Origin of the sequence: Pseudoalteromonas sp. MMG006 (assembly GCF_018101025.1) — a bacterium.
Taxonomy (GTDB): Bacteria; Pseudomonadota; Gammaproteobacteria; order Enterobacterales; family Alteromonadaceae; genus Pseudoalteromonas.
The window spans coordinates 1-57,671 of the sequence record NZ_JAGJEJ010000023.1 but is presented as its reverse complement, the minus strand read 5'-3'; the positions used below and the strand labels follow the sequence as shown (position 1 = coordinate 57,671).

Genomic DNA, 57,671 nt, shown 5'->3' with positions numbered 1-57,671 from the left:
CCACGTTGTATTTTCTTCATCAGATTCATCACCAAATAACTGACTAGCGTCAGATAGTAATTTTTCGAATTTACTCGAATCCTCAGGATAACGAGGACCACGAGGGCCATCAATAACTGTCGGAGACTGACGTTCTAAATCAAGCACATGCCCTGGCTCTATTTGTTGGTCGCGACCTAAGTTTAGCACTACAACATCCATTGTGCTGAATTCTCTTACTTGACGCGGAGATGCAATAACATGACCCGATACTGCATTGTCTGGGCGGTGAATATCAAAGTATGCAGGAAGTAATTGCCCTTGCATTGCTGGCATTAAAAAATCACCTTGTTGAATTTCACGTTTAACAGACTCAACACGTAATGATGAAGGTACTCCATTTTGCTCATCGCCCGTTCTAAATGCACGCGCCATACCCACATAAGAGGCACGCGTTGCGAGTACTTCACCGGTTTCTAAGTCGGTATAAGGTTCGCCTTCATGATAAATGGCATACGCTTTGTGTACTTTTAAGTCACCTTTAACATACAAAATATGGCCTAACGTTTGTGTTTTAGTATTTTCGTTTGCACCTAAAACATAAGGCATACCTTTAATATCGTCACTATCAATTGCCTGCTCGAAACTGATGTAAGGTTTGATCATTTCAAGTGGTAAAGTAGTTATTGCATTCGTGCCTTTTGGTGTAATGCGCCCTTGAGGAGATAGTTTTCTATACGCTTTATTAATCACCAAACGTGGATTTCCATCAGCGTCATATATTAGAGCGAGCGCATCACCCGGGTAAATAAGATGAGGATTATCAATTTGTGGATTCATTTGCCAAAGTTCAGGCCACAGCCATGGCTCATCTAAATAAATGCTAGAAATATCCCAAAGTGTATCGCCTTTCTTTACAACATACTGTTTTGGTGCATCTTTTTTTATTTTAAGTACATCAGCAACTGCCGGGAAAGCAGCACTTAACGCAAGCATGATTGCAAGTAATGGAGATTTCATTGAGCTTCCTTGTATTGTTTTTTCATTATTATTGTCCAAAACCTGTTAAAGGGGAACGCTAATGGCTAAAATAAGAGCATACAACACCCTAAATTAAGCACAAGTGTAAAAAGGTAACTATGGCTAGGTTAGAAGTTTTAAGATTTCCAGATGAGCGTTTACGTACAGTAGCAAAAGACGTTGAACAAGTTGACGACGCAGTACGCCAAATTGTTAAAGACATGCTGGAAACTATGTATGATGAAAATGGCATTGGCTTAGCAGCCTCACAAGTAGATATTCATCAACGTATCGTAGTAATTGATGTATCTGAAGAGCGCGATGAGCCTTTAGTACTTATTAACCCACAAATTATTAAAAAAGACGGCTCTACCGTAAGTGAAGAAGGCTGTTTATCAGTACCTAACTCGTACGCAAAAGTAGACCGTGCAGAAACAGTCACTGTTGCTGCGCTTAACGAAAACGGTGAAGAGTTTGTATTAGATGCAGACGAATTACTGGCTATCTGTATTCAACACGAGCTTGATCACTTACAAGGTAAGCTATTTATTGATTACTTATCACCACTAAAACGCCAACGTATTCGTAAAAAGCTTGAAAAAGAAGCTAAATTTGCAGCACAGTAATAAGCACCTTAGGAAAACTCAGTGACCCAACCATTACGCATTATATTTGCCGGTACGCCGGATTTTGCCGCACGTCATCTACAAGCGCTTATACAAAGCGAGCACCAAATAGTTGGTGTATACAGCCAACCTGACCGCCCTGCTGGTCGAGGTAAAAAATTAAAAGCCAGTGAAGTTAAAGCGCTAGCGCTTGAACATAACTTACCGGTTTTTCAACCAGAGTCGTTAAAAAGTGATGACGCATTAGCAGAGCTTAAAAGCTTAAATGCCGACATTATGATTGTGGTGGCTTACGGGCTAATTTTACCAAAAGCAATATTAGAAGCCCCGCGTTTAGGTTGTCTAAATGTACATGGCTCTATATTACCGCGCTGGCGTGGTGCTGCACCTATTCAACGTGCAATTTGGGCAGGTGATGAGCAAACCGGCGTAACTATTATGCAAATGGATGAAGGGCTTGATACCGGCGACATGCTACATATTAGTCGCTGTGCAATTAATGCTGATGAAACCAGTGCCAGTTTATACACTAAACTGGCCGAGCTGGGCCCTGATGCCCTTATCGAAACTGTTAATAAATTAGCAAAAGGCGAGCTTGTAGCTGAACCTCAAAATGATGAGCTGGCTAACTATGCTAAAAAGCTATCTAAAGACGAAGCAAATATCGACTGGTCTATGGATGCAGCTCAAATAGAGCGAAATATTCGCTCTTTTAACCCTTGGCCTGTGTGTTTTACACAAATGGGTGAGCAAACGGTAAAAATTTACCAAGCGCAAGTGGTTGAGCAAACAGGTAGTGCAGGCCAAGTTTTATCAAGCGATAAAATGGGTGTGGTTGTCGCGTGTGGCAAACATGCTATTTGCATTACGCAATTACAGCCGCAAGGCAAAAAGCCAATGGCAATTAATGACTTTTTAAATGGTCGTAGTGATTGGGTTACCCCGGGTACAGTATTAGGCGAAAATAATGAGTAATGTTCCAAATGTACGCGCGCTTGCCGCAGAAACTTTATATAACGTCGTTGATAAAGGCGCATCGCTTAATCAAGAGCTTCCTTTTGCAAGTCAAGGCTTACCCCCAAAAGACAAAGCTTTACTGCAGCAAATTTGTTATGGCGTATTACGATACTTACCAAGCCTTGAAAACTATTGCCAACACTTAGTAGAGCAGCCGTTAAAAGGTAAGCGTAGAATATTTCAGTTTTTATTATATGTAGGCATATACCAGCTACAGCACATGCGCGTACCACCGCATGCCGCAATATCAGAAACCGTAAATGCACTCGCTCAAATGCGCGCACTGGGTTTAAAAGGCCTAATAAATGCTATTTTACGTAGCTTTCAACGCCAACAAAGCGAGCTCGAAGAAAAAGCGAAGCAAATACCAGTGTGTTTATACAATCATCCAAATTGGTTCATTAAACAAGTACAAGCTGCATACCCAGATAGCTGGGAAGCATTGCTTGAAGAAAACCAGCAACAAGCCCCTATGTGGTTACGTGTAAATCAAGCTCAATACAGTACGCAAGAATACAGCGAAATGTTAACGGCTAACGATATTGAACACACATTAAACCCAGAATTTGTTGACGGTATTAAGTTAGCTAAGCCGCGTGATGTATTCTCGCTGCCAGAATTTGATGTAGGTGCATGTTCGGTGCAAGATGCAGCAGCACAACTTGCAGCACGCTTTTTAGAACCTAAAGCTGATGAATACATTTTAGATGCCTGTGCAGCGCCTGGCGGAAAAACGTGTCATATATTAGAGCTTGCTGATGCTGAAGTATTAGCCCTAGATAGCGACTCAACTCGCCTTGAGCGTGTTAAGCAAAACCTTACGCGTATTGGCTTAGGTGCCGATTTACAATGTGGTGACGCTTCACAGCCTCATACTTGGTGGGATGAACAGCAGTTTGATCGTATATTATTAGATGTGCCATGTTCTGCAACTGGTGTAATACGCCGTCACCCAGATATAAAATGGTTACGCCGCGCATCAGACATCGAAGATCTAGCTAAACTGCAAAGTGATATAATCGATAGCATTTGGCCCCTACTAAAACCAGGTGGCACATTGGTATATGCTACGTGTTCGGTACTCCCACAAGAAAACCAGCAACAAGTTGCTAAGTTTTTAGCGAATAATGACGATGTAGTGCATATTCCATTGCACGAGAACGACACTGTTACTAACCCGGGTTTGCAATTACTACCGGGCGAAAGTGATGGATTTTATTACGCTAAGCTAGTTAAAAAAGCCTAATAACCGTACACTAAATAGTTAGCCATTTATGAGATATTAAATGGCTATTTTTTTAATTAAACGGTAATTAATCTCTTTTTAGGTTGATTACTAATACGGGTAAATAATGAAAATAATCATACTCGGAGCTGGGCAAGTTGGCGCTACGCTTGCTGAAAACTTAGTTGGCGAACAAAACGAAATTACGGTTGTAGATATAGACGGCAACCGTCTGCGTGAACTTCAAGATAAGTACGACTTACAAGGGGTTATGGGCCACAGTGCGCACCCTGATGTACTACGCCGTGCTGGCGCTGAAGATGCCGATATGATTATAGCGGTAACCAGTTCAGATGAAGTGAACATGGTTGCTTGCCAAGTAGCATATAGTATTTTTAATACCCCGACTAAAATTGCTCGAATACGTTCAGAGCAATATTTAAAATACCGCGAAAAACTTTTCCAAAATGACGATTTACCAATCGACCATTATATTGCCCCAGAAGCACTCGTGACCAAATATATTCGCCGTTTAATAGACTACCCTGGTGCATTACAAGTATTACAATTTGCCGATGGTATGCTCTCCTTAGTGGCTGTTAAAGCTTATTACGGTGGCTTGTTAGTGGGTTATGCGCTTTCTGCTTTAAAAGAGCACATTCCTAATGTAGAAACCCGCGTTGCGGCTATTTATCGCCAAGGTAAAGCTATTAAACCGCTGGGTACTACAGTAATTGAAGCCGACGATGAGGTCTTTTTTATAGCCGCAACCAAGCATATTCGCGCGGTGATGAACGAGCTACAAAAGCTAGAACGCTCTTACAAAAAAATTATGATTGCTGGCGGCGGTAACATTGGTGCCGGCCTTGCCCGCTCACTTGAAAAAAACCACAGTGTTAAATTAATAGAGCGCAGTAAAGAGCGTGCTGAGCAACTATCTGAAATGCTCGACAACACAGTGGTATTTTGCGGTGATGCATCAGATCAAGAGTTGTTATCTGAAGAACATATAGAGCAAGTTGACGTATTTATTGCCGTAACTAACGACGATGAAGCAAATATTATGTCGGCTATGCTTGCAAAGCGAATGGGCGCACAAAAAACCATGGTACTTATTCAGCGTGGTGCATACGTTGATTTGGTACAAGGTGGGGAAATAGATATAGCCATATCGCCGCAGCAGGCCACTATATCGGCATTGCTTACTCATGTACGCCGTGGTGATATAGTTAATGTTTACTCATTACGCAAAGGTGCAGCAGAAGCAATTGAAGCCGTTGCTCATGGCGACGAAAACACTTCAAAAGTGGTTGGCCGTGCAATTGCCGACATTAAGCTCCCAGCCGGTACTACTATTGGCGCAATAGTACGTAACGACGATGTACTTATAGCCCACGACGATACAATTATCATGTCGGGCGATCATGTAATCATGTTTTTAATCGACAAAAAACACATTACCGTTGTAGAAAAGCTATTCCAAGTAAGTGCTATATTTTTATAATTATTTGGCGTAAATGCAAAAAAGCCGCTGACTAAGGCGGCTTTAGTGGAGTATGAAGCGTTTGCTTACTGTACTTTTGCAAACTCTTCTTTTGAAAGCTCGCCGTTTCCGTCTGCATCTAAATCATCAAAAATCTTTACTAATTGTGAATTTACTTGCGCTTCTTGCTTAGTGATTGCACCATCACCATCGGCATCAAATGAGGCAAAGTCTACTGCCGCGTAAGCTGCTGATGAAGATGCTAAAACTAAAACTGCAAGTGTTGTATTTAATGTTTTCATAATAATATTCCTAGTAAGATGGGAAGTCCTTTTCAAAGATCCTTAACTGTGAAAAATGCTTAACCTTTAAAGATTAATTAGTAATCTGAGAACTCTTCTTTAGAAAGCTCACCACTACCGTCTGTATCTAGCTCAATAAATTCAGCCATTAAATCTGTATCTACTGCCGCTTCGCTTGGGCTAATTGCGCCACTGCCGTCGGTGTCTAAACTATCGAAATCTGATGCTGCAAATGCAGCTGAAGAAGATGCGATAGCAATAAGAGCGAGTGCTTTATTTAGATGTTTCATAGCGTATTCCTTCATATTCAATGTTCTATCAAAAAATTGGTTTGCTAAAATAAAAGTTATATTCACTTCCTTGTTATCCTCTTTCGTAAGCTCCCTTGCCTACTTAGGTTGTCTTTGGCAACTCAGGATAAATCACTTTAAATTAAGCTTCTGAAAACTCTTCTTTTGATAACTCACCATTTTGGTCAGTATCGAGCTCTGAAAACATGCTCATTAGCTTTGCATCTACCGATGCTTCTGCTTGGCTAATTGCGCCATTACCATCTACATCTAACGTATTAAAATCTGATGCTGCAAAAGCTGCTGATGAAGATGCAATAGCGATTAGTGCTAAAGTTTTATTAATGCTTTTCATAATATGTATCCTTCAAATTTATGTGTGTGCGATTAAGTCTTTCACTTTAAATCACGTTTTCGTTCAGTACACCCAGACTATTACAACTTAAATGCCAACCTTTAAAAGCCATTAAATATCAGTTCGTTACGATTTTTTCTTCATTGTTTTGAAGATTTTAGCTATGATTTTTGTTGCTATTTAGCAACGCGATTTACTAAGGGAGAATTAAATTCAACTAAAACAGCTAGTTACAATTAAGTAAAAAGCTACAGTTTTGAGTATTTAATGGAAAGATGGGGTTTTACCTAAAAAATTTAAGTAAACTTTAAGCTAAGCAGGTTTGCAGTGAAAATAATCATTCTATTTTTACCTAGTTCAACCAACTGTTATTTATAGAAATTATATTTATTTTTAAATTAAATGAAGAAATATTTTTAATATTTTGACGAAAAATACCTTTTTGTTGCAAAAAGGCGAAACGTTATTACTCTACAGCCATATCAAGTACAGATGGGTCGATAAAATGCTCTTTCATAAATGCTTTCATTTCATCTTCACTGGCTAATAACCTAATCCCGCAATTAACACCTGATGAGTGCTCTTTTACACTGCAAATTTCACCTTGAAAATCCTTACTGTTGGTATCTAGTATTACAGTGCATGTTTTTTAGGTCTTCGTCTTGTTGATCGCCTCTAATATCAAACATAACACCTGTGAGTGAAATATCTTTGATGATGCCTTCAAGTACTCTGTTATCGCTCACTTTTAATTTAGCCGGTAATAAGGTAAGGATCCGTGCTTAAAAGCGCAGGAAAAAGCTGTACTTGCTTAGGGTAGTTAATAAAGATCAACCTAGTAGGGTGAGTAGCCACCGACATAATTTGTTGTCAAAAGGCAATAATCTGCCCACCATTGCTTTATATTAATGCTCTTACTATGACAGTTACACCGTCGCGTAAATAATCACTCCTAACGGGTAAGCGCTTTAAATTAGGGAAATTTAAATAATAAATTTATTTTCGAGCAAGCCTACAAACTCGGTTTTAATACACTTGCTGTCAGTCGGGGTTAGTGTATTTCTAAATCAACCAAACCACTTGGAGTAAGCTGGTGTAATTTGTTTAGATTTGACGCTGGCATACTCTACCCCTGAGTTAGTTTAATAACGTTTAGCCACGCCAAAAAGTAGGCGTAAATAATACTAATAACGTGAATATTTCTAACCGGCCAAATACCATAGCAATAGTTAGCAACCATTTTGCACCATCGGTAATTGCACCATAGTGTGAGGCAACATCACCTAAGCCTGGGCCTAAATTATTTAAACACGCAGCAGTAGCTGAGAACGCCGTAATGTTATCCATACCTGTGCCCATAAGCGCCAGCATAATAATAATAAACACCAGTGCATATGCCGAGAAAAAGCCCCATACGGCCTCTACAACCTTATCTGGCAATGCTTTACGGCCAAGTTTAATAGAGTATATAGCGCGCGGGTGTACAAGCCTATTAAGCTCACGTACGCCCTGTAAGTAAAGTAAAAATACTCTTACTACTTTCATACCGCCACCGGTAGAGCCTGCACAGCCACCAATAAAGCTCGAAAATATAAGTAAAATAGGTAAAAACAGCGGCCAAGTAGAAAAGTTATCGGTAGCAAAGCCTGCCGTTGTGCTCATAGATACCGCTTGAAACAAAGCTTGATCGAGGGTCTCGTCGCCATTGGCAAATATTTCGTTAGATGAAAGCACTGTAAAACAAATAACCACCAGCGCTAATTGTATACACAAAAACACCTTAAACTCAGGGTCTCGTATGTATACTTGAATATTTCTGCTTGCAACAGCCGCATAATGCAAAGAAAAGTTAACCGCCGCAATAATTAAAAAGAACACGCAAATAAAGTTAATCATAGGGCTGTCAAAATGCCCCATAGATGCATCGTAAGTAGAAAAGCCACCGATCGCCACCGTAGAAAACGCATGACATATAGCATCAAACCACTCCATTCCAGCAGCCCAATAAGCCAGCATACACGTAATAGTTAACGACACATAAATATACCAAAGGTGCTTGGCTGTATCGGCTATACGAGGGGTCATTTTAGAGTCTTTTACTGGGCCGGGTATTTCAGCACGGTACAACTGCATTCCACCAACACCTAGCATGGGCAGTATAGCGACAGCAAGTACGATTATGCCCATACCGCCAAACCACTGGAGTTGCTGGCGATAAAATAATACCGATTTTGGCAAGTATTCAATACCCGTTAGTACAGTAGCACCGGTGGTTGTAAGGCCTGAAAACGCCTCAAATACGGCATCAGCCAAAGATAAGTTTGGCTCTTGTAAAAATATAAGCGGTAATGATGCAAACGCCCCAAGTACCAACCAAAACAAAACAACAATTAAAAAGCCTTCACGTGCTTTTAAATCGCCGTTTTCATGGCGGTTTGGGTAGTAGGCCATCATGCCAATAACAACGCTGAATATAAATGCTAAAACAAACGGAACACCACCACCGTCTTTATAAATTAAAGACACCAGTGCCGGTGGCACCATGGTAATACTAAACAGCGCAACAAGTTGGCCAAGAATTTTTATGATGGTACGAAATTGCATTTAGCTTATCGCTTTTATTATTAGTAAACTGAGATTGAATAACTTCAATCAGATCAAATTAAACAGGTATGCATTAAATGCAATTTGTGTAGGTTATTACTCTTTAATAGTTAACTCAACTGCGCCGTGGCTTAAATCAAAAATATCTTTTATCGCTTGCTGGGCTTGTCGACTATCTATTGTGATCGCCCATTCAATATTAGCAGTAAATTGCTTATCAATATTAAGTACCTGATAACTGGTTTTTAATAACTGCTCTATTGCACCTTGCATGTTGTATTCGCTTTGGCCAATTATTTCTACGCTAGGTACTTTCGTGACTGTTTTAAGTTGAGTAAGCGCATTATTAAGTGAGCCGCCATAAGCACGCACTAAACCACCTGTGCCTAACTTAATCCCCCCAAAATAACGTGTAACCACTGCGGTAATTTCACCAAGCCCCGACCCCACCAGCACATTTAACATAGGTTTGCCTGCTGTGCCGTTTGGCTCTCCATCATCTGAAAAACCATAAACATGGCTGCCACCAGGATTACCCGCTACATGCGCCCAACAGTTATGGCGAGCATCTGAGTACTTTTCTTCAATGCTTTTAATAAACGCTTTAGCTGCATTTAAATCAGGCGTATGAGCTATATGAACAATAAAAGTGCTTTTTTTAATTTCTTCTTGGTGAAACACATCTTCGGCAGGGTATTTATATTCAGACATAATTAAAGCTCAATTAAAAATGGGGCCAAAAGGCCCCTTTGTATTCGCGTATTTTAGCGCGTATTAGCTAACTCGTCTTTATAAGGATTTAGTCGAGCGCTAAATCACGAGTCATATTTTCTAGGCTATCTTCGTGAACAATAATGTTGTCTTCAATACGAATACCGCCATAAGGTTTAAACGTCTCAACTTTGTCCCAGTTAATAAACTGCTTATTGTCGGTTTGTGCTAAATCACCAAGCAGTGAATCAATAAAGTATAAACCAGGCTCAATAGTAAACACTTGGTTTTTCTCAATTCTACGAGTACAACGCAAGAACGGATGCCCTTCAGGCGATGGTTGATGTGTGCCCTTTTCGTCACTCATAAAACCGCCCATATCATGCACTTGTAAACCTAGGTGATGCCCTAGTCCATGCGGGAAAAAAGTAGAGGTAATTTTACGCTCAACAATTTCTGCCGCTGGTAAGTTTACAATTTTGAAGTCGCTAAGTATTTGCGCAATGCGGTTATGGCACTCAACATGTAAATCGCCATATAACATACCTGGCTTTAAACCTTTGCCTAACTCAATTTGCGTAGCCGTCATAGTATTAACAAGCTCAGCAAATTCTCCCTGCTTTTTAAAATCGTATGTACGAGTAATATCAGCAGCGTAGCCATTAAAGTTTGCACCTGCATCAATTAAAAACGAATTATGAGTATGCGGCGCTTTAGGGTCAAAATGTGTGTAGTGCAAAATAGCGCAGTTTTCGTTAAGCGCAACAATATTACCGTATGGCATTTCGTTTTCGCTTTGGCGTGTGGCCATGAGGTACGCTTGTTGAATATCAAACTCGCTACCACCGTTGTAAAACGTATCGCGTGCGGCTTTATGCCCGTCTACTGCTATACGGTTAGCTTGGCGTAAACATTCAAGCTCGTACTGCGTTTTGTATGCACGATGAAAATGAAAATAATTTAGTACAGGCTCAGGGTTCATTAAACTAAAACCAAGTGCTTGTGCTACTTCAATGTACTCGCCCATATACGCATATTTAGCTTTATCGTATGGAAGTAGCTTTTCTACTTGATCGGGCTGTAGTAATAGCTCTATGTCAAAGTACTCAGCCCAAAAGTCACGTGGCTCGTCGGGAACTTTATGCCAAAAATCAACTGGACGATAAAAAATAAGCTTTGGCTTATCGCTGCCATTAACCACAATCCAGCAATGTGGATTATCAATTACAGGCAACCAAGCTTTAAATTGTGGATTAACTTTAAACGGGTAATACATGTCGTCTAAAAACTGGCGCTTAGCTTGGCCTGAGTGAATAACTAAACCTTCGAGCCCTTCACGCTCACAAATTGTACGCGTACGTTGTTGCAATGTGGCAATATGCTCTGCATATAAAACGGCTAATTTATCCATTGTTAATCCATCTTTTAAATTTAACTTGCTTTGAGTCTACCACTTAAAGAGTGAGCGCTCAAAAAAGGGGGATATTTAACATGTAAATATCCCCCTTCTTAATACTTGTACCAACCGTGTTTAGTTATTACTCGATGGGTATCATATATTTAACCGCCCATTTTCATTTCAAGGAGCGGCGCAAGCACATTACCTTCTCGGCCCATTCGAGTGTGATACACCTGCCTATATGCAAATACATTTTTTACATAGTCGCGGGTCTCGCGATACGGAATAAGCTCAACCCATAACTCAGCGGGTATTGCCTCATCGGGTAACCAACGTTTTATACGATGATACCCCGCATTATAGGAAGCCGTTGCTAGTACTTCGTTGCCATGGTTTTTCTTTTTTAAATACTGTAAGTAGCTTGTGCCTAACTTAATATTAGTTTTAGGCTGATACAAGCGATTGCTCGATACACTCCCTTTATTTACGTACTCAGCAGTACTTGGCAATAATTGCATTAAACCGCGCGCATTAGCATGTGAGCGTGCATCTGGCGCAAACGAACTTTCACGCCTTGCAATTGCAATACTCCATGCGGGGTCTATTTTGCTACGTTTGCTGTAACGCTCAAATACATCTTTATATGCAAACGGAAAACGCTGCTCTACATTATCCCATGCTTTTATTTTAGCGAGTGTAAAAATAGTGCTGTCGTGCCAACCTAAATCGGTAGAGAGTATTGATGCAGCTAACTTTTCGTCAGCACTAGAGGTATCTGTTAAGTAATTCCACTCACGGCGCGCTGAGGTAAATCGTTCTATATCGTAAAGCGCCTTTGCACGTTTAAATCCTGGTGCATTACTCACTTTATCAACTAACTTTTGATCAACTGCCAAAGGGTGGTTATTTAAATCAATAGGTAGCCCTAAACGCGCAGCAGCTAAAAAGCCGTAATAATCGCGATTAGTAGCCACTTTTCTCCAAATATCGTCCGCTTTTTGTTGCTCACCACGTTTAGCATAGCTGTACGCTAACCAATATTGTTGACCTAAACTTAAATCTTCTTTGCCTGTAAAAAATGCAGCTATGCCTTCCCAATCTTGGGTTTTGAGCATATTACCCAGCTGCCATTGTATGAGCTTTTTATCTTGTCGGTCTTTAGGTACTTTATTTAGCCAAAAGCTAGCTTGTTTGTGCCCACTTGATGCAAGCGATAGCGCAAAGGTGTAATACACATCAGCCTTAGAAGCCTCACTGTAGTTGAATATTTTTTCTAACTTTTCCCATGCTTTTAATGCAAGCTCTTTGTCACGCCAAATTAAACGCTTAACTCCGTAAAGAGCTATTTCGCCTTCTTTAGCCGATTTATTTTTATAACGGTATAAACCAGCTGCTGCACTTGGGTCGCGACGTACTTTTAAATATAAATCAGCTAAATAGCGTTCATTTTTAGGCAATAGCGTTTTTAAATAAGGTAATAAGCTTTGCGTACCGCCTTGCGCTGCGAGTGTAACGCGTTGCCATACGGTGTCTTCTTTCATGTAGCCTTTTTTACGCCACTGAGAAAAAAGCGCATCACACTCATTTGGTTGCGACTTACCAACCGCCCACAGATCAGTCACCTGATTAAAAATTGCTTTTTCAGGTGCACCTAAATCAAGCTGAAAATCCAAATAAGTACACGTAAGTTCTGCATTTGAGGTTTCGCGATAATTACGAATATATGCCGCTTTTTTGTTTTTATCTTTTAAATACTCTAACCACGCTTTTCGCACAGGCCATTCTAATGGCGTATGCTGATAAACAGTTAAGTAGTCTTCTATTTCAGCTTGGTATTTAAAGTTTGGGTTACGCTGCCAATAGGTTTTTTCAACATACGGTTTCAGCGGATGATTAAGCCCACTAACTGCTTCTTTAAAGTCTTGATAACTACCATAACGTGCTTTTTTTTCAGCATCTAAAAATGCATCGTTATCGATACTCGCCTCGGCAGAATAAAGAGGAAATATAAATGCAGCTGCCGCAACGTTTAATAAATATTTTTTCATAATGTCCTTTAATAAAAAATTAAAGCGATGACTAAAAACTTTCCATCACACCTTAGCACCAAACCAGCTATATTTTAACCAGCCGTTTGTAACCGAGTTAAATTTTTCGTTGCATTTTTAATTTAAAGCAAGCACACTGATTGAAATGCAAACTCATCGTACCAGTCTTAGTTCGTCAACTAGGGAGAATAATAATGTTATATAAAAGCGATTCCTTTGAAGTTAGCTTCCTTAAGGAAAGCATCGCCGAGTTTAAGTTTTGTGTTGCAGGTTCTGTAAACACACTATCTCAAAAAACTCTTTCAGATTGCGCGGCAGCATTAAAAGAATTAGCCGCAAATACTGATATCAAAGGCATGATTTTTACCAGTGATAAAGACCACTTTATTATTGGTGCCGACATCTTCGAATTTTTACCTACATTTACTAAACCAGAAGAAGAATTAGTAACGTGGATCAAAAACGCAACCGACGTTTTTGACGCTATCGAAGATCTACCATTCCCAACACTAAGCGCTATAAACGGTATGGCACTTGGCGGTGGTTGTGAGTGGGCACTTGCTACCGATTATCGTGTTGCAAGTGAAACAGCTAAAATGGGCCTACCAGAAGTTAAACTTGGCATAATGCCTGGTTTTGGTGGCACGGTGCGCCTACCACGCATTATTGGTGCCGATAACGCTATGTTATGGATCACCTCTGGTAAAGAAAACCGTGCAGCTGATGCCTTAAAAGTAGGTGCGTTTGACGCGGTAGTTAGTACTGACAAACTACTAGAGTCAAGCATAGCAACACTTGAATTAGCAATTGCTGGCAAGTTAGATTGGCAAGCAAAACGCAACGTAAAACTACAGCCACTTAAATTAAACCGCGTTGAGCAAGGCATGAGCTTTGCTATGGCAGAAGGTATGGTAATGGGTAAAACCAAAGGCCACTATCCTGCTCCGGTTATGGCAGTACGCACCATTAAAGCAGCGGCAAACTGTACTCGCGATGAAGCAATGGCAATCGAAAATGCTAACTTTGCAAAACTTGCGCGCACTAACGAAGCTGCAGCACAAACCGGTATTTTCTTAAATGACCAGTTTATTAAAGGTAAAGCACGCAAACTTGCTAAGCACAGCGATGTTGAAATTAAACAAGCTGCTGTATTAGGCGCAGGTATTATGGGCGGCGGTATTGCATACCAGTCAGCTTATAAAGGTACACCAATCATAATGAAAGACATCCAACAGGATGCGCTTGATTTAGGTATGGGCGAAGCGTCTAAACTACTTGGTGCAAAAGTTAAACGCGGCCATATGCCAATGGAAAAAATGCTAGCAACGCTTAGCAAAATTAAACCAACGCTTAACGATGCTGACCTACAAAACGCCAACATTATTGTTGAAGCCGTAGTAGAAAACCCTAAAGTTAAGCAAGCCGTATTAGCTGACCTTGAAAAGAACATGCCTGAAGGCACTGTACTTACATCAAACACATCGACTATTTGTATTGATTTGCTTGCAGAAGCACTTGATAAACCAGAAAACTTCTGTGGTATGCACTTTTTCAATCCAGTGCCAAAAATGCCGTTAGTAGAAATTATTCGTGGTGCAAAAACTTCAGATAAAACAATTAACGCAGTAGTTGATTACGCTCTTAAACTTGGCAAGTCACCTATCGTTGTTAACGATTGCCCAGGCTTTTTTGTAAACCGAGTTTTATTCCCTTACTTTGCAGGCTTTAGCAAATTAGTGGTTGAAGGCGCTAACTTTACAAAAGTAGATAAAGTAATGGAAAACGTATTTGGCTGGCCAATGGGCCCGGCTTACCTACTTGATGTTGTAGGTATTGATACGGCTTATCATTGTACTGGCGTAATGGCAGACGGTTTTCCTGAGCGTATGGCACGTGCAGAAAAAGATCCGGTCACTGTTTTTGCTAACGAAAAACGTTTTGGTCAAAAGAACAAAGCGGGCTTCTACAAGTACGAAACAGACCGTCGTGGTCGTCTTAAAAAATCAGGCGATGCAACAGCAGTTGAGCTACTAGCACCAATCACTGATGCACCTAAAGAATTTGATAAACAAGAAATCATTGACCGTTGTATGATCCCAATGATCAACGAAGTACTACTTTGTTTACAAGAAGGCATTGTTGCTTCTCCTCAAGAAGCTGATATGGCCCTTGTATACGGCGTTGGTTTCCCTCCATTTAGAGGCGGCGCGTTCCGTTACTTAGATCAAACTGGTTTAGCTAACTTTGTTGCATCAGCAGACAAATATGCTCACCTAGGTGCGATTTATCAAGTATCAGAGCAAACTCGCAAATGGGCCGAAGAAGGTCGTGTTTTCTATAAGGTGGAAGGTTAATATCATGAATAATCCAGTAATTGTAGATTGTATCCGCACACCAATGGGTCGCTCAAAAGGCGGCGTATTTAAAAACAAGCGTGCGGAAGACTTAAGCGCTCATTTAATGAAGGGCTTATTAGAACGCAACCCAGCGGTTGATCCAGCATCAATTGACGACATTTATTGGGGTTGTGTACAGCAAACATTAGAGCAAGGCTTTAACGTTGCACGTAACGCATCACTGCTTGCGGGTATTCCACATTCAGTACCTGCTACAACCGTTAACCGTTTATGTGGCTCGTCAATGCAAGCATTACATGACGCAGCACGCGCCATTATGACCGGCGCTGGCGACACTTACCTAATTGGTGGTGTTGAGCACATGGGTCACGTACCTATGACTCACGGTAACGATTTTCACCCAGGCTTAGCTACATCAATTGCACAAGCATCTGGCTCTATGGGCTTAACAGCTGAATACCTTGCTACTATTCACGGTATTAGCCGTCAGCAGCAAGACGAGTTTGCTTATCGCTCACATCAACGTGCACATGCTGCAACAGTTGAAGGACGTTTCCGCCGCGAAATTTTAGCAATGGAAGGTCACGCAGCCGATGGCTCACTTATTTTAGTTGAAGATGATGAAGTAATTCGTCCTGAAACAACGGTTGAAGGTTTATCTCAGCTTCGCCCAGTATTTAATCCGGCTTCTGGCTCGGTTACTGCGGGTACGTCTTCTGCACTTTCTGATGGCGCATCAGCGATGTTAGTAATGAGCGAAGAAAAAGCAAAAGAGCTTGGTTTACCAATTCGTGCACGCATTAGAGCTATGGCTGTTGCTGGTTGCGATCCATCAATCATGGGTTACGGCCCAGTACCAGCAAGTAAAAAAGCACTTGCACAAGCGGGTATTACAATTGATGACATCGACGTAGCAGAGCTTAACGAAGCCTTTGCAGCACAATCACTGCCTGTACTTAAAGACTTAGGTTTAGCAGACGTAGTTGATGAAAAAGTGAATTTAAACGGCGGCGCAATCGCACTTGGTCACCCTCTAGGTTGTTCGGGTTCGCGTATTAGCACATCGCTTATTCACTTAATGGAAGATAAAAATGCAAAATACGGTTTAGCAACTATGTGTATTGGTTTAGGCCAAGGCATTGCCACTGTATTTGAACGTGTTCAAGACTAACTATTAGCTTAAACATGTAAACCATCTTGGTGATTAAAAAGGCGAACTAACCTATGTTAGTTCGCCTTTTTTATTCCCTTCAATTAAGTGAAACCAGCTTTTATGAAGCATAATATATAATTATATTACCCACTATTGCAGACCTTAAGATAAGTAAAATAGTTAAATTACACTTAAAATTACGTTAAACTTGCAAACTTATTAATTGCTATGCTTAAGCACTTCGTACACAGCAATCATTTTAATTAAACAGGCCAACTTAATATGAGCTTTGATAACCCCGATCACCAATTAGATGCCATAGGTCTTCGCTGCCCTGAACCTGTAATGATGGTACGTGCTGCCATTCGTAAAATGAATGATGGTGAAACGTTATTAATAACCGCAGATGACCCATCTACAACTCGCGACATTCCGAGCTTTTGTACATTTATGGATCACACGCTGGTGGCTAAAGATGCAGAAGAAGCACCGTATAGATATGTGGTGAAGAAAGGGCTTTAGCTAAATTTTACCACCTGATTCTAGATTATCTCCATTTGGATGTTGTGAATTACTTGCACCAAACTCATCAAAGCATCCACTATCTTTAGTTCCTTTTACTGATTCTATAAATAATTTTTTTATATTTATCTCTTCTTCAAAAACCTTCATCCAAATACTAAAGAAACCATTTGATAGCATTTCTCGAACAATAGTTCTTTGTAACGTTTCTTTGTCAACACAGTTTTGAAAATCTTCATATGCATTAAGTGCAATCATCCATACATTTAGTCTTTGAACCCTACGATCTTTAGCAACACCACTCAAATCAGAGTTAATACTATTATTTAGCCCTAATAGATTAATTGTATTTATTGCCAGTTGCCTATCATGCTCACTTAACCCATCTTTTGGTTCGATAGTTCCATCTTGCTTATATTGAATAGCTCTGAAGGTATTATCTCTATCGGGGAGAAAAATAGATCCTAAATCGACCTCTTTAGCTCCCTTAGTAGAATTGCAATTCACACAGGCTAGTAAGAAATTACTCCACTCTTTTTGTAATTCGGGTTTTGCAAAGTCGCCGCTTTTAGGCTCAATATGTTCAACAGCTAAATTAGTTTGAATACACCTTTCACAATAGCTGCAGTATTGCCCAATTTTAATGCCACTCCATTCGCCGATTCCCACTCTATCTAAAAGGTAGTCAAAAGCGTCTTCATACCTATTAAATGCAGCAACTGGTGTTGCCCCCTTTTTTACTGGTCTCATAATTCAAAGCCAGTTCTAGCTGTATATTTACGTTCTAGAAAAGCTTGATAAGCTGGGTTATCAGAGTAAGGTTTAATTAACTCAGCTAATTGAGTTTGATATTTTTGATGAAACTCCGATGGTGAAAGCCGATCATTATCTAACGTTTCTAAAAAGCTATGCGCAACTTCTTTTAGTAACTCATATTGAACAGAGACATCAGGCCTATTTACTCCCATGTTTTTAGCAATTTCTTCAATTCCTTTATTCGAATACTCAATCAAAGGCTCACCATCTAACATGATTAGTTCATCGCTTGATCTGAGAGATTGAATTAGAAATGGGGAGTGTGTTGTGCAAATAAATTGAATTTTGGGGAATACAGTTCTCAAATCTTCAATTACACGTCTTTGCCATTTTGGATGGAGGTGTAAATCAAGCTCATCAATTAGTACAACTCCTTCTGTTTTTTCGCAGACACTTTCTTCCAAATGAGGGTTCAATATTGCAGCTCTTCTAGCTATGTCGCAAAAAAGTCCTAATATTGTCCTCTGTCCGTCACTCAAGTGCTCAAATGGTGTGGAGCTTCCATCTTCAAACCTAACCATTACCCTTGATTCATCAAAATCAAATCCAAATCCCACACAACTTTCTAAAGCTTTTTTGGCAGCATATTCGATCGCCATTTTCATTGGTGACTTTATTTTCTTTTGTAATTCTGCTAATTCAAGCTTCAGTAACCAAACAGCAATAGATTTATCATCTGCTCCAGTATGAAAACAATCTAAATAAGGTTCAAACCTTGAGTATTGCTTCTTTGCAGAATCTTCAATATCTATTTTATCTTTAGAGATCCACAGACGATCGCATTCATAAAAAGCAATCAAAGGTAAATCAAAATTAGTACCTTTTTCAATGTAGTTGAGTACGTCACTTCCAAGTGTTGAAAGGTTTAATGAATACTCTTTCCCATTGTAGGTCTTCGTACCGCTATTTTGGTACTGAATAGTTCCGCTTATATATGTCTCACTATTTCCCTCAAAGCGAGTTCTTGTCCACTTTACTTTTCCATAAGTAAAAGTATTAAACCTATTAATAATAGGAAACTCACCTAACGCTTCAATTCTTGTAGTTTGTGCTTTATCAAAACGTCCGTTATTTTCGATCTCCCTAACCTCATCAAATTTAATTGGTCTCAGGTTATCATTACTCTTAATGTAGGCATGAGCCCAGCCAGCTAGGGAAATTGCTACACCTTTAAGCAGAGAGCTTTTACCGCAACCGTTCACACCAACAATCAAATTAAATTCTGAATTCAATGTGAATTTCGAGTCGGAAAACAGTTTAAAGTTTTGAATGAAAATGCTGCTTAACATGGTGTTCGCTCTGTACTAAATACAACTGAAATATGAAAGGACTATAGCATAAGAATATACAAACTCTGTAATTTAGGAGTTAATTAAGCCCACTATAAATTTATTTTTAGGGCTCAATAATTTTTAAAATATTTACTTCTTATTTATCGTCACTTTCGGCTTATCGTAGTCACTGTAATCAATGCTTACTATGTAGGTGCCTTTTATTGCGGGTGTATAGCTAAAGTAATTATAAATAGTATTACAGTCTGCAAGCGCTGGTTGGCCAAGTGTTAGTTTTTGCCCTTCAGGTTGTGCGTCACTATAGCCGCAATTGTAGCCTTCACTAAAATCGGCATCGGCTATTTTAAACTCGTATACTTTTCCTGGCGTACTAAATTTAACTTCTGCTTGGTAAAGCGCTGGACCTACTGGCATAAATTGATACTGAGGCTCAGCATCCCAAAGCGTAAAGTCGCCTCTTAAGTAAATGGTTTTATCTAGCTCTTGTTGTGGCAGTACGTCGTTAATAGAAATTTGGCTAGTACAGGCTGTAAGTAAGCCGGCAATAGCGAGTGTTAAAATTCGTTTCATTGGGAGCATCAGTGAGTATCCTCTACGTTCTGTGAAAACTAAAAAGCCAGCAAATCGCTGGCTTTTTAAATTGCTAAGTTAGCTTATTTTTGTAGTACAGAAATATCTGCAATACCTAAAAATAACCCGCTTAACTGGCTTAGTAGCGCAAGACGATTTTGCTTAACTGCTTCATCGTCGGCCATAACCATTACGTTGTCAAAAAAGTTATCAACACTTTGACGAATACCCGCTAATTGGCTTAATGCCTCTTGGTAGTTTCCATCTGCATAAAGTGGTGCAAGCTCAGTGGTAAATTTTGCCACTTGTGATGCTAATACTTTTTCGGCGTCGTCGCTTAATAAGCTCTCATCAACATCACCCTGATTAGTAATATTGTTTTTAGCCAGGATGTTACCTACACGCTTATTAGCCGCTGCAAGCGCTTCTGCTTCGTCTAATGTACGGAAATGGCTTACCGCTTTAACACGGCGATCAAAATCAACTGGCTTAGTCGGACGGCGTGCAAGCACAGCTTGAATTACGTCTACTTCAATACCTTCATCTTGATACCATGCGCGAAAACGCCCTAGCATAAAATCAAATACATCCGTTGATACATTTAGATTAGTTAACTTATCGCCAAACAGGGTTTGTGCTTTTGCTACTAGGTCTAAAATATCAAGCGGAAGTTCTTTTTCTACCATGATGCGTAGTGCACCAATAGCAGCACGACGAAGCGCAAATGGGTCTTTATCACCTTTTGGTGCTTGGCCTATACCAAAAATACCCACCAGCGTATCAAACTTGTCTGCAATCGCTACCGCGCAGCTAATTAGGTTTGTAGGTAAGTTGTCGCCTGCAAAGCGTGGCATGTATTGCTCGTTTTGCGCAACAGCTACATCTTCAGCTTCTCCATCGTGGCGAGCGTAATGCATACCCATAACACCTTGTACGTCGGTAAATTCCATTACCATTTCGGTCATTAAGTCAGTTTTACTTAATAAACCAGCACGCTTTGCAAGGTCTTTGTCGGCACCTAACTGCTCTGCAATGTAACCGGCAAGCTCGCTAATACGTACAGATTTATCTTTAAGCGTACCTAACTGCTTTTGAAATAAAACGGTATCAAGCGACTCTAAACGGCTTTCTAATGTTTTCTTTTTATCAGTTTCAAAGAAGAATTGTGCATCGGCTAAACGTGGGCGCACTACTTTTTCGTTACCTGATATAACCACACTTGGATCTTTACTTTCGATGTTAGATACAAACAAAAACTTATTTAAAAGTTTGCCGTTTTGATCTAATAACGGGAAGTACTTTTGATCGTCCTTCATGGTGTAAATTAGCGCTTCGGCTGGTACATCTAAAAATGCTTCTTCAAATGTAGCTGTTAAAGTAACTGGCCACTCTACAAGTGATGTTACTTCTTCTAGTAAGTCTTCATCCATCGCGACAACAGCGTTAACTGCGCTTGCAGCCTCTTCTATTTGTGTACGTATTTGTGCTTTACGCTGCTCGTAGTCAGCAATAACATAAGCCGATTTAAGTACATCAAAAATATCATCAGCATGGTTAATACTAATTTTTTCTGGGTGATGGAAACGATGGCCTTGTAGTTGGTTACTTACTTGTTTGCCAAGTATTTCGCCTTCTAGTAACTCATTACCAAATAAAATAGTTACGGTATGAACTGGGCGAATAAATTGTGTTTTATTCGCGCCCCAACGCATAGGTTTAGGGATTGGTAATTTACTTAACGCTTTTGCAATGGCATCTGTCATTAGCGCTTTAGTTTCTTGCCCTGCTACTTTAGCAATGTGCAATAACCAAGCGCCTTTATCGGTTTCAAGTGTTTGCGCTTCACTTACGTCAATACCACAACCACGCGCCCAACCCATCGCTGCTTTAGTTGGGTTACCTTCACTATCAAACGCTGCCTTTGTAGCTGGGCCGCGCTTTTCTACTTCTTTGTCTTGTTGCTTAGCTTCAAGCGATTTTACTTGTAAACCCAAACGACGAGGCGATGCATACCAACTTACACCTTGGTGTGCTAACTCTAGTGTTTCTAGCTCTTGAGTTAAATTTGCAGCAAAGGCTTCTGCTAATTTACGCAAAGCTTTTGGTGGCAACTCTTCTGTGCCAATTTCTACTAATAAATTTTGTGCTGACATTTTACTTATCCTTACACAGCGGGAAACCAAGCGCTTCACGTGCATCGTAATAACTTTGTGCACACGCTTTAGATAACGCACGAACGCGTAAAATATAACGCTGGCGTTCTGTTACCGATATTGCGTGGCGTGCATCTAACAAGTTAAATGCGTGCGATGCTTTCATTACTTGTTCGTATGCAGGTAGTGGTAAGTTAGCTTCAATTAACTTTTGGCTTTCTGCTTCACACTTATCAAACTGTGCAAATAAGTCTTCTACGTTTGCATGTTCAAAGTTATAAGTAGATTGCTCTACTTCATTTTGATGGAACACGTCGCCGTATGTTACACGCCCTAGTGGACCGTCAGCCCATACTAGGTCGTAAATGCTATCTACGCCTTGAATGTACATTGCTAAACGCTCTAGGCCGTAAGTGATTTCACCTGTTACCGGTGAGCACTCTAAACCGCCTACTTGTTGAAAGTAGGTAAACTGCGTTACTTCCATACCGTTTAACCAAATTTCCCAACCTAAGCCCCATGCGCCTAGCGTAGGTGATTCCCAGTTATCTTCTACAAAGCGAACTTCGTGAGTAAGAGTATCAATACCCATTGCCGCTAACGAGCCTAAGTAAAGCTCTTGGATGTTATCTGGCGATGGCTTAAGTACTACTTGAAATTGGTAGTAATGTTGTAAGCGATTTGGATTTTCGCCATAGCGGCCATCCGTAGGACGACGACACGGCTGAACGTACGCGCTCGACATTGGCTCTGGGCCAATCGATTTTAAAAATGTTTGCGGGTGAAATGTCCCTGCGCCCACTTCCATATCAAGTGGTTGAATAATGACACAGCCTTGCTGCGCCCAATAATCCTGTAAAGCCAGGATCAAACCTTGAAAGGTTTTAACGTCATATTTTTGCATATTTGGCTTTTTACTATCTGAGAAGTAGCGTGAAAATTACCCTCAGTATACCTTGTGCACACTCAGGTTTTAAGCAGTTTGTGCGGTTGATAAAATAAAAAAGGAGCCATTAGGCTCCTTTTAAGATGTAAGTATAATTTTTTACACGTCTAAGTTAACTACGCGTAGTGCGTTCGTTTCAATAAAGTCACGACGAGGCTCAACTTGATCGCCCATTAATGTTGCAAACAATTGATCCGCAGCAACTGCGTCTTCAATAGTTACTTGTAACATACGACGAGCGCTAGGATCCATTGTCGTTTCCCACAGTTGGCTAGGGTTCATCTCACCCAATCCTTTATAGCGTTGAATATAGATCCCGCGCTTAGATTCTGTGATCAACCATTCCAAAGCATCCACAAAGTTATCAACAGGTTTTGTTTTCTCACCACGTTGAATATATGCGCCTTCACCAAGGATATTTGCAATGTTAGTACCAGTCACAGCAATACGTTGGTAGTCACGTGATGCAATAAAGTCATGATGAAGTACGTGTGCTTTATCAACACCGTGCTGACGAATATTCACAACCGGGAAGTATAGGTTGCGCTCTGCGTCATGCTCAGTGCCCGCATGGAAAATTGTTGCATCTTCATCACGTTCAATAAGGTCATCAACAAGTTCTTTAGTCCAAGCAATTACTTTAGCTTCGTCTGAAAGGTCATCTGTTTTCAGTTCGCTTTGATAAATTAAACGTTCCATTACCGTATTAGGGTATTTACGTTTTAAGCGCTCAATTACTTTAACTGTGTTTTGGTAATCATGAACGATTTGCTCTAGTGCTTCACCTTCAATCGCACTTGCATCTGCACTTGTATAAAGTGCGGCATTATTTAGTGCTAATGAAGTTAAGTAATCAACGAGTGCTGGATCATCTTTAATATAACGCTCTTGCTTACCTTTTTTCACTTTATAAAGCGGCGGCTGTGCAATGTAGATATACCCACGTTCAACAATTTCCGGCATTTGACGGTAGAAGAAAGTAAGTAGTAACGTACGAATGTGAGAACCATCCACATCCGCATCGGTCATGATAATGATGCGGTGATAACGTAGTTTTTCAGGGTTATATTCATCGCGACCAATACCACAACCTAGTGCAGTAATTAGCGTAGCTACTTCTTGCGAAGATAACATTTTGTCAAAACGCGCTTTTTCTACGTTTAAAATTTTACCTTTAAGCGGAAGAATAGCTTGGTTTTTACGGTTACGTCCCTGCTTGGCTGATCCGCCAGCAGAGTCCCCTTCCACTATATATAGTTCAGATTGGGCTGGGTCTTTTTCTTGGCAATCTGCAAGCTTACCCGGTAAGCCAGCTAAATCCATTGCGCCTTTACGACGTGTCATTTCACGTGCTTTACGCGCCGCTTCACGAGCACGAGCAGCGTCAATAATCTTACCGACAACAATTTTGGCATCCATTGGATTTTCTAATAAGAAATCAGTGAATTTTTCAGCCATTGCTTGTTCAACCGCAGATTTAACTTCGCTTGATACTAGCTTGTCTTTGGTTTGTGATGAAAACTTAGGATCTGGAACTTTAACGCTAACAACTGCAGTTAAGCCTTCACGTGCATCATCGCCCGTTGCATTACTGGTTGTTTTAGCTTTTTTGTTAAAGCCTTCTTTTTCCATATAGTTGTTCAGTGTACGTGTTAGCGCAGATCTAAAACCGGCTAAGTGAGTACCACCGTCACGTTGTGGAATATTGTTTGTAAAACAGTAGATGTTTTCTTGGAAACCATCGTTCCACTGCATTGATACTTCAACGCTGATACCATCTTCTTCACGTTCGTGAGTAAAGTGGAATACACCTTTATGCACTGGAGTTTTATTACGGTTTAGGTATTCAACAAAAGCCTGAATACCACCTTCGTATTTAAAGTGGTCAGATTTATTTTCTTCACGCTCATCACTTAAAATGATACTAACGCCAGAGTTTAAGAATGAAAGCTCGCGTAAACGCTTAGCTAAAATATCGTAATGAAAATCTAGGTTTGTAAATGTTTCACCGCTTGGCCAAAAGCGTAATTCAGTACCTGTTGTTTCAGAGTCGCCAATAATAGCGAGTGGTGCATCTGGCACACCCATAGTATAAAACTGCTGATGAAGTTTACCTTCACGGCGAACTGTAAGCTTTAACTTTTCAGAAAGTGCATTTACAACTGAAACACCAACACCGTGTAAGCCGCCTGATACTTTATAAGAGTTATCATCAAACTTACCACCAGCATGAAGTACCGTCATGATAACTTCGGCTGCTGATACGCCTTCTTCCTCATGGATAGAAGTTGGGATACCACGACCGTTATCTCGTACTGAGACAGAACCGTCTAAGTGAATAGTTACATAAATATCATCACAATGACCTGCTAAGGCTTCATCGATAGAGTTATCAACTACTTCAAACACCATGTGGTGTAAGCCTGTGCCATCATCGGTGTCCCCTATATACATTCCAGGACGCTTTCTTACTGCGTCTAATCCTTTAAGTACTTTAATACTCGACGAGTCATAATTCTCAGACATGGTTAATCCCACTTATCTTGTTATTAGGTTGCCATGTTTCACGTGGAACATTTGTAGTTCTCGTTTCATGGGTTCCACCACAGCAGAAATACTTTCAGATAAAATTGAAGAAATAAAAATTTGAGAACTGCAGTGAGCAAGTAATTGCCCCACTTTCTCTTTTGTATCTTCGCCTAACTCCGAAGGTAAATCATCTATTAGCAATATAGATTGCTTATCTGTCTCTGACTCAATTAAACTATTTTGCGTTACTTTTAACGCATACAATAGCAACTTTAATTGACCGCGTGAGAACGTGTTCTCCACGCTGTTGCCAGCGACACTAAAACTAAAATCAGCCTTATGAGGCCCTTTACTTGTAAACCCTTGGCGAGAATCTCGCTCAAAGCTTTGCTCTAACGCCTCGTTAAGAGATTCAGTCTCTTTCCATCCAGCGTTATAGCTAATTTCTAAATCGCGTATAAGCGTTAATTCTGCACACATTTTATCAAAAAATTGCTGCTTAAACCTACTTATATACGCTATTCTTAATTTATTTATTTGTTCAGCCAGTCTAACAAATTCTTTGTCCCAAAACCTAATTTGGTCAAAATAATTCTTAGGCTTAGTTTTAAGTAGCGCGTTGCGTTGTTTTAATACTTTATTAAACGACTGCCATAAATAAAAAAACTCATGTTCCACGTGGAACAAACCTAAATCTAAAAACTTTCTGCGTTCTTTCGGGCCACCAAAAAATAAAGAATAGCTTTCAGGCGTAATTATTTGTACCGGCATTAATTGCGCAAGCTCAGACATTTTCCTACTTGCTTTACCTTGGATTTTTAAATTAGTTTCACCACTTTGGGTTTTGCTAATACCAATGGGGATCGATAAATCATGAAGCGACTTACGCCCATGAATTACAAATTGTTCTTGCTGATGCGAAATAATGCTTTTATGTTTTGGAGTTCTAAAAGATTTGCCGTGAGAAAGGTAATAAATAGCTTCTAAAAGGCTGGTTTTTCCACTGCCATTTTCACCATAAATTATGTTAACGCCGTTGACTGGTTCTAGCGTCAATGCCTCAATATTACGAAAATATTTGAGGCTCAAATGACTTAAGCTCATTATATATTTATAGTCTTATAAGCGCATTGGCATAACGACATACATAGCTTCTTCATCGCCTGCACCTTCAATAAGTGCGCTGCTATTTGAATCGGCTAATGTAAATAAAACATCTTCAGTTTTTAATGTGTTTAAAACATCAAGTACATAAGACACATTAAATCCAATTTCTAAATCATCACCTTCGTAGTTTACTTCTACCACTTCTTCAGCTTGCTCTTGCTCTGGGTTGTTAGCCGTAATTTTAAGTAAACCGTTTGAAAGATTTAATCGCACGCCTCTAAATTTTTCGTTAGATAAAATAGATACGCGTTGAAAAGCATTTCGCAACCACTCGCGATTAGCTGTAATCACTTTGTCACCACCACGTGGTAATACACGACGGTAATCAGGAAAACGCCCATCAACCAATTTACTGGTAAACGTGAACTCAACATCAATAATACGAATATGGTTAGCACCAAACTGAATTGTTACTAATTCATCATCAGCAACCATAAGGCGCATAATTTCTTGCACACCTTTACGCGGTATAATTAATTGGCGCTGTGTATTAAGTGATTGCGTCAGCTCTTTTTGAGCAATAGCTAAACGGTGGCCATCAGTCGCAACTGTTTTTATATCAGTGTTATCAACCTCAAACGACATACCATTTAGGTAATAGCGTACGTCTTGATTAGCCATCGAAAAATGTGTGCTTTCAAGTAATTTACGAAGCTCTATACGAGTAAGTTGAAACTCAACTTCACCATCCCACTGCTCTAAGTTAGGAAAGTCTTCAGCAGCTAGCGTAGTTAATGAAAAGCGACTTTTACCACTTGTTAAAAGTAGTTGGTGCTCTTGCAAGCTTAAAGTAAGGTCTGAACCATCAGGTAGACTTTTACAAATATCGAGTAATTTTTTAGCGGGTAAAGTTAATTTTGTATCAGCAATATCTTCACCTACAAAAACGCCTGCAACCAACTCAATTTCAAGGTCTGTCCCTGTCATTGATAGTTGTCCGTTTTCTACCACTAACAATACGTTAGATAAAATAGGCAACGTATGCTTACGCTCTATAGCACCCGATACTTGCACTAATGGCTTTAAAAATTGTTCTCTTGAAATTGTTATTTGCATAATAAAGTCAGCCCTAAGATGACAATGTTCTTATTAAATTTTGATAATCTTCTTTTATTTCATGGCTTTCATCACGTAGTGATTTTACCTTACGACACGCATGTAATACGGTGGTATGGTCACGCCCGCCAAATGCGTCACCAATCTCAGGTAAGCTGTGATTAGTTAATTCTTTAGATAATGCCATTGCTACTTGGCGAGGCCTTGCTATAGAGCGACTGCGGCGCTTAGATAGCAGGTCAGATACACGTATTCTGTAATATTCAGCTACTGTACGTTGAATGTTATCTATGGTTACAAGCTTATCTTGTAGTGCTAGTAAGTCACGCAGTGCTTCTTTTACAAAGTCGATAGAAATAGGACGACCCGTAAAATTGGCGTTAGCTATTACACGGTTAAGTGCACCTTCTAATTCACGCACATTTGAACGTAATTTTTTAGCGATAAAAAAGGCCACTTCGTGCGGTAAATTAATTTTACTCTGCTGGGCTTTTTTCATCAAAATAGCAACGCGCGTTTCAAGCTCTGGTGGCTCAATAGCAATAGTTAAACCCCAGCCAAAACGAGATTTAAGACGGTCTTCAACGCCTTCAATTTCTTTTGGGTATCTATCTGAGGTTAAAATTATTTGCTGATTACCTTCAAGTAGCGCATTAAAGGTATGAAAAAATTCTTCTTGAGAACGCTCTTTATTAGCAAAAAACTGAATGTCATCGATCATCAATGCATCAACACTACGGTAGTAACGCTTAAATTCTTCTATCGCATTATTTTGTAGTGCTTTAACCATGTCTTGTACAAAGCGCTCTGAATGCATGTAAACAATTTTAGCATCAGGCTTATTTGCCATAATGCCATTACCTACTGCATGTAATAAGTGAGTTTTACCTAAACCTGTTCCGCCATATATAAATACAGGGTTAAAAGCAGAGCCTGGATTATCAGCAACTTGAGTTGCTGCAGCTTTTGCTAACTGGTTAGATTTACCTTCAACAAAGCTATCAAAGGTATAGTTTTCTTTTATATTAGATTTATAACCTGACTTAGGAGCAGGTTCAACAACAGGCTTTTGTTCTCGTGGCTGTTGTTTTGCAGTTGTTTGCTGAGCACTTGGCGCTGATTGAGTTTCAACAGCTGGCGCAACTTGAGTGTTTAATAAAGGCTTGCTACCTACATCAAAACGCAGCTCTGGTGCTTCTACACCACAAATTTCTACTAATAATTCGTTAATTCTATTTAGGTACTTTTCTCTAACCCAATCAAGCACAAAACGATTAGGTGCATAAATAGTTAAGGTATCTTCGGTACTTTCTGCTTGAAGTGGTCTTACCCACATACTGAATTGCTGCGAAGGCAGCTCATCTTGCAATACATATAAACAACTTTGCCAAACCGACAGATACACAGTTAAACTCCCAGAGATATAATTTTTATTCCCGCACATCATTAATGATTAAAAATCATACATTTATTACGTTCAGTTGGCCAAATAAGCGACCCAAGACTGGGTATTATGAAGGCACTTTATCCACAAGTAAAAGATTGATTTTTATTAAATTGTTGATATCGATGTATAAAATCATTAACAGACTGATTTAAAACAGTTTTCATTTTAAAGACTGAGGAGTGATCATAACAAAATAACACGAAGATCGCGAACCAAATTTACGATCCAATTTACTTTTCCCCCGCTTTTATTCACTTTTTATACAAGGGCTGTGGAAAACTCTTTATTTATGATGATCCTACTTGATCACCCTTATAAGATCCCTTTGAAACAGTAAATAAACCCTATTGAGCTAACGTAATTATGATTGACTTTACATTACTTAATCTATAATATCTCGCGCTCGCAATGGCACCTATGCCAGGATCGCGACCTGTATAGGATGTTTTAACTTTAACCGATCGGATGAGATTGTTATGAAAAGAACTTTTCAACCTAGCGTTTTAAAACGCAAACGTGCACACGGCTTCCGTGCTCGCATGGCAACTGTAAATGGCCGTAAAGTATTAGCACGTCGACGCGCTAAAGGCCGCAAAGTTCTTTCTGCTTAATTTATAAGTGGAAGACTTTAGCTTTGGCAGGGAGTTACGTCTGTTAACTCCCTCGCATTACTCTCGCATATTTAACGAACCCGCTCGGGCTGCAACTCCTTACTTTACTCTTTTAGCAAAACCCAATGACCAAGACAAACCTAGGTTAGGACTTACTGTCGCTAAAAAACGTGTAAAAAAGGCATGCCAACGTAACCGTATTAAACGACTCGCTCGCGAAAGTTTTCGTTTAAATAAACACAATTTAGATAATATCGATATTGTGCTAATGGTTAAATCTGGTGTTGATGAGCAGTCTAATGAAGAGTTAACCAAACAGTTAACTAAACTGTGGCGTAAAATAAATGAACGCTGCAAACCTGGTGCACCTAAACCACCACCTTTTAAAAAACGCCCAAACAAATCAGCTAAATCTAATAAACAACCCCGATAGCAATAGAATTGCAGGGTTAATTAATGTATCTTTAGCTCACCTTTTAATCATGCGTTTAAAATCTCTAATTGAGCCTTTAAATACATGGTATCTATTCACTAAATATACGCAGGGGCATAAACACCATGAGGTTACTAAAACCACTTGTTGCTATTCCAAAGCGTTGTTTAGTGTTATTTATCCGCGGTTATCAAATGTGGATAAGCCCACTACTAGGCCCGCATTGTCGTTTTAATCCAAGCTGCTCTCATTATGCGATTCAAGCAATTAATTTGCATGGATTTGTAAAAGGGAGTTGGTTAGCACTTAAACGCATATTAAAATGCCATCCTTTACATTCAGGCGGAGAAGACCCCGTACCTGAAAAATTAACCCATATTAACCACCAACACGAGAAATAAGAGCTGTTATGGAATCGCAACGCACGTTTTTATTAATCGGCCTAATGTTAGTGTCGTTTTTATTATTTCAAGAATGGAATAACGATTACAACGCACCTAAAGCCGATCCAAGTGCCACAACACAAACACAACAAGCAAATTCACCAGAATCGGATGACTTCATACCGTCATCGTCAGATTCAGGTTTACCTGCTTCAGCTACTTTAGCTAAACGTTCAGTTATTGAAATAACAACTGATGTATTTAAAGTAAAAATTGACACCAAAGGCGGTGACATTGTTGAAGCAGACTTACTCCAATACGAAGAAGTAAAAGGTGAAGAAACACCATTTATGCTTTTAGGTGAGTTTGATGGTAATCAATACTTTTCACAAAGTGGCTTAATTGGCTTAAATGGCCCAGATGCATCTGCAAATGGTCGCCCTACTTATCAAGCAACGCAAAAAGCTTACACGCTAAGTGGTGATGAACTACGTGTACCACTTACTTATGTAGATAGTAACGGCGTAAGCTTTACTAAAACATATGTATTTAAAAAAGGTCAGTACGATGTAGGCCTAGAGTACACAGTAAACAATGCTACAAGCGCACCAGTGCAAGTACAGCTATACACGCAAATTAAGCGCACTGTACAAGAAAAAGGCAGCTTAGTTGATCAAAACTATTTAGGGTCTGCATTCGGCACGGATGATGAACCATACGAAAAATATAGTTTTTCAGATATGGCTGACAAAAACCTAAATAAAAATACCCAAGGCGGTTACGTTGCCTTTATTCAGCATTACTTTGTAAGTGCATGGGTGCCTAAGCAAGACGAAACACATACTATTTATAGCTTAATTACAAAAAGTAACGCGGCTATTATTGGTTCTAAAGCAGAACCTGTAAACATACAAGCAGGCAGTGAACAAACACTAAGTGCTATTTACTACATGGGCCCTAAAGAGTCTGATATTCTTGAAGCGATTCACCCAGACTTAGACTTAACTGTAGATTACGGTTGGTTATGGTTTATTTCACAGCCTTTATTTGTCCTACTTAAATGGTTACACAGTATTTTAGGTAACTGGGGTGTAGCAATTATTGCCATCACTATTATCGTTAAATCGCTAATGTATCCACTGACTAAAGCGCAATATACCTCAATGGCCAAAATGCGTGCCCTTCAGCCAAAAATGGCTGCTCTTAAAGAAAAATATGGTGATGACCGTCAAAAATTCGGCCAAGCTACAATGGAAATGTACAAAAAAGAAAAAGTTAACCCTATGGGCGGCTGTTTCCCTATTTTGTTACAAATGCCAATTTTCTTAGCGTTATTTTACGTATTCTTAGAGTCTACAGAACTTCGCCATGCAGAGTTTGCACTTTGGTTGACTGACCTTTCAGCACAAGACCCATACTACGTATTACCAATATTATTTGGTGCAAGTATGTTTGTGACGCAAAAACTACAACCGATGACGGTTACCGATCCAATGCAGCAAAAAATGATGACCTTTATGCCGGTTATCTTCTCTGTATTCTTCTTATGGTTCCCATCTGGTTTAGTACTTTACTGGTTAGTATCTAACCTTATTTCTATTGTCCAGATGCTTATCATCTACCGTGGCATGGAAAAGAAAGGAATAAAAGTAAGAGGCTAATTGCCTATACCCAAGCCACATCAAGATGGTTTGGGTATATTACTTATATAAAGGCGACTTAGGTCGCCTTTTTTATTGCTTGTTTTTTACCACAGCTATTCGCTACAAATAAATGCATAGGTTACAATACGGCCATAAAGTTACTCATTGTTGGCAAATTAATAGCATGATCAATCAAGATACAATTGCAGCACAAGCAACCGCTCCCGGGCGTGGTGGCGTAGGTATTATCAGGGTTTCTGGCAGTCTTGCCAAAAGCGTGGCTGAAAAAGTAATTGGTAAAATACCTAAAGTTCGATACGCCGATTATGTTCCGTTTAAAAGCCTAAGTGGCGAGCAACTTGATCAGGGTATTGCTATTTATTTTGCAGGCCCAAACTCATTTACCGGCGAAGATGTACTAGAGCTACAAGGTCATGGCGGCCCTGTTGTACTAGACATGCTATTAAAAGAAATTAGCAAAATTGAAGGCGTTCGCTTAGCTAAACCAGGTGAGTTTTCTGAGCGCGCATTTATGAACGATAAGCTTGATTTAACCCAAGCAGAAGCTATTAGCGATTTAATTAATGCAACCTCAGAACAGGCCGCTAAAAGTGCCTTACAATCGCTACAAGGTGAATTTTCTAAACATATTGAAACCCTAGTAGAAAAAGTAATTCACTTACGAATGTATGTAGAGGCTGCAATTGACTTCCCTGATGAAGAAATCGACTTTTTATCCGATGGCAAAGTATCGGGTGATTTAGATGCCATAATCAGTCAATTAAACACAGTAACTAGCCAAGCTAAGCAAGGCAGTATTATGCGAGAAGGTATGCGCGTAGTTATTGCTGGGCGCCCTAACGCGGGTAAATCAAGTTTGTTAAATGCCTTAGCAGGACGCGAAGCCGCCATAGTAACCGAAATAGCAGGCACTACTCGCGATGTACTACGAGAGCATATTCATATAGATGGCATGCCACTACATATTATTGATACCGCAGGCTTACGTGAGAGCCCAGACCGCGTAGAGCAAATAGGCATAGAGCGCGCATGGGATGAAATAAAGCAAGCTGACCGCGTGTTGTTTATGCTTGATGGTACCGACACAATCGACACCGACCCACACACTATTTGGCCTGAATTTATGGCTAAATTACCGCAAGGTATGGGTGTAACGGTTATAAGAAATAAAGCAGATCTGTCGGGCGATGTTGTAGGTATGGAGCAAGAACAGCAGTACCCTGTAATTAGCCTAAGCGCAAAAAATGCAGATGGCATTGAACTTGTACGAGAGCATTTAAAAGCCTGTATAGGCTTTCAAGGAGCTACAGAGGGCGGGTTTATGGCACGTCGTCGTCACTTAGATGCGCTTGAGCACGCGGCCTATCATTTAGACACAGGTAAAACTCAGTTAGAAATGCACATAGCTGGTGAAATATTGGCTGAAGAGCTTCGTTTAACGCAGCAATACTTAAATGAAATAACCGGCGAATTTACCTCAGACGACTTACTTGGAAAAATATTTAGCTCGTTTTGTATTGGTAAATAAGTCACTGATACAATCTAATTTAGGGCACTTAAGTGCCCTTTTTTATGCCTAAATATAAGTCATTAAATTAAAAAAATTGGGTTAAAAGAGCCAAAATAACTCATTCAATTACTACTATAAAAGCTATCAAAATGATGAATTTAGGAGCTAAAAAGAGTATTTAATAACTAGGTTCAACTGAATTGATACTAAATACTGTCGATCTAAATAACCTTATTAGCCATAACTAAAGTCGCTAAAGTGCTAAAATAGTAATCAAAAAGTGAGTTTAAATAGCTATCAAAATGCACTAAAAAAGTAATTCTCCTTTCATATTTTAATACGATCCGATTGCTTAAATATAAAATCACCACTGCGATTTTGAATAAAACTTAACTTTTAATCCCCCATCCACCAGCAATAAATCCTCTTAAACAGCTCAAAATGAAAAATCATACAAAAAGGTTATCCACAATAAGTAGTTTTATGGCAAACAATGATAAAAATTAGCTCACTAAAGAGTCAAAGCGACGACGATCTTTAAAAAAAGAGCTGTTTATAAAATTAATTTTAGCTTTTTAAAGCTGATCTCATTAAATAGATCGTTTTTGAAAATTAATTTTGATCGCGTTTTTAAGTTATCAACAAGATTACTATCCACACTGTGATCAACAGCTGTATATGAGTCACAAAATTCTGGCTGGTGGATCTACTTAATTTAAATATCAATAACTTACCAATTAAGTAAGCAGTGGACAAGTTAACTTAAACAGAGGTTCCCCCAACCTTATCAACAACTTGTTCATAAGATTACATTTGAAGTAAATATGTTAAACCATTTAAATTCAATAACTTAAAACACAACTAAAATAACAGTTTAAAAACTTAGCAAAAATAGTTATACAAAATACTCTCAAGCTCTTTACTGAAGCTCTAACTAAGCTATCATAGCGGGCAAATTGGTAATGTGTGATCAGTAAAAATATGAGTTTAGTAAATATAATCGTTGGTAGCCAAATGGGATCTGCAGAATATGTTGCAGAACAACTTTGTGATGAATTAAACAACCAAGGGATTAGCACTGAGATACACGATCAACCAAATTTATCTGATATTGATCAACACAATACAATATGGCTTATATGTACTTCTACTTATGGTGCAGGTGATTACCCTGAAAACCTTTTGCCCTTTATAGAACAGTTAAACCAGCAAAGTGATCTATCAGCTGTAAAATATTCAGTCATTGGTTTGGGTGACACAAGTTATGACACTTACAACTTAGCCGGGCGTAATATAAATAGTTTAATGGCCAGCAAAGGCGCGACCTGCATAGCCCCAAGGCTTGAATTAAATATTCTTGATGAAGCATTACCTGAAGATACAGCCCTAGAATGGCTTGATTCTTGGATAGAAAAAACACAATTAAAGTAACACGATCTAAATAAAGCAATAAAAAAGTTACCCACAATTTACTAATAATTTAGTTACTTTTGTGGATAACCGCTGATCAAACTGCGATTTAAAGCATGCTTATCCATTGGATAAGATCGACTTGATATACCCCTGTGTATAAAGTGCTATTTTGATCAGAGCTTATTTGCCTGAAGATCCGATCATGTTAACACCTTTAGATCCGATCTAATTCCATGTTTTAAATATAGAAATACACCTTATCAACAGAAATCCCGATCAGTAGTAGTAATAGTATTAAAAGATCTCTTTAAAAGATCCTTTATATTATAAGTGATCAGTGACTTAGATCTTGAGCACTGTTTAATCATTTATCTTCTGCTAAATTCTAGGTAGAATACGCTCCCTTTTGAAGTTTACTGGTTTGGTTTAAGTAGGATCCCATTAATGATTTTTCACGAAAAGTTTGACGTTATCGTAGTAGGCGGTGGACATGCTGGCACTGAAGCCGCATTGGCAGCTGCACGCATGGGGATGAATACCCTGCTGCTAACTCACAATATGGATACCCTTGGACAAATGTCTTGTAACCCTGCAATTGGTGGCATTGGCAAAGGTCATTTGGTTAAAGAAATTGACGCCCTTGGCGGTGCAATGGCGCAGGCGATTGACAAAGGCGGGATCCAGTTTCGTACGCTTAATTCTTCTAAAGGACCAGCTGTTCGTGCAACGCGTGCACAAGCTGATCGCGCATTATACAAAGCGGCTATCCAAGAGACTTTACAAAACCAAGAAAACTTAAAAATATTTCAGCAATCATGTGATGATCTAATCGTTGAAGATAATCGCGTTGTTGGTGTTGTCACCCAAATGGGTTTACGTTTTAGTGCACCCAGTGTTGTTTTAACTGTAGGTACATTTTTAGGTGGTCAAATACATATTGGCTTAGAAAACTTTAAAGGCGGACGCGCAGGCGATCCACCTTCAATTGCATTAGCTAATAGACTACGTGAACTACCATTTAGAGTGGATCGATTAAAAACCGGTACACCTCCACGTATTGATGCCCGTACAGTTGATTTTAGTAAAATGGAAGAACAGCCTGGCGACACGCCTACCCCTGTATTTTCATTTATGGGCAAACAAAGTGATCACCCACAACAGATACCGTGCTACATCACTTACACTAACGAAAAAACACATGATGTTATTCGTAAAAACTTACATCGTTCACCTATGTACTCAGGTGTTATTGAAGGTATTGGCCCTCGCTACTGTCCTTCAATTGAAGATAAAATAGTTCGTTTTGCCGATAAAGATAAACACCAGATATTCGTAGAGCCTGAAGGTTTAACTTCTAACGAGTTATACCCTAATGGTATTTCAACAAGCTTACCGTTTGATGTGCAACTAGAAATAGTGCGATCAATTGGCGGATTTGAAAATGCGCATATTTGTCGTCCTGGTTATGCTATTGAGTATGACTTTTTCGACCCTCGCGATTTAAAACAGTCATTAGAAACCAAATTTATTGACGGGTTATTTTTCGCAGGTCAAATAAATGGTACTACTGGTTACGAAGAAGCAGGTGCACAAGGTTTAATTGCCGGTATGAATGCTGCGTTGCAAGTTCAAGGCAAAGATGCATGGACACCACGTAGAGATGAAGCTTATGTTGGCGTATTAATTGATGACTTAGCAACGCTTGGTACAAAAGAACCGTACCGTATGTTTACTAGCCGTGCTGAATACCGTTTATTATTGCGTGAAGACAATGCAGATATTCGCTTAACAGAAAAAGGTCGTGAGTTAGGGCTAGTTAATGATGAACGTTGGCAGGCATTTAACGAAAAAATGGAAGTGATCGAAAAAGAGAAACAACGTATGAAAGATACGTGGATCCATAAAGATCACCCTGTTGTTGATCAAGTAAATGCTTTACTAAAAACACCATTAACGCGTGAAGCGAGTTTAGAAGATCTTCTTCGTCGTCCTGAGATTCGTTATAACGATCTTGTTGCCATTGATGGACTAGGATCGGAGCACACAAATAAAGCCGCACTTGAACAGGTTGAAATTCATACTAAGTACGCTGGTTACATTGCGCGTCAGCAAGATGAGATCAATAAGCAGCTTCGTCATGAGCAAACAATCTTACCAAAAGAGTTCGACTATAAAACAGTATCTGGCTTATCAAACGAAGTAGTTGCTAAGCTAACTGATGCTCGTCCGGATACTATTGGTCAAGCTTCGCGTATTTCTGGTATCACCCCAGCGGCGATTTCGCTATTATTAGTGTATCTGAAGAAGCAAGGCTTGTTACGCAAAACTGCGTAACGGTAAAGGTACACTGTGTTACAGCAACAATTAACTACATTGTTAGCGCAAACTGATATTGCGCTAACAGAAAAACAACAGCAGCAGCTAGTTCAATATGTTGAGTTATTAAACAAATGGAACAAAGCTTATAATTTAACCTCTGTACGCTTACCTGAAGAAATGATGGTTAAGCATATTATGGATAGCTTAGTTGTTGCTCCTCATTTACCCGGTCATCATTATATTGATGTTGGTACGGGCCCTGGTTTACCAGGTATCGTTTTAGCTATTGCATTGCCTGGTACACAATTTGTATTACTCGATAGCCTAGGTAAGCGCGTTCGCTTTTTAATGCATGTTAAACATGAGCTTGGTCTTGATAACGTAACCCCTGTTCAGTCAAGAGTTGAAGAATATCAGCCAAGTGTTAAATTAGATGGCGTACTCAGTCGTGCATTTGCTTCATTACAAGATATGGTTGACTGGTGTTCGCACTTAATTGATCATTCAGGTAAATTTATAGCACTTAAAGGTGTATTCCCTAGTGAAGAGCTAGAGTCGTTACCTAAAGGTGTTAAGTTTGAGCAAAAAATTGCATTGGAAGTTCCAAAGTTAGATGCACAACGACATTTAATTATTCTTTCTAAAGACTAGGGATCAGAGACACTGTGGCAAAAGTCATCGCATTAGCAAATCAAAAAGGTGGAGTGGGTAAAACTACAACCGCCGTTAATCTCGCTGCATCTATGGCTGCAACGAAACGTAAAGTGCTGTTAATTGATCTCGACCCGCAAGGCAATGCGACAATGGGAAGTGGCGTAGATAAGTACGGCGACGTACCTACTATCTACGATTTACTCATAGAAGATAAGCCCATTGAAGAGGTAATAATTAAAGAAACCTCTGGCGAATACCATATGATTGCTGCAAATGGAGATGTAACCGCTGCAGAAGTTAAATTAATGGAATTATTTGCACGCGAAGTTCGCCTTCGTAATGCACTTGAAAAAATTCAGGACCAGTACGAATTTATTTTTATCGACTGCCCGCCCTCTTTAAATATGTTAACCGTTAACGCTATGGCCGCTGCTGATTCTATTTTAGTGCCAATGCAGTGTGAGTATTATGCTTTAGAAGGTTTAACTGCATTAATGGACACCATTACGCAACTTGCCAAGTTGGTCAACCCTAACTTAAAAATAGAAGGCATACTTCGTACTATGTACGATCCGCGTAATCGTTTAGCTAATGACGTATCAGAACAATTAAAACAACATTTTGGTGATAAAGTATACCGCACTGTAATTCCACGTAACGTTCGATTAGCAGAAGCGCCAAGTTTTGGTGCACCAGCTATGTACTATGACCGAGCATCAAGTGGCGCTAAAGCATATTTAGCACTTGCGGGTGAAATGTTACGCAGAAAAGAAAAAACAGCGTCCGTTGTCGCCTAACTTTGAGGTAAAAAAATAACATGTCTGCTAAAAAACGAGGTTTAGGCCGAGGACTCGATGCACTTTTAAGTTCGTCAAAACCTGCACCAAGCGTAAGCAAGGATCAAGACACTACACCTGTTACTGAAACTGTACAAAAAGCAGTAGAAGTTAATGACAGCGAACTACAAAAATTGCCTATCGAGTTTTTACACTCGGGTAAATATCAACCACGTAAAGACATGTCTGAAGAGGCGCTTGAAGAATTAGCCAGCTCTATTCGCTCACAAGGCATTATTCAGCCAATTGTTGTGCGCCCAGTTGCACAAAATAGTTATGAAATAATTGCTGGTGAGCGTCGTTGGCGAGCGGCGCAAATTGCAAAGCTTGAAAGTGTACCTTGTATTATCAAAGATGTGCCAGATGAAGCGGCTGTTGCTATTGCGCTTATTGAAAACATTCAGCGCGAAGATTTAAACGCAATGGAAGAAGCAGTTGCACTAAACCGCCTACTTAATGAATTTGAACTAACACATCAGCAGGTAGCTGATGCTGTTGGTAAATCGCGTACAACCGTAACTAATTTACTACGTTTAAATAATTTAAATAGCGATGTAAAAATTCTGTTAGAACATGGCGACATTGAAATGGGGCACGCACGTTGTTTATTAGCCCTAGAAGGTGAATCACAATCAGATGTCGCGCGTTTAGCTGTTGCAAAAGCACTCACGGTTCGTGAAACTGAAAAACTGGTACGTTCTATTTTAGAGCCGGCACCAGCAAAAGAAGTGGTAGCGAAAGACCCTGACGTGAAGCAGTTAGAACAACAGCTTGCTGAAAACCTAGGTGCCAAAGTTGAAATAAATTACAACAAAAAAGGCAAAGGCAAGTTGGTCATTTCTTACACTAATTTAGATGAGCTCGACGGTATTTTAAACCGCATCAACCACGACAATACCCAGCATTAGTTTTCTACATGTCCAATAAGAGACATTTGTAGCTATTTTGTGTTACAAAGCGTCTACTCAAGTTGCAAAACTGGCAGGATTAAGTATAATTTCGCCAGTTTTCACACCCTAACAATTAGAACGCCATAAAGGTTAACTAAACGTGACTAATAAGTTAGCAAGACCTTACAGGCTTGCCGCATTTAAATTAATTTGTCTACAGGGTATCGTGGCTTTAGTAGCTGCAGTTATTATTTTTATTGGTTGGGGAGCAAGTGCCAGTTTATCAGCGTTAGCTGGAAGCGCCGTTGCAATACTCCCTCACCTAGTATTTGCGCTTTATGCATTCAGATTTATGGGTGCAAGCCAAGCAAATCAAGCGTATACCTCGTTAAAACGCGGTAACGGATTAAAATTTATGCTAACAATCGTATTGTTCGCACTGATACTCAAGTCAACCACGGTAATATTAATGCCGTTTTTTTGTGTTTATGTATTTGTGTTGTTTACAGGATTGTTCGCACCCGTTTTTTTTAAACATTAACTTTTGGGATATAACATGGCTGCAGAAGAAGTTACTATATCAAGCCATATCCAGCATCACTTAACAAACGCTAAGATGTGTATGACCGACTCTGGTCTTGCCTTCAATAAAGCGTGTGCAGACAGTGGTTTCTGGACATGGAATATAGATACCCTCGCATGGTCAATCGGACTAGGTCTATTATTTTTATGGACTTTCCGTAGTGCCGCAAAAAAAGCACACATAGGTGTGCCTGGTAAATTTCAATGTTTTATTGAAATGATTGTTGAGTTCGTTGGCGACAACGTACGTGACACTTACCACGGTAAAAGCAAATTAATTGCTCCATTAGCCTTAACAATCTTTGTTTGGGTGTTCTTAATGAACCTAATGGATTTAATCCCTGTTGACTTCTTGCCTGCACTTGCTGGTCTTGTTGGTGAACAAGCCTTTGGCATGGATTCACACGACGTATACATGAAAATTGTACCAACCACAGACATAAACTTAACAGCAGCTTTAGCTATGGGTGTGTTTATTCTGATGATTGGCTACTCTATTAAAATTAAAGGGGTTGGCGGCTTTATTAAAGAGCTTACACTTCACCCATTTAGCTCTAATAGCAAAGTAGCTATGATTTTCTTAATTCCTTGTAATTTATTACTAGAAACAATCGCTTTAGTGTCTAAGCCTTTCTCGTTAGCACTGCGTTTATTCGGTAACTTATACGCTGGTGAATTGATTTTCATACTTATCGGCGCAGTTGGTTTAATGCAACTTCCGTTGCACTTTGTTTGGGCTGTATTCCATATATTAGTAATCGTGTTACAAGCATTCGTATTTATGATGCTAACCATTGTTTACCTAAGCATGGCAAGTTCAGATAATCACTAATTTATACACTTTTTATATTTAACTTTAACAATTGAAACTTTGGAGAAAAAAATGGAACTAATGATCGGTCTTAAGTACATCGCAGTTGCTTTACTTATCGGCTTCGGTGCAATCGGTACTGCAATCGGCTTCGGTAACATGGGTGGTAAATTCCTAGAAGCATGTGCGCGTCAGCCTGAGCTTGCACCTTCATTACAAGTTAAGATGTTCATCCTAGCTGGTCTAATCGATGCGGTAGCAATGATCGGTGTTGGTATCGCAATGGTAATCCTGTTCGTACTTTAATTTAATTTTTTGAACAGCTTACTATTTTAAGGAGGAGCGGTCGTGAATATAACAGCCACTCTTATCGGTGAATTAATTGCGTTTACGGTGTTTGTACTATTTTGTATGAAATATGTATGGCCACCACTTAATGATGCAATTGAAGCTCGCCAGAAGAAAATTGAAGATGGTTTAGCTGCCTCTGATAGAGCCGAAAAAGACTTAGAACTTGCGCAACAAAAAGCTGCAGAACAGCTTAAAGATGCAAAAGCTCAAGCGGCAGATATCATTGAACAAGCTAAAAAGCGTGCCGTGCTAATTGTTGACGAAGAAACTGTTCGTGGACAAGAAGAACGTGAAAAAATTATTGCTCAAGGGCACTCTGAAATTGAATCAGAGCGTAACCGTGTGACAGAAGAGCTACGTAAGCAAGTAGCAACACTGGCTGTGGTTGGCGCAGAGAGAATTTTAGAGCGTGAAATCAATCAAGCCGCACATAGTGACATCGTTGAAAAACTTGTCGCTGAGCTGTAATTAGGAGGGTATGAGCATGTCTGAATTGACTACTATCGCTCGCCCATACGCTAAAGCGGCTTTTGAGCTTGCCGTTGAAAAAGGCACAATTGAAAGCTGGAATGACATGTTGTTCTTTGCAGGCGAAGTTGCCAGCAATGAGCAAGCATCAGCCATTTTAGCTGGATTGCCTACTGCTACTGCACAAGCTGAGTTATTTATTAACATATGTGCAGAGCAGCTCAACGAACAAGGTCAGAACCTAGTGAAGGTGATGGCTGAAAATGGACGTTTGATTGCACTGCCTGAGGTTGCTCAGTTATTCGCTGCTTTTAAAGCAGAGTATGACAAAGAAATCGATGTAGATGTGATTTCGGCAACCCCTCTTGCTGCACAGCAGCAAGAGTCATTGGTAGCGACACTTGAAAAACGTTTCGCACGCAAAGTTAAGCTGAATTGTAGTGAAGACGCTGCAGTAGTTGGCGGCCTTATTATTAAGGCGGGTGACACTGTAATCGACGGCTCAGTACGCGGTAAATTAAACCGCTTAGCCACAACACTACAATCGTAATTGGGAAAAAGAGCATGCAACTTAATTCCACTGAAATTTCAGATCTGATCAAACAACGTATTGAGCAGTTCGAAGTTGTAAGTGAAGCTCGTAACGAAGGTACAATTGTATCTGTTACTGACGGTATCATCCGCATCCACGGTCTTGCTGACTGTATGCAAGGTGAAATGATTGAGCTTCCAGGCAACCGTTATGCTATCGCACTAAACCTTGAGCGCGACTCAATTGGTGCAGTAGTAATGGGTCCTTACGCTGACCTTACTGAAGGCGTAAAAGTATACACAACTGGTCGTATCTTAGAAGTTCCTGTTGGTGCTGGTTTACTTGGTCGTGTTGTAAACACACTAGGTGCTCCTATCGACGGTAAAGGCGCTTTAGATAACGACGGTTTTGAACCTGTAGAAAAAATTGCACCAGGTGTAATCGAGCGTCAATCTGTAGATGAGCCAGTACAAACTGGTTACAAATCTATTGATGCTATGATCCCAGTTGGTCGTGGTCAGCGTGAGCTTGTAATCGGTGACCGCCAAACAGGTAAAACTGCACTAGCAATCGATGCAATCATCAACCAAAAGAACACAGGCGTTAAGTGTGTGTACGTAGCGGTTGGCCAAAAAGCATCTACTATTGCTAACGTAGTACGTAAATTAGAAGAGCACGGTGCACTTGCAAATACTATCGTAGTTGTAGCATCTGCTTCTGAATCTGCGGCACTTCAGTACTTAGCACCGTTCTCGGGCTGTACTATGGGTGAATACTTCCGTGACCGTGGTGAAAACGCATTAATCGTATATGATGATTTATCTAAGCAAGCAGTTGCTTACCGTCAAATCTCATTACTACTTAAGCGTCCACCAGGTCGTGAAGCATACCCAGGTGACGTATTCTACCTTCACTCTCGTCTTTTAGAGCGTGCATCGCGTGTAAACGCTGATTACGTTGAAAAGTTCACTAACGGTGAAGTGAAAGGACAAACTGGTTCATTGACGGCATTGCCAATCATTGAAACTCAAGGCGGCGACGTTTCTGCGTTCGTACCGACAAACGTTATCTCTATCACTGATGGTCAGATCTTCTTAGAAACTGACTTATTCAACTCAGGTATCCGTCCGGCAGTAAATGCTGGTATCTCGGTATCGCGTGTTGGTGGTGCTGCACAAACTAAAATCGTTAAGAAACTAGGTGGCGGTATCCGTCTAGCCCTAGCTCAGTACCGTGAATTAGCTGCGTTCTCGCAGTTCGCGTCTGACCTTGATGATGCTACTCGTGCTCAACTTGAGCATGGTGAGCGTGTAACAGAGCTAATGAAGCAGAAACAGTACGCACCAATGTCTGTTGCTGATATGTCTTTGTCGTTATTTGCAGCTGAGAAAGGCTATCTTAAAGATATCGAAATTCCTAAAATTATGGATTTCGAAGCAGCTTTACTTTCTTACGCAAGTAGCACATACGCAGAGCTTGTGGCTCAAATCAATGAAACTGGTAACTACAACGCCGAGATCGAAGCGAAACTTAAACAACTTCTAGAGAAGTTCAAGTCTACGCAAACTTGGTAATTTAGTTATTAATGGTGCGCTTTAGTTTACTAAAGCACACCTTGATTCGGAGAGAGAGTCATGGCCAGCGGAAAAGAGATTAAAAGCAAGATCGGGAGTATTAAAAATACTCAAAAGATCACTAGCGCAATGGAAATGGTTGCTGCGTCTAAAATGAAAAAGGCGCAAGAACGAGTGGCTTCAAGCCGTCCATACGCTGACAAATTACGCAAAGTGATTGGTCGTGTTGCTCAAGCAAATCTTGATTTTACTCACCCGTTCTTAGAAGAACGTGAAGTAAAGCGAGTTGGTTATATTGTTATCTCTACTGACCGTGGTCTATGTGGCGGCTTAAACTCAAACGAGTTTAAAAAAGTTGCATTAGATATTAAAGCATGGAAAGAAAAAGGTGTAGACGCAGAGTTTGCAACTTTAGGCAGCAAAGCTGCTGGTTTCTTTCAACGCTTTGGTGGTCAAGTGCTTGCTAAAAAAGCAGGCCTAGGAGATAAACCTTCAGTACAAGACGTTATTGGTCCTGTAAAAATAATGCTTGATGCATTCTCTGAAGGTAAAATTGACCGTTTATTCCTGGTATATAACAATTTCGTTAATACCATGAAGCAAGAGCCAACAATAGATCAGTTACTCCCTTTGCCAAAAGCTGAAGAAGAAGTATCTGCCCACACATGGGACTACTTATACGAACCAAACCCAGAGGCTATTTTAGAGTCTTTGTTAGTACGTTTCGTAGAGTCTCAGGTATACCAAGGTGTGGTTGAGAACGCTGCCTCTGAACAGGCTGCCCGTATGGTTGCAATGAAAGCTGCAACAGATAATGCCGGCGACCTTATGGATGAGTTACAGCTTGTTTATAACAAGGCCCGCCAAGCGGCAATCACACAAGAAATTAGTGAGATTGTTTCTGGTTCAGCCGCAGTTTAATGCTTCAGGCAAAGATTAACGAGAGGAATAGACATGAGTTTAGGTAAGGTCGTCCAAATTATCGGTGCCGTTGTGGATATTGAGTTTTCTCAAGACAACGTGCCAGCCGTATATGACGCGCTAAAAGTAACAGATGGCGATTTAGCTGGTTTGACTCTAGAAGTTCAACAGCAGCTAGGTGGCGGTGTGGTACGTACTATCGCACTAGGTACTACAGACGGTTTACGTCGTGGTGCTTCAGTATCAAACACAGGTGAAGCGATTCAAGTTCCAGTTGGTAAAGCAACGCTTGGTCGTATCATGAACGTACTTGGTGAGCCAATCGATGAAGCTGGCCCAATCGGCGAAGAAGACCGTATGTCTATTCACCGTGCAGCGCCTTCATACGAAGAGCAATCAAGTTCAGTTGAGCTTTTAGAAACTGGTATCAAGGTAATCGACCTTGTATGTCCATTTGCTAAAGGTGGTAAAGTTGGTTTATTCGGTGGTGCCGGTGTAGGTAAAACCGTAAACATGATGGAACTTATCCGTAACATCGCAATCGAGCACAGCGGCTACTCAGTATTCGCAGGTGTTGGTGAGCGTACTCGTGAGGGTAACGATTTCTACCATGAGATGAACGATTCAAACGTACTTGATAAAGTATCGCTTGTATACGGTCAGATGAACGAGCCTCCAGGTAACCGTTTACGCGTAGCGTTAACAGGTCTTACTATGGCTGAAAAGTTCCGTGACGAAGGTCGCGATGTACTTTTCTTCGTAGATAACATCTACCGTTACACACTTGCTGGTACAGAAGTATCTGCACTACTTGGTCGTATGCCATCAGCGGTAGGTTACCAACCTACACTAGCTGAAGAAATGGGTGTGCTTCAAGAGCGTATCGCTTCAACTAAGACAGGTTCAATTACATCAATCCAAGCGGTATACGTACCTGCGGATGATTTAACGGATCCATCTCCAGCAACTACCTTTGCTCACTTAGATGCAACAGTAGTACTTTCACGTGATATCGCATCACTTGGTATTTACCCAGCGGTAGATCCACTTGATTCATCTTCACGTCAACTTGACCCATTAGTAATTGGTCAAGAGCACTACGATACAGCACGTGGCGTTCAAACAGTTCTTCAGCGTTACAAAGAGCTTAAAGACATCATTGCAATCTTAGGTATGGACGAGCTTTCTGATGAAGATAAGCAACTTGTATCTCGTGCACGTAAAATCCAACGTTTCCTATCTCAGCCATTCTTCGTGGCAGAGGTGTTTACAGGCGCGTCTGGTAAATACGTATCACTAAAAGATACAATTGCTGGCTTTAAAGGCATCTTAAGCGGTGAATTTGATGACCTTCCAGAGCAAGCGTTCTACATGGTTGGCTCTATCGAAGAAGCTCAAGAAAAAGCTAAAAGCATGTAATTAGGAGGGTAGTATGGCAGCTATGACTGTACATCTTGACGTAGTAAGCGCAGAGCAGAGCTTGTTCTCTGGTCTAGTTGAATCGATTCAAGTATCTGGTAGTGAAGGTGAGCTTGGTGTAAATGCCGGTCACGCCCCACTACTAACTGCCCTTAAACCTGGTATGGTACGTTTAGTTAAGCAATTTGGCGAAGAAGAACTCATCTACATTGCTGGCGGTACACTAGAAGTTCAACCGAACATAGTAACCGTACTTGCTGATACAGCTGTTCGTGGTGAAGACCTTGACGAGCAAGCTGCAGAGCAAGCTAAACGTGACGCAGAAAGCCAAATGGCTAATGCGTCAGCTGCTGAATTTGATTATCAAAAAGCAGCTATGCAACTAGCGGAAGCTATTGCACAACTTCGCGTAATCCAACAATTACGTAAGTAAGCCTATCCGGTTTTTAAAAGCCCACTTTATGTGGGCTTTTTTGTGTCCGCTGGATGACATTACTTTACATAGCTGTTAATCTCTTGTTAATGTTCTTGAATTTAAAACACTTTTATTCCCAAACTGTGATATGGATGTTGGATTATAATAACTATGAAAGAAGCAAATTTTCCCCGAAGTGTCAAAGAAGTTAAGTTTGGGGCATGGTCTTTAAATCCTAAGCTGCAAACAATTTTTGACGGCGAAGTAGAAAGAGAGTTAGAGCCGCTTCTTTTTAAAATACTTTCTTATCTGATTATTAATAAAGATGAGATAATTACCCGCCAAGACTTAATTGATGACGTATGGTGTCAGCATTATGTTGATGACAACGCAATTAACCGAGCAATGTCAGAACTTAGAAAAGTTCTAAAATCTGAAATACAACGTGGTTTAGTAGTAAAAACACACTACCGAAAGGGTTATAGCTTTTTTTTAGAGCCGGAGGTTATTTATTATGAAGAAAAAAATTCAGAAATAACTTCAAATCAGACTGTACAAGGAACGACGAAAAAAAAGACATCGCTTTTAATTTTCGTGATAGCTGTCGTTATTATAGGTTTTGGTGTTTATATTTATTCTAGTTCAACTAGTAAAATTAAAGTTGAAGAATTTAATATAGTAGATAAAAATTTCAATGAAGAAACTCTTTCATGGATGGAAGGTATATATAGCGAGTTTATTTTATCGCCAGATAATCAACATGCTGCAATCGCATTTACTCAAGCTGGAAGTCAATACTCTTCTTTATTAATTAAAACTCTAGACTCAGGTAAAGAAAAAAAAATCACTAGTACAGACAACAATCTTTATCCTGTTGGTTGGAATAGCTCTGCTGCTAAGTTAATTTACAAATCTGAAAATAAAAACAATTGTAAGTTCTGGGAGGTAGATGTAAATCTTAGTCGTGAGAGTAAATATTTATTTGATTGCCAGATGCGATATGCGTTAGGAACTATCATAGATGATAGTGCATTTATTTATTCAAAATATGGCTACCGCAAAAGAAGTGAGCTCTCAGCTATTGTCAATAGAAATTTAAAATCCGGGGATGAATTTCAAATAACATCACCAAGTTTAAACTCTTTTGGTGATAAATTTTTGTATTATATAAAAAGTAAAAATCTCATTATATTTGGAAGACTAAAGAGTAATAATTCTACTGACCTTTTTATGACAGACTTAGAAGGTAGAAATCAGGTTAAATTATTAGCGCATAAAGGTAGAATATGGAGTGTTAATTATGATATTTCTAAAGACTCCATTCTTTGGTATGGCTATAAGGAAAATATTATATATGAATATTCCTTATCGTCAAAAAGATTTATAAAGAAGATTCATGTTAAAGGCGCTAGTTCATACTCAATGACATCGCCAATTTCAAATTCAGAAGTGATTGCACTGACTTACCCCTACTACAATAATGTCTATTATTTAGATTTTACAAGTGAAGATAAAACTCAACTATCTAACTCAGGAAGATATAATATATCTTCAAGTTATATAGGTGAAAGTGTAACTTATCTAAAAAGGAATAATTCTTCTAATAAACAAAATTCTGTTGAAGAAGTAAGTTTTAGTGGTGAGCTTATTCGTTCTAAGCCTCTAAGTTCTGATTATAAAAAGGTTAAAAGAAACAGTAATGTTAATGATGAAATGTTAGGGGTAAAAAATTCACAAGTTCATATTTTGAATTACAGTAGCTTTTCTATTGAAAAAATCATAGAAATCAAAGGTGAACTCCATTATGTAGACTATTTGGATGAGTCTAATATAGGTTACATACTTAATGATGAAATTGAAAATAAGAAATTATCGTATATATATAGTAGAAATTTATCTAAAAGTATTTTATTGCCGATTAGTGATGCAGTTTGGTTTAATCAATTGTCATCAACTAAGTTCGTTTTTTTATCTAATGTTGATAAGCTGTATTTGTTCGATACGTCTAATGGCATTAAAGAATTAGTTGATGATGTTGGGAAAATTTTTTATAAGCAATCATTAAGTCTTATTAATAATAGCCTTTATTACTCGAATGGAGTTAATGTGAAAAGGTATAACTTTGAGGATTTGGGTAATATCACCAAAGAGGTCATTTATGAGGTAGATAATTCAAAAACTTTAATATCTAGAATTGAGGCCACTGAAGCAGGGTTGTTAATGGATATGTTAGATATTGAAAAAAATGAACTTGTGAAGCTTGTGAAAAATTAACTGTTTTTATACTCATAGCTGCCCGTTTATTAAAGCCCATGTTTATAGTCAGTCAAAGACTCAAATCAATCATCATGTGTTATGGGTTTATTTTTAAATAACGGCTACTAAAGTTAAGTAATATGGGGATACTAAAGGTGTAGGTTTTTTAGTTTAAGGTATACTAAACGAGCTGAAGTGGTGCAAAGCGGCTTCAGATAAGGGCGTGGGTGTTCTAAAAGCCAAAGTAAACGACCTTAAAACTCCTCCAACTACCATACCTGAATAAAATAGAGCTCAGATTAACAAGAAGCTTGGTCGAAAGGTGCTTTAAAGCGAACTTAATAGGTCTCCTAGCTATAAAAAAGCTTAGCTTCGAGGTCGGTCATATTCGCTATCGAGTTCTAAAAAATTACTAATACTGATCTTCTCTCCTAAATCTAGGACACCTAGCTTGCCAATTTATACATTCTTCATACTCTTTTGAGGGTTGATTTCTGTAGTGGCATAGTTAATTTGGCCACCCATTAAAAAAAGAAATGTTATGCTATTTGTATACTAATTTGGGTGAAAAATGACGAGATTAAAACGCGCAACGTACTCTGCGGCAATCAAATTAGAAACAGCTCAGCTTGTAGTCGATCAAGGTTACACACAAAAAGGTGCAGCCAAGGCTATGGGTGTTGGTAAATCAACTGTAAGTAGGTTATCAATTAAAGCAAGAAGGGAATGGCCAATCCCCATTAGCTTCACCAATGACGCCTGAACAAATTGAAATCTGCGAATGTAAAAAGCAAATTCAACGTATTGAATTAGAAAAGGATATATTAAAAAAGGCTACCGCTCTCTTGATGTCTGAGCCCCTGAACAATTATCGTTAATTGAGGAATTAAATCAACAAGAGCGTTACCCAATAAGCGTGTTGTGTAGCGTATTCAATGTGAATCGCAGCAGCTATAAATATTGGGCCATACGGGATACAATGCCGGCACCAGAGCAAGTAAGGTTAGAAGCGAAAGTTAAAGCTAAAGCTATACATGCAATGAGTGGCGGTTCGGCTGGAGCACGGACAATCGCAGCAATTGCAACGAATAGGTTTTAAATTAAGCCGTTATCGCGCCGTTAAGCTGATGGTTAAACTAAAACTAGAGAGCTGCCAAGTACCACACCATCAATATAAATGCGATGGTAATGAGCATCTTGAAGTCCCAAATTTGCTGGATAGGCAGTTTGACGTAGTTGAGCCAGATACCTAATGGTACAGTGATGAGATGTACATTTGGACAGGCAATCGCTGGGCTTATTTAGCAGTCGTTGTTGATTTATTTGCACGCGAAGTCGTTGCTTGGGCAATGTCATTGTCGCCAGATACTAACTTAACGCTAAAAGCGCTTGAACTCGCGTATGGAAGCAGAGGAAAGCCGACAGGACTGATGTTTCACTCAGACCAAGGAAGCCACTATACAAGTTCAAAGTACCGCCAACGTTATGGCGCTATAAAATTACACAAAGCATGAGTCGGCGTGGAAATTGTTGGGATAATGCGACAATGGAACGATTTTTTAGAAGCTTTAAAACGGAGTGGATGCCAAAGATTGGATATGAAAACTTTAAAGCAGCTAAATATAGTGTGAGTCATTATATCAACGGATATTATAACAATGTTAGATCACATCATTATAATGCAGGTTTAGCACCAAATGAATCTGAGATTAGGTACAGGGATTCTAAAACTGTGGCCAAAATTAGTTGACCACTAAAAAATATGTCTAGTGAAAGCTGGGAAGTCTAATCAATACGTTCAGTCGAAGGTCATACAGAGATTTTAATTATGTTTCGAGGGGATTATCGAAACTAGTGTGGATGAAGAATAATATCTCAAGTTAATTGTCTAAATTACTTTCTATGCAATAGTAATTCGTTTAATTCAATCATTATTTAAATATCCTCACAGTGTAACAAAAATAAAATTCAATTATAACAATACTTTATGTTTGATTGTTATTTTATAAAATAAGGATTGATAATTACTAATACTCTTTAAAACTCTTTAATATTTAGTTAATCCAGTAACTCAACATTTAGAGAATTATATGAACATTAAAATAAAGAAGAAAAAGCTAAAAGAATTAAATAAGACACATCCCGTACAGTTAGAACGAGATCAATTGGCTCATATTAATGGTGGAGATAGTCATCATGGGACTTCTTCGTGGATACCTGGTACCACACCGCCAGGTACTAGACCATCAGAGATCAATCAATAAGACACCATTATGAGTATTTTTTTACCGTTCATAGCACTATCTCTAAATGGTGTTTTGAATATTAATACACCGGTAGTTGAGAATTATATTTACTCTACAGAAGTTGGAGAGGTTGTACGCTCTTCAGATACACAAGATAAAATTGTAAATCAAGGTGACTTTTTATTGTCATATTCTGCCGAAAGTACAGGGAAGTTAGTAAATATTAGCTCCACTTTAAATGGTGAAATTACTTACCGCTCTAAACTTAAAAAGGGAAGTAAATTTGCACAAGGTGAGCTTTTGTTTAAGGTTAAGGGTGATGAGGTATACGGTATATTACAGTTAGAAGATAACTATCTTTTTGATTTGCTTCCTGTTGGAGGCACCTTGCTTTGTGCGGAAGCATATTCTTTTCCTTTAGAGATTATTAAGGTAAATAAAAAGGTAATTTTAGTATCAATAAAAGTTCACAATACAGACTCACTAAAAAATATCAGTAATGGCACTCAAGAGTTTCAAATTTGTGAAGAGTAAGCTTTAATTTTATAGGCAGCGGCGTGATTTAACCAGAGGTGCTTTTTATATTTTAGAGTTAGTAGTAAGATCTCAAAAAGCTCAAGGTATGGCGGTACTTTGAGCTACCAACTACATACGCGAGAAATGCAATAAGGATGAGCTGAGTATAGCTTTTTACTAACTTAGGCTTGCTCTGACAGATACTCGCTTCTTACTATGGCATAGTCTAATTATTCATATGAACGATATTATTGTTCGCTAAATAGAGCTATGCGAATGCTGTTTTATCGTGGGTAAATGTGCCTAACTCTTTTAGGTTACCAACATAAAAGGTATCTTGTGAACTAAGGTAATCAGTGGGAGCTGTTTCAATTGATCATTTTTCTTTTCAAGGGCAGTAACTTGCTCGCCTGTAAGAATAACTGCTTCCTGCGCTACTTTAGCGTCTTTTAGAGCTTTAGTCTGCCTGATTAGGGGCACTCCACTAGCGGAAAAAATACGCCTAGTTTACGCAGCTCGTTACTCGATCTGACTTGGCCTTGAACTGGGTATTCAACAGCAGAATCAGTGACTGCTTTGTCACTCTCTATATCCTCACGGTTCTTTAGGTTTTGTACTCTGGACTTCCCAGAATTTGCTAGACACCCAATAAGTTACATTGTAACTCCTAATTAGAGGTGTTTTATGAGCAAAGGCAAACGGTATACCCAAGAATTTAAAATAGAAGCAGTTAAACAAATAACTGAACGAGGTTATTCAGTTGCTGAAGTATCAGAACGATTAGATATTTGTACCAAAACGTTATATCACTGACGGAGCCAGTTATCAGATAAACCTAAAGCCGTTCAATCATCCGATGAAAAATTGAAGATCGCTAAATTAGAAGCGCAATTGAAACGTTTCACGGAGGAACGGGATATTTTAAAAAAGGCCGCAAGGTACTTTGCCAGCAACTCCGAGTAAAGTACGGCCTCATTCGTTATCATCAAAATGAGTTTTCTATAACGACGATGTGCCGCCTTTTTAAGCTGCATCGTAGTGGTTTATATGTGGCCACAGTGATGGATTTATTCTCTCGGCGTATTGTGGGTTGGTCGATGGACAAAAATATGGATAAGCACCTTGTTATAAACACATTGTTGATGGCGGTATATCAACGTCAACCGAAGGCTGAGGTAATGGTGCATAGTGATCAAGGTAGCCAATACGGTAGCGCAGACTACCTCGCATTTATGAAAGAACATAACCTTGTGCCTTCGATGAGCCGCGCTGGGAACTATAATGATAATGCGGTGGCTGAAAGTTTTTTTGCGACAATTAAAAAGCGAATAATTAAGCGTAAGATATACTCGACACGTGAAGATACGAAAGCTGAGATATTCAATTTTATAGAAATGTTTTACAATCCAAAAAAGCGCCATTCACATACAGGCAGGTGTTTCACCTGCTAAGTTTGAAGAAGCGTACTATTCTGAACTAAAAACTGTCTAGTGAAAGCTGGAAAGTCTTTACAGTTTGTCTGATTTTTTATCAAATGATAAAAGCTATTTCTTAAATCATCAATTGATGAATAGCTCCCTTCAAAGTTAGTGAGTTATAAAGTCGCAGAAAAAGATATGTTCTTACCTAAATATTAATTACCTTTTCAAATTAATGCACTGCTTTTACTTTATATAAATAGTTATTAAAAGGACTATTTATATTAGCAAAGCAAATCTAGTCACTATTACTAACTTATTTATAAATAACTTTTCAACTTAAGTAACTGAAAAATAATATCTTTATTAATTATCCTTACATTTGCTCAATGAATAATTATCTGTGAATATAAATTCCATCGAATCAGAAGGGCCAATAAAAACCCTCTTTTAAAAGTTAAATAATTTGGAGTTTACTATGACGCTTAATGAATATTTTAGTAGTTACTATGCATTAATCTGCGATGGTCATTTGGATTCTCTCGGACAGTATTACAGTGTGGAATCTCCATTATTTTTAGCAAGAAAGCGGCAGTTTGAAAAGTTGAGACAGCAATTTGACTTTAAGTTCCTATTACAAAATATTTCTGTAATTGCAAAACAAGATGATCTACTTGTTGTAATAGATCGCTTGAATTTTCAGGCCGAGATAGGAGGTAAAAGTGTCGAAAAAATATCTGTAAATCTTCACTCTTTAGTAAAAGAACTTGGTGAATGGAAAATTCACAGCAGCACGCAGCTACCAGAATTTTTGGTGAGATAATGCCTGAATTATTCCGAAAAGAAGCCATTGACCATCAAGGGCAAAAGCTTGATGGAGAAGTAACAATAGCAACTCATATGTCTTTTACATGGATACTGGGTTTAATTTTAGGAATTGTTGTCGTTGGCTTTACATATCTTACATTAGGTGAATACCACCGAAAAGAAGTTGTTTCAGGCTATTTACGGCCAACGACAGGGCTATCTAAAGTCTACCCTTTAACAACCGGTGTTATTGACGAAATTTTTGTTGAAGAGGGGGAAAATGTCTTTAAAGGGCAGTTGTTAGCACGGATACGCATAGAAAGGTTACTGGCTTCAGGTAACGACATTAATGATGTGATTGTGAGTGAGTTAACTAAGCAAAAGCAGTTTTTAAATGAAAATCTACAAAATCAAAAATTATTAGCTGAAGTGAGTGTTGAAAAATTAGAATCTCAAATAGCGAGCACGACTTTCCAAGTGGAGCAGGCCCAAAAACAGCTAGCATTATTAGATAAACGAGTTGTTTTGAGTAAAAAAAGAGTTACTGATACCGAATCGCTTATAGAAAGACAATTTGCTTCTAACGCTGATTTGGAGACGGTAAAAGATAATTACTTTGCAATTCAACAACAAGCCGAAGATCTAGAAGCGCGTTTGCTTACGCAAAAAGAGTTGCTGAGTCAGTATCGTTTTGAATTAATACAAATGCCGATGAATCAACAAGAGGTTGAATCACAGCTACGTTCTCAATTAGCGAATATAAATCAGCAGATTAGCCAAGCTGAATCACAAGGTAGTTATGATGTTAGAAGTCAGCGTAGTGGCCGCATTAGTAACTTATTAGTTAAGCCAGGGATGATGGCACAATCAAATTATCCATTAATGGCAGTGTTACCAGAAGATACAAAATTAGAGGCCGTTCTTTTTGTACCAACTAGAGCTTATGGATTTGTACAAAAAGGGCAAGGTACACGCATTCGTTATCAGGCATTTCCATACCAACGCTTTGGTATTTATGACGGGGTGATAAAAAGTGTATCTAAATCAATACTTTTACCAAGCGAGACGGCTTTACCTGTTTCACTTCAAGAGCCAATGTATCAAGTAGTAGTAGAGTTAACCAATCAAAATGCAAAAGCTTATGGAGCTTCTGTTCCTCTACAAGCAGGCATGTTACTCGAAGCAGACATTATGGTAGATAGTCGTTCACTCTTTGAGTGGTTATTTGAGCCAATATATAGCATTAAGGGAGCAGTATGATGGAAAACCCGATGCATTTATTAAAATTTAGCGGAACAAAACGTCTTCCGGTAATTTTACAAACAGAAGCTGCGGAGTGTGGGTTAGCAAGTATAGCAATGGTTGCCGCTTATTATGGTTACAAAACAGACTTAACAAGCTTACGCCAAGAGCACGAAATTTCTTTAAAAGGTGCAAATCTTGAAGAGTTAATGCAAATTGCAGACAAGTTAAAGCTGAGTTCTCGTGCTTTAAGATTAGATTTAGAGCATTTATTGCAGCTCAAAACTCCCTGCATTTTACACTGGGATATGAATCATTTTGTAGTACTTAAAAAGATAACTAAAAAGTCAATTGAGATACACGATCCGGGTTTAGGTGAACGAAAATACACAATGGAAGAGTTTTCTAAACACTTCACGGGTGTTGCATTAGAGTTGAGCCCAACAGAAGAGTTTAAGTCAGAAGATTCACGTGTAAATTTAAAGTTATCTGATTTCTGGAGCAAGGTATCAGGCTTAAAGTCAACGCTAGGTAAAGTGTTTGTTTTATCACTATTACTGCAAGCATTTGCAATAGCGAGTCCTTATTACATGCAGCTAGTAGTTGATGAGGTTATTTTAAGCTATGACCAAAACTTACTCACTATTTTAGCTATTGGCTTTGGACTGTTGATGGCAATAGAGATGGTAACCGGTGCAGTTAGGAGTATTTTATTGCTGCACTTCGGTAACTTGATGAGTATACAGCTAGGTGCAAATTTATTTCATCACTTGATCCGATTACCACTACAGTATTTTGAAAAGCGACATATTGGTGATGTTGTCTCTCGGTTCGGTTCACTGCAACAAGTAAAGGAGCTATTAACTAAAGGCGTAATAGAGGCGGTTATAGATGGTGTTATGGCTATTGCGACACTCATTATGATCTTTTTATATAGCCCAAAGCTGAGCGTTATTGTGTTAATTGCAATAGCTATTTATGCAGTTTTCAGAATTGCAATGTATCGCCCATTACGTCAAATGTCAGAAGAGGTCATTGTTAACCAAGCTAAAGAGCAATCTAACTTTATGGAAACTGTGAGGGGGATTCAAACTATAAAATTGTTTGGCCGAGAGGTGCAAAGACAAAGTGTGTGGCATAACAAATATGCAGATAGCTTGAACTCAGGCATACGAGTAGGTCATTTAAACATAGGCTACGAAGCGTTTAATAAAGTTATTTTTGGCCTTGAAAATGTTTTAGTTATTTATTTTGCAGCCATGCTTGTTATGGAAGGTGATTTAACGGTCGGTATGTTGTTTGCCTTTATGGCTTATAAGCTTCAGTTTGTAGATAAAATATCAAGCTTAATTGAGAAAATAATCGAATTTAAGATGCTCAGTCTTCATTTTAACCGCTTAGCCGATATTTCTCTAACAGAGAAAGAGCAAAATATTCAAGGCAGAATGAGTGGTAAAGAAATTAGCGGCAATATTGAGCTGAAAAACATTAGTTATAGGTACAGTAAAAAAGAAGCACCAATATTTAATAAGTTAAATTTATCAATTAAAGCAGGGGAGTCTGTAGCTATTACAGGTCCTTCTGGTTGCGGAAAAACCACATTAGCAAAGCTGATGCTTGGGTTGTTTGAGCCAGATGAAGGCAGAGTTGAGGTGGATGGTATTGATATAAGACAATTTGGACTTGGGCAATATCGAACACAAATAGCTGCAGTAATGCAGGACGACCAACTTTTATCAGGCTCAATAGCGGACAACATATCATTTTTTGACCCAGAGTTAAATATGCAGCAGGTTCAATGGGCAGCAGAAATCGCTGCAATTGATAAAGATATTTTACAAATGACAATGGGCTACAACACACTTGTTGGTGATATGGGAGCTGCATTATCGGGCGGACAAATACAGCGCTTGTTATTAGCTAGAGCTTTGTACAGAAAACCTAAAATACTATTTATGGATGAAGCAACTAGTAACCTAGATACTAAATTAGAATTTTCAGTAAATGAAGCCGTAAAAACTCTAGATGTAACACGTATCATTATTGCTCATAGGCCTGAAACTATAGCTAGTGCTGACATAGTGATTGAGTTGTCTTTAGGTAAGGCTATTTTGGGAGGGAAACCTTCGCAAAGTGCTAGAAGATATAAGCATGGTATACCCAGTTTAACTGAAGTAACTAAAATAAATACAGTTAAATTTAGTGGTGATAATTTCATTTTGGATTAATCGTTTAATAAAACGGTGATTGATTTATGCAGCATCACCATTCCATGTTTTTTGGTGAAAAATAATAACTAACTAGGAGAAATACAATGACTCACAACGAAATGA

At 39.1% G+C, this 57,671-nt stretch carries 49 protein-coding genes and 4 pseudogenes (1 of these 53 running past the window's edge); 34 read left to right on the top strand and 19 right to left on the bottom strand.

All coding sequences use genetic code 11. From position 1 onward, the window contains the following. Nucleotides 1–999, bottom strand: partial view of a LysM domain-containing protein gene (locus J8L73_RS17055; RefSeq protein WP_211001593.1) — the 5' portion only. Its footprint begins 123 nt before the window's first position; only the first 999 of its 1,122 coding nucleotides appear in the window; the start codon lies at nucleotides 997–999; its stop codon lies off the left edge, out of view. Between the two features lie 119 nt (nucleotides 1,000–1,118). On the opposite strand from J8L73_RS17055, the gene def reads away from it, so the two are divergent. From def to trkA, 4 genes are all read left to right on the top strand, one after another. After that, nucleotides 1,119–1,625, top strand: a complete 507-nt coding sequence (gene def / locus J8L73_RS17050) for a peptide deformylase (protein ID WP_058548166.1) — start codon at nucleotides 1,119–1,121, stop codon at nucleotides 1,623–1,625. A gap of 21 nt (nucleotides 1,626–1,646) precedes the next feature. Then, nucleotides 1,647–2,600: a methionyl-tRNA formyltransferase gene (fmt, locus tag J8L73_RS17045; RefSeq protein WP_211018865.1), complete on the top strand. Its 954-nt coding sequence runs from the start codon at nucleotides 1,647–1,649 to the stop codon at nucleotides 2,598–2,600. Continuing rightward, nucleotides 2,593–3,888, top strand: a complete 1,296-nt coding sequence (gene rsmB / locus J8L73_RS17040) for a 16S rRNA (cytosine(967)-C(5))-methyltransferase RsmB (protein ID WP_211018863.1) — start codon at nucleotides 2,593–2,595, stop codon at nucleotides 3,886–3,888. Before fmt ends, rsmB begins: the two co-directional genes overlap by 8 nt. A 106-nt stretch (nucleotides 3,889–3,994) precedes the next feature. After that, a complete protein-coding gene (trkA, locus tag J8L73_RS17035; protein WP_058548169.1) occupies nucleotides 3,995–5,371 on the top strand; it encodes a Trk system potassium transporter TrkA in 1,377 nt (458 codons plus the stop codon). Between the two features lie 65 nt (nucleotides 5,372–5,436). Here trkA and J8L73_RS17030 read toward each other — a convergent pair whose 3' ends face one another. The 8 genes and pseudogenes from J8L73_RS17030 to J8L73_RS16995 form a co-directional block, all read right to left on the bottom strand. Continuing rightward, nucleotides 5,437–5,652: an EF-hand domain-containing protein gene (locus J8L73_RS17030; protein WP_211018861.1), complete on the bottom strand. Its 216-nt coding sequence runs from the start codon at nucleotides 5,650–5,652 to the stop codon at nucleotides 5,437–5,439. A 77-nt stretch (nucleotides 5,653–5,729) separates the two neighbouring features. Next, on the bottom strand, nucleotides 5,730–5,942 hold the full coding sequence (locus J8L73_RS17025; protein WP_211001597.1) for a calmodulin: 213 nt from the start codon (nucleotides 5,940–5,942) through the stop codon (nucleotides 5,730–5,732). A gap of 142 nt (nucleotides 5,943–6,084) precedes the next feature. Continuing rightward, nucleotides 6,085–6,297, bottom strand: a complete 213-nt coding sequence (locus J8L73_RS17020; protein ID WP_211018859.1) for an EF-hand domain-containing protein — start codon at nucleotides 6,295–6,297, stop codon at nucleotides 6,085–6,087. A 466-nt stretch (nucleotides 6,298–6,763) separates the two neighbouring features. Beyond that, a pseudogene (locus J8L73_RS17015) lies at nucleotides 6,764–7,420 on the bottom strand (flagellar brake domain-containing protein). A gap of 29 nt (nucleotides 7,421–7,449) precedes the next feature. Next, nucleotides 7,450–8,901, bottom strand: coding sequence for a TrkH family potassium uptake protein (locus tag J8L73_RS17010; RefSeq protein ID WP_058548174.1), 1,452 nt, complete (start codon nucleotides 8,899–8,901; stop codon nucleotides 7,450–7,452). Nucleotides 8,902–8,997: 96 nt separating this feature from the next. After that, complete coding sequence (locus J8L73_RS17005) at nucleotides 8,998–9,612, bottom strand: YigZ family protein (RefSeq protein ID WP_211018857.1); 615 nt, start codon at nucleotides 9,610–9,612, stop codon at nucleotides 8,998–9,000. Between the two features lie 88 nt (nucleotides 9,613–9,700). Beyond that, a complete protein-coding gene (pepQ, locus tag J8L73_RS17000; protein WP_211018855.1) occupies nucleotides 9,701–11,023 on the bottom strand; it encodes a Xaa-Pro dipeptidase in 1,323 nt (440 codons plus the stop codon). A gap of 149 nt (nucleotides 11,024–11,172) precedes the next feature. After that, nucleotides 11,173–13,059: a transglycosylase SLT domain-containing protein gene (locus J8L73_RS16995; RefSeq protein ID WP_211018853.1), complete on the bottom strand. Its 1,887-nt coding sequence runs from the start codon at nucleotides 13,057–13,059 to the stop codon at nucleotides 11,173–11,175. A gap of 194 nt (nucleotides 13,060–13,253) precedes the next feature. Between J8L73_RS16995 and fadB the strand changes: the two genes are divergently transcribed. The 3 genes from fadB (at nucleotide 13,254) to tusA (ending at nucleotide 17,091) form a co-directional block, all read left to right on the top strand. Beyond that, nucleotides 13,254–15,413: a fatty acid oxidation complex subunit alpha FadB gene (gene fadB, locus J8L73_RS16990; RefSeq protein ID WP_211018850.1), complete on the top strand. Its 2,160-nt coding sequence runs from the start codon at nucleotides 13,254–13,256 to the stop codon at nucleotides 15,411–15,413. A gap of 4 nt (nucleotides 15,414–15,417) precedes the next feature. Next, entirely contained in the window at nucleotides 15,418–16,587 is a 1,170-nt protein-coding gene (gene fadA / locus J8L73_RS16985; RefSeq protein ID WP_211001604.1) for an acetyl-CoA C-acyltransferase FadA, read from the top strand. Nucleotides 16,588–16,851: 264 nt separating this feature from the next. Beyond that, nucleotides 16,852–17,091, top strand: coding sequence for a sulfurtransferase TusA (tusA, locus tag J8L73_RS16980; RefSeq protein ID WP_004335190.1), 240 nt, complete (start codon nucleotides 16,852–16,854; stop codon nucleotides 17,089–17,091). Here the strand turns inward: tusA and J8L73_RS16975 are convergent, their stop codons facing one another. From J8L73_RS16975 to dnaA, 9 genes are all read right to left on the bottom strand, one after another. Then, complete coding sequence (locus tag J8L73_RS16975; RefSeq protein ID WP_211001605.1) at nucleotides 17,092–17,841, bottom strand: HNH endonuclease; 750 nt, start codon at nucleotides 17,839–17,841, stop codon at nucleotides 17,092–17,094. Beyond that, complete coding sequence (locus tag J8L73_RS16970) at nucleotides 17,838–19,196, bottom strand: AAA family ATPase (RefSeq protein WP_211001606.1); 1,359 nt, start codon at nucleotides 19,194–19,196, stop codon at nucleotides 17,838–17,840. Before J8L73_RS16970 ends, J8L73_RS16975 begins: the two co-directional genes overlap by 4 nt. Before the next feature lie 132 nt (nucleotides 19,197–19,328). Next, nucleotides 19,329–19,778, bottom strand: a complete 450-nt coding sequence (locus J8L73_RS16965) for a hypothetical protein (RefSeq protein ID WP_211018848.1) — start codon at nucleotides 19,776–19,778, stop codon at nucleotides 19,329–19,331. Between the two features lie 74 nt (nucleotides 19,779–19,852). Further along, the gene (glyS, locus tag J8L73_RS16960) at nucleotides 19,853–21,922 is read right to left on the bottom strand and encodes a glycine--tRNA ligase subunit beta (RefSeq protein ID WP_211018845.1); all 2,070 of its coding nucleotides are present in this window, start codon (nucleotides 21,920–21,922) and stop codon (nucleotides 19,853–19,855) included. Nucleotide 21,923: 1 nt separating this feature from the next. Continuing rightward, nucleotides 21,924–22,826, bottom strand: coding sequence for a glycine--tRNA ligase subunit alpha (gene glyQ, locus J8L73_RS16955; RefSeq protein ID WP_013463645.1), 903 nt, complete (start codon nucleotides 22,824–22,826; stop codon nucleotides 21,924–21,926). 141 nt (nucleotides 22,827–22,967) lie between these two features. Then, nucleotides 22,968–25,394: a DNA topoisomerase (ATP-hydrolyzing) subunit B gene (gene gyrB / locus J8L73_RS16950; protein WP_058548186.1), complete on the bottom strand. Its 2,427-nt coding sequence runs from the start codon at nucleotides 25,392–25,394 to the stop codon at nucleotides 22,968–22,970. Between the two features lie 12 nt (nucleotides 25,395–25,406). Continuing rightward, on the bottom strand, nucleotides 25,407–26,501 hold the full coding sequence (gene recF / locus J8L73_RS16945) for a DNA replication/repair protein RecF (RefSeq protein ID WP_211018843.1): 1,095 nt from the start codon (nucleotides 26,499–26,501) through the stop codon (nucleotides 25,407–25,409). A gap of 15 nt (nucleotides 26,502–26,516) precedes the next feature. Next, nucleotides 26,517–27,620 carry a DNA polymerase III subunit beta gene (dnaN, locus tag J8L73_RS16940; RefSeq protein WP_138683989.1) on the bottom strand — a complete coding sequence of 368 codons (1,104 nt, stop codon included), beginning with the start codon at nucleotides 27,618–27,620 and terminating at the stop codon, nucleotides 26,517–26,519. 13 nt (nucleotides 27,621–27,633) lie between these two features. Then, on the bottom strand, nucleotides 27,634–29,025 hold the full coding sequence (gene dnaA / locus J8L73_RS16935; protein ID WP_138683988.1) for a chromosomal replication initiator protein DnaA: 1,392 nt from the start codon (nucleotides 29,023–29,025) through the stop codon (nucleotides 27,634–27,636). Between the two features lie 518 nt (nucleotides 29,026–29,543). Here dnaA and rpmH point away from each other — a divergent pair. The 23 genes and pseudogenes from rpmH (at nucleotide 29,544) to J8L73_RS16820 (ending at nucleotide 51,889) form a co-directional block, all read left to right on the top strand. Further along, a complete protein-coding gene (rpmH, locus tag J8L73_RS16930) occupies nucleotides 29,544–29,678 on the top strand; it encodes a 50S ribosomal protein L34 (protein WP_004335215.1) in 135 nt (44 codons plus the stop codon). A gap of 7 nt (nucleotides 29,679–29,685) precedes the next feature. Continuing rightward, a complete protein-coding gene (gene rnpA / locus J8L73_RS16925) occupies nucleotides 29,686–30,111 on the top strand; it encodes a ribonuclease P protein component (protein WP_058548190.1) in 426 nt (141 codons plus the stop codon). Nucleotides 30,112–30,236: 125 nt separating this feature from the next. Then, nucleotides 30,237–30,512, top strand: coding sequence for a membrane protein insertion efficiency factor YidD (gene yidD, locus J8L73_RS16920; protein WP_138612309.1), 276 nt, complete (start codon nucleotides 30,237–30,239; stop codon nucleotides 30,510–30,512). Between the two features lie 8 nt (nucleotides 30,513–30,520). Further along, nucleotides 30,521–32,155, top strand: a complete 1,635-nt coding sequence (yidC, locus tag J8L73_RS16915) for a membrane protein insertase YidC (RefSeq protein WP_211018841.1) — start codon at nucleotides 30,521–30,523, stop codon at nucleotides 32,153–32,155. Nucleotides 32,156–32,321: 166 nt separating this feature from the next. Next, complete coding sequence (mnmE, locus tag J8L73_RS16910) at nucleotides 32,322–33,686, top strand: tRNA uridine-5-carboxymethylaminomethyl(34) synthesis GTPase MnmE (RefSeq protein WP_211018839.1); 1,365 nt, start codon at nucleotides 32,322–32,324, stop codon at nucleotides 33,684–33,686. Nucleotides 33,687–34,649: 963 nt separating this feature from the next. Then, nucleotides 34,650–35,099 (top strand): FMN-binding protein MioC, encoded by a 450-nt coding sequence (gene mioC / locus J8L73_RS16905; RefSeq protein WP_211001614.1) that lies wholly within the window; start codon nucleotides 34,650–34,652, stop codon nucleotides 35,097–35,099. 426 nt (nucleotides 35,100–35,525) lie between these two features. Continuing rightward, complete coding sequence (mnmG, locus tag J8L73_RS16900) at nucleotides 35,526–37,415, top strand: tRNA uridine-5-carboxymethylaminomethyl(34) synthesis enzyme MnmG (protein ID WP_211018837.1); 1,890 nt, start codon at nucleotides 35,526–35,528, stop codon at nucleotides 37,413–37,415. Between the two features lie 15 nt (nucleotides 37,416–37,430). Continuing rightward, nucleotides 37,431–38,051, top strand: a complete 621-nt coding sequence (gene rsmG / locus J8L73_RS16895) for a 16S rRNA (guanine(527)-N(7))-methyltransferase RsmG (RefSeq protein WP_211018827.1) — start codon at nucleotides 37,431–37,433, stop codon at nucleotides 38,049–38,051. Nucleotides 38,052–38,065: 14 nt separating this feature from the next. Next, entirely contained in the window at nucleotides 38,066–38,851 is a 786-nt protein-coding gene (locus tag J8L73_RS16890; RefSeq protein WP_058548196.1) for a ParA family protein, read from the top strand. Nucleotides 38,852–38,871: 20 nt separating this feature from the next. After that, on the top strand, nucleotides 38,872–39,798 hold the full coding sequence (locus tag J8L73_RS16885; RefSeq protein ID WP_211018825.1) for a ParB/RepB/Spo0J family partition protein: 927 nt from the start codon (nucleotides 38,872–38,874) through the stop codon (nucleotides 39,796–39,798). A gap of 142 nt (nucleotides 39,799–39,940) precedes the next feature. After that, nucleotides 39,941–40,321 carry an ATP synthase subunit I gene (locus tag J8L73_RS16880; protein ID WP_211018824.1) on the top strand — a complete coding sequence of 127 codons (381 nt, stop codon included), beginning with the start codon at nucleotides 39,941–39,943 and terminating at the stop codon, nucleotides 40,319–40,321. A gap of 15 nt (nucleotides 40,322–40,336) precedes the next feature. Next, nucleotides 40,337–41,194, top strand: a complete 858-nt coding sequence (atpB, locus tag J8L73_RS16875) for a F0F1 ATP synthase subunit A (protein WP_211018822.1) — start codon at nucleotides 40,337–40,339, stop codon at nucleotides 41,192–41,194. A gap of 51 nt (nucleotides 41,195–41,245) precedes the next feature. Then, nucleotides 41,246–41,479 carry a F0F1 ATP synthase subunit C gene (gene atpE / locus J8L73_RS16870; RefSeq protein WP_138683981.1) on the top strand — a complete coding sequence of 78 codons (234 nt, stop codon included), beginning with the start codon at nucleotides 41,246–41,248 and terminating at the stop codon, nucleotides 41,477–41,479. Between the two features lie 42 nt (nucleotides 41,480–41,521). Beyond that, nucleotides 41,522–41,992 (top strand): F0F1 ATP synthase subunit B, encoded by a 471-nt coding sequence (gene atpF, locus J8L73_RS16865; protein ID WP_058548200.1) that lies wholly within the window; start codon nucleotides 41,522–41,524, stop codon nucleotides 41,990–41,992. A 16-nt stretch (nucleotides 41,993–42,008) separates the two neighbouring features. Continuing rightward, the gene (gene atpH / locus J8L73_RS16860; RefSeq protein ID WP_211001619.1) at nucleotides 42,009–42,542 is read left to right on the top strand and encodes a F0F1 ATP synthase subunit delta; all 534 of its coding nucleotides are present in this window, start codon (nucleotides 42,009–42,011) and stop codon (nucleotides 42,540–42,542) included. Between the two features lie 14 nt (nucleotides 42,543–42,556). Beyond that, nucleotides 42,557–44,098, top strand: a complete 1,542-nt coding sequence (gene atpA, locus J8L73_RS16855; RefSeq protein WP_211018820.1) for a F0F1 ATP synthase subunit alpha — start codon at nucleotides 42,557–42,559, stop codon at nucleotides 44,096–44,098. A 60-nt stretch (nucleotides 44,099–44,158) separates the two neighbouring features. Next, complete coding sequence (atpG, locus tag J8L73_RS16850) at nucleotides 44,159–45,019, top strand: F0F1 ATP synthase subunit gamma (protein WP_211001621.1); 861 nt, start codon at nucleotides 44,159–44,161, stop codon at nucleotides 45,017–45,019. Nucleotides 45,020–45,052: 33 nt separating this feature from the next. Further along, nucleotides 45,053–46,438, top strand: a complete 1,386-nt coding sequence (gene atpD / locus J8L73_RS16845; protein ID WP_058548204.1) for a F0F1 ATP synthase subunit beta — start codon at nucleotides 45,053–45,055, stop codon at nucleotides 46,436–46,438. Nucleotides 46,439–46,451: 13 nt separating this feature from the next. Further along, nucleotides 46,452–46,871: a F0F1 ATP synthase subunit epsilon gene (locus J8L73_RS16840; protein ID WP_138541934.1), complete on the top strand. Its 420-nt coding sequence runs from the start codon at nucleotides 46,452–46,454 to the stop codon at nucleotides 46,869–46,871. A gap of 153 nt (nucleotides 46,872–47,024) precedes the next feature. Continuing rightward, nucleotides 47,025–49,127: a winged helix-turn-helix domain-containing protein gene (locus J8L73_RS16835; RefSeq protein ID WP_211018818.1), complete on the top strand. Its 2,103-nt coding sequence runs from the start codon at nucleotides 47,025–47,027 to the stop codon at nucleotides 49,125–49,127. A 553-nt stretch (nucleotides 49,128–49,680) separates the two neighbouring features. Further along, nucleotides 49,681–50,859: pseudogene (locus J8L73_RS16830) on the top strand (IS3 family transposase). 340 nt (nucleotides 50,860–51,199) lie between these two features. Then, a complete protein-coding gene (locus J8L73_RS16825) occupies nucleotides 51,200–51,373 on the top strand; it encodes a hypothetical protein (RefSeq protein WP_211018817.1) in 174 nt (57 codons plus the stop codon). A 9-nt stretch (nucleotides 51,374–51,382) separates the two neighbouring features. After that, a complete protein-coding gene (locus J8L73_RS16820; protein WP_211018815.1) occupies nucleotides 51,383–51,889 on the top strand; it encodes a hypothetical protein in 507 nt (168 codons plus the stop codon). Between the two features lie 283 nt (nucleotides 51,890–52,172). Here J8L73_RS16820 and J8L73_RS19425 read toward each other — a convergent pair. Next, a pseudogene (locus J8L73_RS19425) lies at nucleotides 52,173–52,497 on the bottom strand (IS481 family transposase); the annotation flags it as partial. Between the two features lie 58 nt (nucleotides 52,498–52,555). Between J8L73_RS19425 and J8L73_RS16815 the strand changes: the two are divergent. The 4 genes and pseudogenes from J8L73_RS16815 (at nucleotide 52,556) to J8L73_RS16800 (ending at nucleotide 57,566) form a co-directional block, all read left to right on the top strand. After that, a pseudogene (locus J8L73_RS16815) lies at nucleotides 52,556–53,362 on the top strand (IS3 family transposase). Nucleotides 53,363–53,767: 405 nt separating this feature from the next. After that, entirely contained in the window at nucleotides 53,768–54,112 is a 345-nt protein-coding gene (locus J8L73_RS16810; RefSeq protein ID WP_211018813.1) for a hypothetical protein, read from the top strand. Further along, a complete protein-coding gene (locus J8L73_RS16805) occupies nucleotides 54,064–55,356 on the top strand; it encodes an HlyD family efflux transporter periplasmic adaptor subunit (RefSeq protein WP_247659693.1) in 1,293 nt (430 codons plus the stop codon). The genes J8L73_RS16810 and J8L73_RS16805 overlap by 49 nt, the downstream gene beginning before the upstream one ends. After that, nucleotides 55,356–57,566 (top strand): peptidase domain-containing ABC transporter, encoded by a 2,211-nt coding sequence (locus J8L73_RS16800; RefSeq protein ID WP_247659694.1) that lies wholly within the window; start codon nucleotides 55,356–55,358, stop codon nucleotides 57,564–57,566. Before J8L73_RS16805 ends, J8L73_RS16800 begins: the two co-directional genes overlap by 1 nt. Nucleotides 57,567–57,671 lie beyond the last annotated feature (105 nt).

What these genes read in the sequence shown, in the direction of transcription:
- rpmH (WP_004335215.1), top strand. Translation starts at nt 29,544, where the DNA reads ATGAAAAGAACTTTTCAACCTAGCGTTTTAAAACGCAAACGTGCACAC.
- dnaN (WP_138683989.1), bottom strand. Translation starts at nt 27,620, where the DNA reads ATGCAAATAACAATTTCAAGAGAACAATTTTTAAAGCCATTAGTGCAA.
- J8L73_RS16995 (WP_211018853.1), bottom strand. Translation starts at nt 13,059, where the DNA reads ATGAAAAAATATTTATTAAACGTTGCGGCAGCTGCATTTATATTTCCT.
- J8L73_RS16805 (WP_247659693.1), top strand. Translation starts at nt 54,064, where the DNA reads ATGGAAAATTCACAGCAGCACGCAGCTACCAGAATTTTTGGTGAGATA.
- mioC (WP_211001614.1), top strand. Translation starts at nt 34,650, where the DNA reads ATGAGTTTAGTAAATATAATCGTTGGTAGCCAAATGGGATCTGCAGAA.
- J8L73_RS17005 (WP_211018857.1), bottom strand. Translation starts at nt 9,612, where the DNA reads ATGTCTGAATATAAATACCCTGCCGAAGATGTGTTTCACCAAGAAGAA.
- J8L73_RS17010 (WP_058548174.1), bottom strand. Translation starts at nt 8,901, where the DNA reads ATGCAATTTCGTACCATCATAAAAATTCTTGGCCAACTTGTTGCGCTG.
- atpH (WP_211001619.1), top strand. Translation starts at nt 42,009, where the DNA reads ATGTCTGAATTGACTACTATCGCTCGCCCATACGCTAAAGCGGCTTTT.
- glyS (WP_211018845.1), bottom strand. Translation starts at nt 21,922, where the DNA reads ATGTCAGCACAAAATTTATTAGTAGAAATTGGCACAGAAGAGTTGCCA.
- fadB (WP_211018850.1), top strand. Translation starts at nt 13,254, where the DNA reads ATGTTATATAAAAGCGATTCCTTTGAAGTTAGCTTCCTTAAGGAAAGC.
- pepQ (WP_211018855.1), bottom strand. Translation starts at nt 11,023, where the DNA reads ATGGATAAATTAGCCGTTTTATATGCAGAGCATATTGCCACATTGCAA.
- atpD (WP_058548204.1), top strand. Translation starts at nt 45,053, where the DNA reads ATGAGTTTAGGTAAGGTCGTCCAAATTATCGGTGCCGTTGTGGATATT.
- recF (WP_211018843.1), bottom strand. Translation starts at nt 26,501, where the DNA reads ATGAGCTTAAGTCATTTGAGCCTCAAATATTTTCGTAATATTGAGGCA.
- mnmG (WP_211018837.1), top strand. Translation starts at nt 35,526, where the DNA reads ATGATTTTTCACGAAAAGTTTGACGTTATCGTAGTAGGCGGTGGACAT.
- tusA (WP_004335190.1), top strand. Translation starts at nt 16,852, where the DNA reads ATGAGCTTTGATAACCCCGATCACCAATTAGATGCCATAGGTCTTCGC.
- atpE (WP_138683981.1), top strand. Translation starts at nt 41,246, where the DNA reads ATGGAACTAATGATCGGTCTTAAGTACATCGCAGTTGCTTTACTTATC.
- J8L73_RS16835 (WP_211018818.1), top strand. Translation starts at nt 47,025, where the DNA reads ATGAAAGAAGCAAATTTTCCCCGAAGTGTCAAAGAAGTTAAGTTTGGG.
- yidD (WP_138612309.1), top strand. Translation starts at nt 30,237, where the DNA reads ATGAGGTTACTAAAACCACTTGTTGCTATTCCAAAGCGTTGTTTAGTG.
- J8L73_RS16840 (WP_138541934.1), top strand. Translation starts at nt 46,452, where the DNA reads ATGGCAGCTATGACTGTACATCTTGACGTAGTAAGCGCAGAGCAGAGC.
- gyrB (WP_058548186.1), bottom strand. Translation starts at nt 25,394, where the DNA reads ATGTCTGAGAATTATGACTCGTCGAGTATTAAAGTACTTAAAGGATTA.
- J8L73_RS16965 (WP_211018848.1), bottom strand. Translation starts at nt 19,778, where the DNA reads ATGCTCCCAATGAAACGAATTTTAACACTCGCTATTGCCGGCTTACTT.
- fadA (WP_211001604.1), top strand. Translation starts at nt 15,418, where the DNA reads ATGAATAATCCAGTAATTGTAGATTGTATCCGCACACCAATGGGTCGC.
- trkA (WP_058548169.1), top strand. Translation starts at nt 3,995, where the DNA reads ATGAAAATAATCATACTCGGAGCTGGGCAAGTTGGCGCTACGCTTGCT.
- atpB (WP_211018822.1), top strand. Translation starts at nt 40,337, where the DNA reads ATGGCTGCAGAAGAAGTTACTATATCAAGCCATATCCAGCATCACTTA.
- atpG (WP_211001621.1), top strand. Translation starts at nt 44,159, where the DNA reads ATGGCCAGCGGAAAAGAGATTAAAAGCAAGATCGGGAGTATTAAAAAT.
- def (WP_058548166.1), top strand. Translation starts at nt 1,119, where the DNA reads ATGGCTAGGTTAGAAGTTTTAAGATTTCCAGATGAGCGTTTACGTACA.
- J8L73_RS17030 (WP_211018861.1), bottom strand. Translation starts at nt 5,652, where the DNA reads ATGAAAACATTAAATACAACACTTGCAGTTTTAGTTTTAGCATCTTCA.
- yidC (WP_211018841.1), top strand. Translation starts at nt 30,521, where the DNA reads ATGGAATCGCAACGCACGTTTTTATTAATCGGCCTAATGTTAGTGTCG.
- J8L73_RS16970 (WP_211001606.1), bottom strand. Translation starts at nt 19,196, where the DNA reads ATGTTAAGCAGCATTTTCATTCAAAACTTTAAACTGTTTTCCGACTCG.
- J8L73_RS16800 (WP_247659694.1), top strand. Translation starts at nt 55,356, where the DNA reads ATGGAAAACCCGATGCATTTATTAAAATTTAGCGGAACAAAACGTCTT.
- J8L73_RS17020 (WP_211018859.1), bottom strand. Translation starts at nt 6,297, where the DNA reads ATGAAAAGCATTAATAAAACTTTAGCACTAATCGCTATTGCATCTTCA.
- J8L73_RS16885 (WP_211018825.1), top strand. Translation starts at nt 38,872, where the DNA reads ATGTCTGCTAAAAAACGAGGTTTAGGCCGAGGACTCGATGCACTTTTA.
- rsmB (WP_211018863.1), top strand. Translation starts at nt 2,593, where the DNA reads ATGAGTAATGTTCCAAATGTACGCGCGCTTGCCGCAGAAACTTTATAT.
- mnmE (WP_211018839.1), top strand. Translation starts at nt 32,322, where the DNA reads ATGATCAATCAAGATACAATTGCAGCACAAGCAACCGCTCCCGGGCGT.
- J8L73_RS17025 (WP_211001597.1), bottom strand. Translation starts at nt 5,942, where the DNA reads ATGAAACATCTAAATAAAGCACTCGCTCTTATTGCTATCGCATCTTCT.
- glyQ (WP_013463645.1), bottom strand. Translation starts at nt 22,826, where the DNA reads ATGCAAAAATATGACGTTAAAACCTTTCAAGGTTTGATCCTGGCTTTA.
- J8L73_RS16810 (WP_211018813.1), top strand. Translation starts at nt 53,768, where the DNA reads ATGACGCTTAATGAATATTTTAGTAGTTACTATGCATTAATCTGCGAT.
- J8L73_RS16975 (WP_211001605.1), bottom strand. Translation starts at nt 17,841, where the DNA reads ATGAGACCAGTAAAAAAGGGGGCAACACCAGTTGCTGCATTTAATAGG.
- atpA (WP_211018820.1), top strand. Translation starts at nt 42,557, where the DNA reads ATGCAACTTAATTCCACTGAAATTTCAGATCTGATCAAACAACGTATT.
- J8L73_RS16825 (WP_211018817.1), top strand. Translation starts at nt 51,200, where the DNA reads ATGAACATTAAAATAAAGAAGAAAAAGCTAAAAGAATTAAATAAGACA.
- J8L73_RS16820 (WP_211018815.1), top strand. Translation starts at nt 51,383, where the DNA reads ATGAGTATTTTTTTACCGTTCATAGCACTATCTCTAAATGGTGTTTTG.